65 protein-coding genes (1 of these 65 running past the window's edge) are annotated in these 57671 nt (G+C 47.4%); 64 read left to right on the top strand and 1 reads right to left on the bottom strand.

Features of this window, described 5'->3' with window-relative positions; all coding sequences use genetic code 11:
- The 5 genes from MJ257_RS01825 to MJ257_RS01805 form a co-directional block, all read left to right on the top strand.
- On the top strand, positions 1-347 hold the 3' portion of the coding sequence (locus MJ257_RS01825) for a sensor histidine kinase (RefSeq protein WP_240267643.1). It extends 1033 nt beyond the left edge of the window; only the last 347 of its 1380 coding nucleotides appear in the window; its start codon lies off the left edge, out of view; its stop codon occupies positions 345-347.
- Between the two features lie 158 nt (positions 348-505).
- Positions 506-973 carry a MarR family winged helix-turn-helix transcriptional regulator gene (locus MJ257_RS01820; protein ID WP_127575648.1) on the top strand — a complete coding sequence of 156 codons (468 nt, stop codon included), beginning with the start codon at positions 506-508 and terminating at the stop codon, positions 971-973.
- Between the two features lie 118 nt (positions 974-1091).
- Positions 1092-2315, top strand: coding sequence for a murein hydrolase activator EnvC family protein (locus MJ257_RS01815; protein ID WP_275693633.1), 1224 nt, complete (start codon positions 1092-1094; stop codon positions 2313-2315).
- Between the two features lie 144 nt (positions 2316-2459).
- Positions 2460-2702 (top strand): SHOCT domain-containing protein, encoded by a 243-nt coding sequence (locus MJ257_RS01810; protein ID WP_240267642.1) that lies wholly within the window; start codon positions 2460-2462, stop codon positions 2700-2702.
- Between the two features lie 319 nt (positions 2703-3021).
- Positions 3022-3348, top strand: a complete 327-nt coding sequence (locus MJ257_RS01805; protein WP_127575646.1) for an ArsR/SmtB family transcription factor — start codon at positions 3022-3024, stop codon at positions 3346-3348.
- On the opposite strand, the gene MJ257_RS01800 is transcribed toward MJ257_RS01805, so the two are convergent.
- Positions 3345-4103: a response regulator transcription factor gene (locus MJ257_RS01800; RefSeq protein WP_127575645.1), complete on the bottom strand. Its 759-nt coding sequence runs from the start codon at positions 4101-4103 to the stop codon at positions 3345-3347. The two genes, MJ257_RS01805 and MJ257_RS01800, sit on opposite strands and share 4 nt — an antisense overlap.
- 207 nt (positions 4104-4310) lie before the next feature.
- On the opposite strand from MJ257_RS01800, the gene MJ257_RS01795 reads away from it, so the two are divergent.
- The 59 genes from MJ257_RS01795 to MJ257_RS01505 all read left to right on the top strand — a co-directional run.
- On the top strand, positions 4311-5309 hold the full coding sequence (locus tag MJ257_RS01795) for a PstS family phosphate ABC transporter substrate-binding protein (RefSeq protein WP_372489729.1): 999 nt from the start codon (positions 4311-4313) through the stop codon (positions 5307-5309).
- Between the two features lie 188 nt (positions 5310-5497).
- On the top strand, positions 5498-6376 hold the full coding sequence (pstC, locus tag MJ257_RS01790) for a phosphate ABC transporter permease subunit PstC (RefSeq protein WP_127575693.1): 879 nt from the start codon (positions 5498-5500) through the stop codon (positions 6374-6376).
- A 2-nt stretch (positions 6377-6378) separates the two neighbouring features.
- Positions 6379-7263 carry a phosphate ABC transporter permease PstA gene (gene pstA, locus MJ257_RS01785; RefSeq protein WP_127575644.1) on the top strand — a complete coding sequence of 295 codons (885 nt, stop codon included), beginning with the start codon at positions 6379-6381 and terminating at the stop codon, positions 7261-7263.
- 15 nt (positions 7264-7278) lie between these two features.
- Positions 7279-8034, top strand: coding sequence for a phosphate ABC transporter ATP-binding protein PstB (gene pstB / locus MJ257_RS01780; protein WP_127575643.1), 756 nt, complete (start codon positions 7279-7281; stop codon positions 8032-8034).
- Positions 8035-8069: 35 nt separating this feature from the next.
- Complete coding sequence (gene phoU, locus MJ257_RS01775) at positions 8070-8732, top strand: phosphate signaling complex protein PhoU (protein WP_127575642.1); 663 nt, start codon at positions 8070-8072, stop codon at positions 8730-8732.
- Positions 8733-8734: 2 nt separating this feature from the next.
- Positions 8735-9433 (top strand): response regulator transcription factor, encoded by a 699-nt coding sequence (locus MJ257_RS01770; RefSeq protein ID WP_164744108.1) that lies wholly within the window; start codon positions 8735-8737, stop codon positions 9431-9433.
- A gap of 83 nt (positions 9434-9516) precedes the next feature.
- Entirely contained in the window at positions 9517-9849 is a 333-nt protein-coding gene (locus MJ257_RS01765) for an ArsR/SmtB family transcription factor (protein ID WP_127575640.1), read from the top strand.
- A 90-nt stretch (positions 9850-9939) separates the two neighbouring features.
- Positions 9940-11001: an ACR3 family arsenite efflux transporter gene (gene arsB / locus MJ257_RS01760; RefSeq protein ID WP_240267641.1), complete on the top strand. Its 1062-nt coding sequence runs from the start codon at positions 9940-9942 to the stop codon at positions 10999-11001.
- 14 nt (positions 11002-11015) lie between these two features.
- The gene (gene arsC / locus MJ257_RS01755; protein WP_127575638.1) at positions 11016-11435 is read left to right on the top strand and encodes an arsenate reductase (thioredoxin); all 420 of its coding nucleotides are present in this window, start codon (positions 11016-11018) and stop codon (positions 11433-11435) included.
- A 61-nt stretch (positions 11436-11496) separates the two neighbouring features.
- The gene (gene arsD, locus MJ257_RS01750) at positions 11497-11856 is read left to right on the top strand and encodes an arsenite efflux transporter metallochaperone ArsD (protein WP_127575637.1); all 360 of its coding nucleotides are present in this window, start codon (positions 11497-11499) and stop codon (positions 11854-11856) included.
- A gap of 19 nt (positions 11857-11875) precedes the next feature.
- Positions 11876-13639 (top strand): arsenical pump-driving ATPase, encoded by a 1764-nt coding sequence (gene arsA / locus MJ257_RS01745; protein ID WP_127575636.1) that lies wholly within the window; start codon positions 11876-11878, stop codon positions 13637-13639.
- Positions 13640-13680: 41 nt separating this feature from the next.
- Positions 13681-13959 (top strand): iron-sulfur cluster biosynthesis family protein, encoded by a 279-nt coding sequence (locus MJ257_RS01740; RefSeq protein ID WP_127575635.1) that lies wholly within the window; start codon positions 13681-13683, stop codon positions 13957-13959.
- A 27-nt stretch (positions 13960-13986) separates the two neighbouring features.
- Complete coding sequence (locus MJ257_RS01735) at positions 13987-14421, top strand: protein-tyrosine phosphatase family protein (protein WP_127575634.1); 435 nt, start codon at positions 13987-13989, stop codon at positions 14419-14421.
- 219 nt (positions 14422-14640) lie between these two features.
- Positions 14641-15699, top strand: coding sequence for a flavin-containing monooxygenase (locus MJ257_RS01730; protein WP_127575692.1), 1059 nt, complete (start codon positions 14641-14643; stop codon positions 15697-15699).
- A gap of 58 nt (positions 15700-15757) precedes the next feature.
- A complete protein-coding gene (locus MJ257_RS01725; protein ID WP_127575633.1) occupies positions 15758-16207 on the top strand; it encodes a MarR family winged helix-turn-helix transcriptional regulator in 450 nt (149 codons plus the stop codon).
- 72 nt (positions 16208-16279) lie between these two features.
- A complete protein-coding gene (locus tag MJ257_RS01720; protein ID WP_371859502.1) occupies positions 16280-16777 on the top strand; it encodes a GNAT family N-acetyltransferase in 498 nt (165 codons plus the stop codon).
- Between the two features lie 201 nt (positions 16778-16978).
- Positions 16979-17152, top strand: coding sequence for a hypothetical protein (locus tag MJ257_RS01715; RefSeq protein ID WP_164744107.1), 174 nt, complete (start codon positions 16979-16981; stop codon positions 17150-17152).
- An 18-nt stretch (positions 17153-17170) separates the two neighbouring features.
- Positions 17171-17515, top strand: a complete 345-nt coding sequence (locus MJ257_RS01710; RefSeq protein ID WP_240267704.1) for an ArsR/SmtB family transcription factor — start codon at positions 17171-17173, stop codon at positions 17513-17515.
- Between the two features lie 73 nt (positions 17516-17588).
- Positions 17589-18389 carry an arsenite methyltransferase gene (locus MJ257_RS01705; protein WP_127575631.1) on the top strand — a complete coding sequence of 267 codons (801 nt, stop codon included), beginning with the start codon at positions 17589-17591 and terminating at the stop codon, positions 18387-18389.
- Between the two features lie 439 nt (positions 18390-18828).
- The gene (locus tag MJ257_RS01700; RefSeq protein WP_240267640.1) at positions 18829-19314 is read left to right on the top strand and encodes a hypothetical protein; all 486 of its coding nucleotides are present in this window, start codon (positions 18829-18831) and stop codon (positions 19312-19314) included.
- Positions 19315-19750: 436 nt separating this feature from the next.
- A complete protein-coding gene (locus MJ257_RS01695) occupies positions 19751-20377 on the top strand; it encodes a hypothetical protein (RefSeq protein ID WP_127575629.1) in 627 nt (208 codons plus the stop codon).
- Between the two features lie 76 nt (positions 20378-20453).
- Positions 20454-21155, top strand: a complete 702-nt coding sequence (locus MJ257_RS01690; protein WP_240267639.1) for a hypothetical protein — start codon at positions 20454-20456, stop codon at positions 21153-21155.
- A 301-nt stretch (positions 21156-21456) separates the two neighbouring features.
- Complete coding sequence (locus tag MJ257_RS01685; protein ID WP_240267638.1) at positions 21457-23754, top strand: type IV secretory system conjugative DNA transfer family protein; 2298 nt, start codon at positions 21457-21459, stop codon at positions 23752-23754.
- A gap of 164 nt (positions 23755-23918) precedes the next feature.
- Positions 23919-24794: a replication-relaxation family protein gene (locus tag MJ257_RS01680; protein ID WP_240267637.1), complete on the top strand. Its 876-nt coding sequence runs from the start codon at positions 23919-23921 to the stop codon at positions 24792-24794.
- Positions 24795-24800: 6 nt separating this feature from the next.
- On the top strand, positions 24801-25616 hold the full coding sequence (locus tag MJ257_RS01675; protein WP_240267636.1) for a conjugal transfer protein: 816 nt from the start codon (positions 24801-24803) through the stop codon (positions 25614-25616).
- Between the two features lie 75 nt (positions 25617-25691).
- Complete coding sequence (locus tag MJ257_RS01670; RefSeq protein ID WP_036646570.1) at positions 25692-25949, top strand: hypothetical protein; 258 nt, start codon at positions 25692-25694, stop codon at positions 25947-25949.
- Positions 25950-25953: 4 nt separating this feature from the next.
- Positions 25954-26658 carry a TcpE family conjugal transfer membrane protein gene (locus MJ257_RS01665; protein WP_240267635.1) on the top strand — a complete coding sequence of 235 codons (705 nt, stop codon included), beginning with the start codon at positions 25954-25956 and terminating at the stop codon, positions 26656-26658.
- An 8-nt stretch (positions 26659-26666) separates the two neighbouring features.
- Positions 26667-26900, top strand: coding sequence for a hypothetical protein (locus tag MJ257_RS01660; protein WP_240267634.1), 234 nt, complete (start codon positions 26667-26669; stop codon positions 26898-26900).
- A 33-nt stretch (positions 26901-26933) separates the two neighbouring features.
- Entirely contained in the window at positions 26934-29426 is a 2493-nt protein-coding gene (locus MJ257_RS01655) for an ATP-binding protein (protein ID WP_240267633.1), read from the top strand.
- 29 nt (positions 29427-29455) lie between these two features.
- A complete protein-coding gene (locus MJ257_RS01650; protein ID WP_240267703.1) occupies positions 29456-30940 on the top strand; it encodes a hypothetical protein in 1485 nt (494 codons plus the stop codon).
- An 18-nt stretch (positions 30941-30958) separates the two neighbouring features.
- Positions 30959-31174, top strand: coding sequence for a hypothetical protein (locus MJ257_RS01645; protein WP_009226893.1), 216 nt, complete (start codon positions 30959-30961; stop codon positions 31172-31174).
- A 15-nt stretch (positions 31175-31189) separates the two neighbouring features.
- The gene (locus MJ257_RS01640; protein WP_127575621.1) at positions 31190-31369 is read left to right on the top strand and encodes a hypothetical protein; all 180 of its coding nucleotides are present in this window, start codon (positions 31190-31192) and stop codon (positions 31367-31369) included.
- A 27-nt stretch (positions 31370-31396) separates the two neighbouring features.
- Positions 31397-32353: a M23 family metallopeptidase gene (locus MJ257_RS01635; RefSeq protein ID WP_240267702.1), complete on the top strand. Its 957-nt coding sequence runs from the start codon at positions 31397-31399 to the stop codon at positions 32351-32353.
- A 21-nt stretch (positions 32354-32374) separates the two neighbouring features.
- Positions 32375-32611 carry a hypothetical protein gene (locus MJ257_RS01630; RefSeq protein ID WP_009226896.1) on the top strand — a complete coding sequence of 79 codons (237 nt, stop codon included), beginning with the start codon at positions 32375-32377 and terminating at the stop codon, positions 32609-32611.
- A 48-nt stretch (positions 32612-32659) separates the two neighbouring features.
- Positions 32660-33448, top strand: a complete 789-nt coding sequence (locus MJ257_RS01625; protein ID WP_009226897.1) for a DNA adenine methylase — start codon at positions 32660-32662, stop codon at positions 33446-33448.
- Positions 33445-33759 carry a hypothetical protein gene (locus MJ257_RS01620; RefSeq protein WP_127575619.1) on the top strand — a complete coding sequence of 105 codons (315 nt, stop codon included), beginning with the start codon at positions 33445-33447 and terminating at the stop codon, positions 33757-33759. The genes MJ257_RS01625 and MJ257_RS01620 overlap by 4 nt, the downstream gene beginning before the upstream one ends.
- A gap of 4 nt (positions 33760-33763) precedes the next feature.
- Positions 33764-33955 (top strand): hypothetical protein, encoded by a 192-nt coding sequence (locus tag MJ257_RS01615; RefSeq protein WP_127575618.1) that lies wholly within the window; start codon positions 33764-33766, stop codon positions 33953-33955.
- 25 nt (positions 33956-33980) lie between these two features.
- Entirely contained in the window at positions 33981-35474 is a 1494-nt protein-coding gene (locus MJ257_RS01610) for a CpaE/TadZ family protein (RefSeq protein ID WP_240267632.1), read from the top strand.
- 8 nt (positions 35475-35482) lie between these two features.
- The gene (locus MJ257_RS01605) at positions 35483-35713 is read left to right on the top strand and encodes a hypothetical protein (RefSeq protein WP_009226901.1); all 231 of its coding nucleotides are present in this window, start codon (positions 35483-35485) and stop codon (positions 35711-35713) included.
- Between the two features lie 39 nt (positions 35714-35752).
- Entirely contained in the window at positions 35753-36874 is a 1122-nt protein-coding gene (locus MJ257_RS01600) for an SAF domain-containing protein (RefSeq protein WP_240267631.1), read from the top strand.
- 11 nt (positions 36875-36885) lie between these two features.
- A complete protein-coding gene (locus MJ257_RS01595) occupies positions 36886-37617 on the top strand; it encodes a hypothetical protein (protein ID WP_127575961.1) in 732 nt (243 codons plus the stop codon).
- Positions 37607-38437, top strand: a complete 831-nt coding sequence (locus MJ257_RS01590; protein WP_240267630.1) for a CpaE/TadZ family protein — start codon at positions 37607-37609, stop codon at positions 38435-38437. Before MJ257_RS01595 ends, MJ257_RS01590 begins: the two co-directional genes overlap by 11 nt.
- 3 nt (positions 38438-38440) lie before the next feature.
- Positions 38441-40312: an ATPase, T2SS/T4P/T4SS family gene (locus MJ257_RS01585; RefSeq protein ID WP_127575959.1), complete on the top strand. Its 1872-nt coding sequence runs from the start codon at positions 38441-38443 to the stop codon at positions 40310-40312.
- Positions 40302-42374 (top strand): hypothetical protein, encoded by a 2073-nt coding sequence (locus tag MJ257_RS01580; RefSeq protein WP_127575958.1) that lies wholly within the window; start codon positions 40302-40304, stop codon positions 42372-42374. The genes MJ257_RS01585 and MJ257_RS01580 overlap by 11 nt, the downstream gene beginning before the upstream one ends.
- An 88-nt stretch (positions 42375-42462) precedes the next feature.
- Positions 42463-42942, top strand: coding sequence for a hypothetical protein (locus MJ257_RS01575; RefSeq protein ID WP_009226907.1), 480 nt, complete (start codon positions 42463-42465; stop codon positions 42940-42942).
- 105 nt (positions 42943-43047) lie between these two features.
- Positions 43048-43422, top strand: coding sequence for a hypothetical protein (locus MJ257_RS01570; protein ID WP_240267629.1), 375 nt, complete (start codon positions 43048-43050; stop codon positions 43420-43422).
- Complete coding sequence (locus MJ257_RS01565) at positions 43419-43967, top strand: hypothetical protein (RefSeq protein ID WP_127575956.1); 549 nt, start codon at positions 43419-43421, stop codon at positions 43965-43967. Before MJ257_RS01570 ends, MJ257_RS01565 begins: the two co-directional genes overlap by 4 nt.
- The gene (locus MJ257_RS01560) at positions 43954-44934 is read left to right on the top strand and encodes a hypothetical protein (RefSeq protein ID WP_240267628.1); all 981 of its coding nucleotides are present in this window, start codon (positions 43954-43956) and stop codon (positions 44932-44934) included. Before MJ257_RS01565 ends, MJ257_RS01560 begins: the two co-directional genes overlap by 14 nt.
- 118 nt (positions 44935-45052) lie before the next feature.
- Positions 45053-46204, top strand: coding sequence for a copper amine oxidase N-terminal domain-containing protein (locus tag MJ257_RS01555; protein ID WP_240267627.1), 1152 nt, complete (start codon positions 45053-45055; stop codon positions 46202-46204).
- A 276-nt stretch (positions 46205-46480) separates the two neighbouring features.
- Positions 46481-49744 (top strand): DUF5704 domain-containing protein, encoded by a 3264-nt coding sequence (locus tag MJ257_RS01550; RefSeq protein WP_240267626.1) that lies wholly within the window; start codon positions 46481-46483, stop codon positions 49742-49744.
- 19 nt (positions 49745-49763) lie between these two features.
- Positions 49764-49925, top strand: coding sequence for a hypothetical protein (locus MJ257_RS01545; RefSeq protein ID WP_240267625.1), 162 nt, complete (start codon positions 49764-49766; stop codon positions 49923-49925).
- An 84-nt stretch (positions 49926-50009) separates the two neighbouring features.
- Entirely contained in the window at positions 50010-50300 is a 291-nt protein-coding gene (locus MJ257_RS01540; protein ID WP_240267624.1) for a DUF7678 domain-containing protein, read from the top strand.
- A gap of 83 nt (positions 50301-50383) precedes the next feature.
- A complete protein-coding gene (locus tag MJ257_RS01535; RefSeq protein WP_009226915.1) occupies positions 50384-50680 on the top strand; it encodes a hypothetical protein in 297 nt (98 codons plus the stop codon).
- Between the two features lie 290 nt (positions 50681-50970).
- Complete coding sequence (locus tag MJ257_RS01530) at positions 50971-51480, top strand: DUF6036 family nucleotidyltransferase (RefSeq protein ID WP_009226916.1); 510 nt, start codon at positions 50971-50973, stop codon at positions 51478-51480.
- A gap of 19 nt (positions 51481-51499) precedes the next feature.
- Positions 51500-51874, top strand: coding sequence for a hypothetical protein (locus MJ257_RS01525; protein WP_240267623.1), 375 nt, complete (start codon positions 51500-51502; stop codon positions 51872-51874).
- Between the two features lie 286 nt (positions 51875-52160).
- Positions 52161-53387, top strand: a complete 1227-nt coding sequence (locus MJ257_RS01520) for a tyrosine-type recombinase/integrase (protein ID WP_240267622.1) — start codon at positions 52161-52163, stop codon at positions 53385-53387.
- A 195-nt stretch (positions 53388-53582) separates the two neighbouring features.
- Positions 53583-54389, top strand: a complete 807-nt coding sequence (locus tag MJ257_RS01515) for an Eco57I restriction-modification methylase domain-containing protein (RefSeq protein WP_240267621.1) — start codon at positions 53583-53585, stop codon at positions 54387-54389.
- Positions 54390-54397: 8 nt separating this feature from the next.
- Positions 54398-55105: a hypothetical protein gene (locus MJ257_RS01510; RefSeq protein ID WP_240267620.1), complete on the top strand. Its 708-nt coding sequence runs from the start codon at positions 54398-54400 to the stop codon at positions 55103-55105.
- Positions 55106-55213: 108 nt separating this feature from the next.
- The coding region (locus MJ257_RS01505; protein WP_240267619.1) for a sensor histidine kinase at positions 55214-57671 on the top strand (2458 nt) is incomplete at its 3' end.

Here is a 57671-nt window from a genome sequence, read left to right as displayed (position 1 = left end):
GGGGCAATGAAGATCTCCTCAAACAATTGATCCTTATATTACTTGAAAATGCGATAAGATATACGCCGGAAAGCGGGCAAATTACCCTATCGATTTTTCAGGATTCAGATTATTGTGGTGTTGAGATTGACGATACAGGTATTGGGATCGAGCCGGATGATATCCCCCATATATTTGACCGCTTTTACCGAAGCAAACCGGCAAGAATGTACACATCCGAAGGTACAGGCTTGGGCTTAGCACTTGCGAAGAGTATCGTTGATATCCATGATGGTTCTATCAAGGTGACAAGCTCACCAGGCCAAGGAAGTCTATTCAAAGTCTGTTTACCCAAAATCATAACTTGAAAGTAACTAATGCTCTATCTGTATTTTGGATAGAGCATTAGTTCGTGAGAAAATTCTTATCAAATTCTAAGGATAATCTCAGGGTTATCTTAGTTATTTCTAGTAATCTATTGCTAGAAAGTAAAAAGATATGAAAATTCATTAAGGAGTGAGGAAAAATGAGCAAAAGTTCGGATACTTTGGCCTTGGGGAAAGGACTACCTGGAACGACAACCAGCTTTCTATTTACACGATTACTCCATCAAATCCGGCTGCGCGAACGACAACCGAGAAATTTGGGTTCGATCGGTTCTTTCACTCCCAGTGAAATCCATGTCATTCAAACTATCGGTACTGGCAGAGGAATGATTATGGGACAATTAGCTAACCGAATTGGTGTAACGAATGGAGCTATTACTCAGATCATTGATCGAATGGAGAACAAAGGTTTAGTTCAGCGTTTCCTAATGCGTGGTTCTAATAAGGTGACTGTAATTTTAACCGATAAAGGAGAATCAGTATATTTTGCCAATGAGGAATTTTTTGTTAAGCCATTTGACCAATGGATTCGAGATGAGCTTAATGAAAATGAGCTTAAGTCGTTTGAAAAGGGCGTAAAAAAGCTAATAGAATTTTTGAATGAGTAGCTTCAATAATAAGTTATTTCTTCGTACTTTCTACATTCTTTCTCTATATTTCTTAATTACAATACTAATATGAAATGAGAAATAAAAAACATAAGAAAATGGGGAAGTGTAGTTGAACTTGAGAAAATGGTTATCTGCGACCGTATTTGTGATTTTAATCACATTCTTATTCCGCCCTTTGGATCATATTTATGCCAAAACCGTTAGCCAATTAGACAACGAACTGAAACAACTTCAAGAACGGGCGAAAATAGCTGAGCAAAAGCAAAAAGCTGCAGAAAAACAGCAACAGGAAGCCGAGCATTATGTCAATAAAAATAAAAACTATATCAAACAAATATTGATTGAGATCGACTCCGTAAGCGAAGAATTGACTAAAATCGCCATTGATACTGAGCAAGCAGAGGCAGAATTACTCCAGACTAACGAAAAGTTGGACAAAACCAAGCAAAGAGTCAAGGAGCGCTCCAAATGGCTGGATTCTCGAATACGGTTGATGTATACAGACGGAAATGTTTCTTACTTGGACGTATTGTTGTCCTCGACAAGTTTTATTGACTTTTTAGAACGTGCCGAAGTATTGCAAGCTATAGCCAATCAGGATCGAATGTTATTAGATGAATATAATAAGGACAAGGAGCTTCTATTAGAGCAGCAACGGAAATTGAAGGAGGATTATGAGGAAATAAAGACCTTGTATGTTGAAGCGGAGTCGCGGAAAAGCGTTTTGGAAAATAAAGAGGATGAGAAGCAGCAACTGATTGCCCGATACAGCGAGGAGATTGAAGAATCTGAAGATATTTCGGAAGAGCAGGAGACTTTATTGATCGAACTCGCTACAAAAAGAGCAATACTTGAAAAAGAAAAAAACAAGCTGAAGTCGGAGCAAGTTTACACATATAAAAGTACAAACTCTAATTTTTCATCAGAAAAAGTGAAAAGTGGTTCGGGAGCCATGTCCCTACCGATTCCGGGGGCTCGTTTATCTTCAAAGTACGGAACTCGAGTACATCCGGTCACCGGGGAAGTTAAAATGCACAAAGGTGTTGACTATGCAGCCCCTCAGGGAACGGAAATTCAGGCTGCCGAAAGTGGCGTTGTCATTGTTGCAGAATGGTGGAGTGGTTATGGCAACACGGTTATTGTCGACCATGGAGACAGCGTTTGGACGCTTTACGCCCATATTCGCAATAATGGAATTAAAGTGAAAAAAGGGGACACGGTAAAACGAGGACAAAAAATTGCTGAGGTCGGAAGTACAGGAACTGCAACGGGGAATAACTTGCATTTTGAGGTGCGAATTGACGGGAAACCAGTGGATCCGTTACCTTATTTAAACTAGAAAGTCGCTTATTAAGTCAAAAACAGACCTTCATAAGGATTGAGGACGCTAGCGGTAGCCTTGCGAGGCTACTGTTTTTTGTTTAGGCGATCTCAAGGAATATTCGGTTTAAAAAAATGAAGATTCTAATATCGGGAGGTATGTATGATGATGAATGGTTCCGTAATGGTCTTAATGTGCACTATCATGGGAATCTGGTTACTTATTCTAATCATTGCTGTTGGCGCAACAATTTATGTAGTAACACGATTACTCATAAGGAAATATAGAGTTGAAGACGGTCCCCTTAAGATTGTAAAAGAACGTTATGCCAAAGGCGAAATCAATGATGAAGAATTTATTCATAAACGTGAATTATTGAACAACCAAGGTCGGAATATTAAGTAGGGGCTGATAAAGGTACATGCTCAGCTTGAAACACCTATAAGGCATTAGCAACTGAAACGTTATAGTAGTGACATTACGGGTTATGTCAGCTCCCCAGGTGGCAGCCATTAATGTGACTATGGTCGGGTCGAGTACAGGGAAGGAGAAGAGAAAGACCATCACAATGCCCAAACGTTGTCCGGTCGCTAATACGTTACTGAGGTTAGGGAGCGCCACAAATCAATCACGATATAAAGACTTTTTGCAAATTATATATTATAATACAATTATATAAATATGTGTTTTTGAAAAATAGCGCCATCTCTGGAGGGGAACACTCATGGATAAATTAGATACAATGGCCGAGACCTTTAAATTGTTAGGAGATAAATCCAGACTCACGATCCTGGGACTATTGAAAGAAAGGGAGCTTTGTGTTTGCAACATTGTGGATATCCTTCAGATGTCACAACCAAGCATAAGCCAACATTTGCGTAAAATGAAGGCAGGGGGATTGGTAAGCGAAATCAGAAGAGGGAAGTGGACCTATTACTCCTTGACGATTGAGGATAAGCCTTATGTTAAAGACGTTTTGAATCATATTCCTTCCCAAGCCGCGATGATTGATTGGCTGGACCAACAAACGGCCGCTTCGGTTTGTGACTAATTGCGGTTCAATAAAACCAGTTTATAACCGATACCTTGGACGCGTTTAATTTGTATCGTGTTTTGATGCGGTTCAAGTTTTTTGCGCAGTGAGCTGATATAAACATTTACGATTCGTGGACTACCCTTGTACTCCGTTCCCCATATGGAGTCGAGAAGAACTTTACGCGATAAGGGCAAGTCGGCTCGTTGGGAAAGAAAATTCAAGAGCTGAAATTCTTTCGGGTTTAGCTCAATGATTTGTCCGCTTGATTCAACCTCATATTTATCCGGGGAAATCGTTAATTCTCCGATTTGATAATAACGTCTGGAGTAGGCTGATTGCTCCGGACGTTTATTTTTATGGGTTCTTCGGATCACGGTTTCGACTCGAGCCATAAACTCAGCCATTCCAAACGGCTTCTTTACAAACTCGTCAGCCCCACTCTCCAAAGCTTCAACGATATCCTTTTCCTGATTCTGATCCGACAAAATAATAACGGGAACGCGATTGTTCTTTTGTCTTATCGTTCGCAAAATCTGAAATCCGCTTTTTTCACCATTTACGATAAGGTCAAGAATAACAATATCGAACGGAGCGGTCAACGCGGCGTGTAGGCCGAGTTCTCCACTAGGAATAACTTCAGGCACATAATTTTTCTCGGATAGTTTCTTTGCGATGAACTCACCGGTAAGTGTTTCAGCCTGGATAATAAGGGCTCTATGAGTCACGGGGTTCCCTCCTTTTTCATATAACGCTTCTCCAATCATCTTCATTTAGCAGTTTATTTCTTCAACATGTTATGTCATAATTATATAAACATTATCTTATATGAAATTCAAGACGAATTTAGAAAATATTTTAGGAAATCGAACAAAAACTATCTATTTTACATAGAGATTACAAAACGAGAACATTCTTCAAACATTCAAGATATACGATCACATCGTAACATAATTATATTTGAATGGGAGAGGGTCTTGTTGTTGAAGAAAGGGTTAATGATTTTGCTGATCACTGCCACCGTGAGTATGCTTGCGGCATGCGGTCAATCCAATGATCAGGCTAATCAAGGAGCCGGTAACACGGAAACGAATGGACAAAGTTCAGCGGCACCATCGAATTCTGCAGGAGAGACAAAACTGTCGGGTCAAATTGAAATCGACGGTTCCAGCACCGTGTTTCCATTAACAGAAGCTGTAGCCGAAGAATTTAGTAAAGAGCACAGCGACGTGCGGGTTCCGGTTGGTGTTTCGGGAACCGGCGGCGGTTTTAAACGATTTATTGCCGGTGAGACCGATATCAGTAATGCCTCAAGACCGATTAAGGACGAGGAAGCGGAAGCGGCTAAGGCTGCCGGAATTGAATATATCGAATTGATGGTTGCTTATGATGGTTTGGCTGTCATCGTCAATCCGCAAAATGATTGGGTAGACCAAGTGACCGTGGAAGAATTGAATGCGATTTTCAAACCGGAAAGTACGGTGGTTAACTGGTCCGATGTTCGACCGGGGTGGCCGAATGAAAAGATCAACATTTTCTCTCCAGGTGCGGATTCCGGAACATTCGATTATTTTACGGAAGCTGTAAATGGTGAAGCCCAGGCAAGCCGTAATGACGACCAGGTTTCATTTAGTGAGGATGATAACGCCCTGGTTCAAGGGATTGCCGGAAACAAGAATGGTTTAGGTTATTTCGGTTTGGCTTATTATGAGGAAAACCAGGATAAACTGCGTACGGTTGCCATCGTTAATGAGGATGGTACCGCTGTAGAACCTACTGTAGAGACAGTTCGAGATGGATCTTACACGCCTTTGAGCCGTCCACTTTTCATCTATGTTAAAACGAGCTCTTATGAACGCCCTGAAGTTAAAGAGTTCGTGAATTTCTTTGTTGATCATGCGGGTGAATTAGCGACTGAGGTGGGGTATGTACCGCTTCCTGACGATAAGTTAGCTGAATCAAAAGCTAAATTGAAATAATTATTAAGCCAATAGTCATTACGGGACATCCCCCTTCATTTTTATGTTTATCCTTTGAAGGGGGATTTATTTTCATCCCTATCCCAAAGGAATTTTTATAAGTGAGGAGAGTAATCCATTTGGGCGCTGAACATGAACCAAAAACCGCAAACCCAATCGTATCCTTTAGAAATGAACGAAAATCACTTATGAATTGGTTTATACCCAAGTTGTTATTTCTATTTGCATCTGTATCCGTGTTGACGACCATCGGTATTGTCTACACGCTTTTGTCAGAAACCATCAATTTTTTTCGGCTTGTATCGCCTATAGAATTTTTCACTTCTACGAAATGGGCCCCTTTAATTGAACCCAAATCATTCGGTGTGTTGCCTTTATTAAGCGGTACGCTGCTGATTACAGTTATTGCCTGCCTCGTAGCGATGCCTATCGGTTTGGCGAGTGCGATTTATCTCAGCGAATACGCCCCAAGCAAGGTTCGAAAGATCGTCAAGCCCATTTTGGAAGTTCTGGCGGGGGTACCCACCATTGTTTATGGATACTTTGCGCTTAGCTTTGTTACACCCATGATTCAGTGGGTGTTTCGCGAAACCGTTGGCCAGGATGTCCCTGTATTCAACGCATTAAGTGCGGGTATCGTGGTAGGGATCATGATCATTCCCATGATTGCTTCGCTTAGCGAAGACGCTATGTTGGCTGTTCCGCGTTCACTTAGGGATGGAGCCTATGCTCTAGGGTCAACAAAGCTTGAAGTCGCTCTTAGAGTTGTCGTGCCTGCTTCGTTATCCGGTATCGTGGCTTCGTTTGTACTGGCCTTCTCCAGAGCGATTGGCGAAACGATGATCGTTACTGTGGCAGCCGGATCCACCCCAACATTAACCGGAAATCCGCTGGACAGCATTCAAACCATGACGGCCTATATCGTACAGGTGAGTCTTGGAGATACGCCGCACGGATCTGTCGAGTATGGAACCATTTTTGCGGTCGGGATGACGTTATTCGCGATCACGTTCCTGCTTAATATTTTTGCCCACTATATGGCTAAACGCTTTAAGGAGGAGTATTAGTCATGCTTGAGCTGGAGAATCAAAGACTTAACCGGGCTCGTCGAAAAACTGACCTTTACTTGCATTTGCTGTTCATCGTCTGCACCTCATTTGGCATTGTCTGCTTGACGGCCTTGATCGTTGACGTTGTGATCGATGGCATTCATGCCTTATCGCCGCAATTTTTCACGAATTTTCCTTCACGGCGTCCTAAGGAAGCCGGACTCTTATCCGCGCTTGTAGGAACCGCCTACATGGTTGCCATTATGGCTCCGGTCGCACTGATTTTTGGAGTAGGGGCAGCAATTTATCTCGAGGAATATGCGCCGAAGAATCGTTTGACTAGACTGATTCAAATCAATATCAGTACCTTGGCCGGCGTGCCTTCCATCGTTTATGGCATTCTTGGCTTGACTCTATTCGTCCGGGCCGGCGGATTTGAACCTCTGGCGATGGGGCGTAGTATTTTGTCCGGAGCGCTAACGATGGCCTTATTAGTATTGCCTATTATCATTGTGTCTGCACAGGAAGCTATTCGCGCCGTACCGAGATCCAGAAGAGACGCCTCTTATGCCCTGGGAGCGAACAAGTGGCAGACGGTGCAGAGGGCTGTGCTACCTTCGGCTATTCCAGGGATACTGACCGGCGTCATCTTATCTCTTTCAAGAGCGATTGGCGAGACGGCACCGCTTGTAATGATTGGTGCGTTAACCTTCGTGGCGTTTCTTCCGGATAATCCGCTGGATCAATTCACCGTGATACCAATCCAAATTTATAATTGGATCGCAAGGCCCCAAGTTGAATTCCACGAGTTGGCTGCTGCCGGTATTATGGTGCTGCTTGCTCTTCTGATTTTGATGAATTTATCCGCAGTATTGATTCGTAATAAATACCAAAATAAAAATTAACCGGGGGAAACATGTATGAGTGGCATTATAGACATCCAAAGCCTTGATCTGCACTATGGGACCTATCACGCGCTAAAGGACATTAACTTGCCTATTCAGGCCAATACAATAACAGCTTTCATCGGCCCATCCGGCTGCGGCAAATCCACATTGCTTCGTACGTTAAACCGGATGAACGATATGATTGCTGATGTGAAAATAGAGGGCTCGGTCAGGATCGGAGGAGTGGATCTGTATCAAGGGGACCTTGATGCCGAAGCGCTTCGCAAGAAGGTAGGGATGGTGTTCCAGCAACCAAATCCATTTCCGAAAACAGTGTATGATAACGTGGCTTACGGTCCAAGAATTCACGGGATCACCAAAAAAGCGGAACTGGATGGTATTGTGGAACAAAGTCTTCGCGGAGCCGCGTTGTGGGATGAGGTCAAAGATCACCTGAAACGTTCCGCATATAGTCTGTCAGGAGGACAACAGCAACGGCTTTGTATAGCCAGAGCTCTTGCGGTAAACCCGGCCATTCTGCTCATGGACGAAGCAACGTCCGCACTGGACCCCGTTTCAACCTTGAAAATTGAAGAACTGGTCAATGAACTGAAGGAAAAGTATACGATTGTGATGGTGACTCACAATATGCATCAGGCTGCCAGAGTATCTGATCAAACGGTGTTCTTTCTGAACGGTGAAGTGGTTGAATATGATGAAACGGAACGATTGTTTTCAAGCCCCAAAATGCAGAGAACGGAGGAGTACATCTCGGGAAGATTCGGCTGATGCCAAGATTATCATTATAGGGGAGAGATCAAGCAATGACGAGGCGCAAAGAGTTTGATCAAGGACTTGCGGAGCTTCAAACCTTGCTGGTAACAATGGGGGAACAAACAGAAACCGTTTTAAATGACGCGATTCAGGCGTTGGATCAGCAGGATATAAGCAGCGCCGACCAGATTATCAAAAACGATCTCGATATCAATGAGCTGGAAGAGAAAATCATGAAGATAGGGACCAAACTGATCGCAACCCAGCAACCCGTAGCTAAGGATCTGCGTAAAATCCTCGTTGCGTTTAAAATATCAAGTGATTTGGAACGTATGGCTGATCTTGCGGTAGATATCGCGGAAGTTGTACTGCAAATGGAAGAGCAAAAACTAATGCAAGTTTCCCGCGCCGATATATTACGATTAGGTGAAATTACGAAGAAGATGATTCATGACTCTATCCAGGCCTATCTTCATGAGAATGTGGATTTAGCCTATAAAATGGCCAGGGACGATGATCAAGTTGATCATCTATACAGTCAAATTATTCGGGAGCTTGTTTCTTATATCGTAGAAAAACCTTATGAAATGAACCAAATTTTGATGTTGGCTTTTGTTTGCCGCTACATTGAAAGGATTGCTGATCATGCAACCAATATAGGCGAGAATGTAGTTTTTCTGGTAAACGGCCATCGTCCTGAACTGAATCCTTAATGATGAGTTTTCGCATTCTTTTAATCGATGAGGATCTCACCGTTGGAAGGCTCCTTAGATATAGTTTGACGAGGCAAGGAAACAGAGTAGAGTGGTCTCAAAATATAAAGGAAGCGCCCCGGGCGGCTTTATCCATTTCCTTCGAAATCGTGATTTTCAATGTCGGCGGTCCGCTTCATAACGGGTTGGAGACATTGGCGCAGCTGAGTAAGATAGGGGATTTTCCTGTCATTCTTCTTAGTGATTGGAGTCAGGAAGAGGAAGTTGTTCGTGCTCTTTCGATGGGAGCGGAGGATGTGATTTTTAAACCTTTTGGCTACTCCGAACTGATGGCTCGGATCAATGCCATTATGCGGCGGGTAACCGAGAATGTACTTTATCCTCTTTCCAACGTTCAAGAAGATGAGGTGTTTCGTTTTGGTGTAATCGAAGTTTACCCTAAACGATGGGAAATAACCTATTTGGATCATCGAATCGCCTTCCGTAAGGATGAATTTTCGCTGCTCTTTCATCTGTTAAAAAAACCGGGGACGGTATTTTCCACTCGGCAATTACAGGAAGTTGTTTTTGGAACTTACGTTTACAAAACAAATCGAATCATTTTTCTGGTTTCGGCCATTCGTAAGAAGCTGCAAGCTGCGGTTCCGTTTATTGAAATCCAGACGATTCCTTCCGTCGGTTATAAGTTGACTTTAAAGTAACATGCTGGAGATAATATAATTAAGTAATAATATTATTATTTCATGATGCATGTGTCTGAAGGGAATATAAGAGGAGGGGAATCATGGACACTTATCAAGAAGCATCCGACGTATACAAATTGTTGAGTGATCGAAACCGGTTAATGATCTTGGCTCTTTTGAAAGAAAAAGATCTCTGCGTTTGTGAAATTGTTGAGCTGTTGCAGATGTCCCAGCCTAATGTGAGTCAGCACATGCGAAAACTAAAGGCTGGGGGGCTTGTTTCCGAGACCAAAAAAGGACAATGGGTTTTTTATTCTCTGCGTATTGAAAATAAACCTTCTGTTGCTTATGCATTAAAGCAATTACCAAGCGTACAGAATAAAGTCGAGAAATTAGAACTAAAAGAGCGCCGGGAACCTTGTGAACGATCATAAACATATTATTATTTACTTATATAATAATAAGTGTATAATTATATTATATGAAGGGTTTCTTAAGGCAGAAATAAAGGAGAGGTACTTGAAATGAGTCAAGGCGCAACAAAAAGATTGTCCTTTCTCGACCGTTATTTGACCTTTTGGATTTTTGGGGCGATGGGAGTTGGACTGATCCTCGGAACGTTGATTCCTAATTTTGCGGATATATTGTCGCGGATGCAAGTGGGAACCACCTCGATTCCGATTGCGGTCGGCCTGATCGTTATGATGTATCCGCCGTTAGCCAAAGTGAAATACGAGAAGCTGGGCCGAGTCTTCAAAGATTGGAAGGTATTGCTGCTTTCTTTGGTGCAAAACTGGATCATCGGTCCGATTTTAATGTTTTTCTTGGCCATCCTGTTTTTGAGCGATTTGCCGGAATACATGATTGGACTCATCATGATTGGCCTGGCTAGATGTATCGCTATGGTTCTAGTCTGGAGTGATTTAGCTAAAGGAGATCCGGAGTACACCGCAGGGTTAGTCGCTTTCAACTCCATCTTTCAAATTCTGTTCTACTCGGTATTTAGCTATGTGTTTATCACGGTCTTGCCCGGCTGGTTTGGGGTCCAAGGGGCTGAAGTGAATATTTCCATGGGGCAAATTGCCGAAAGCGTCCTGATTTATTTGGGAATTCCCTTTCTGGCCGGATTATTGACGCGCGTGATTGGGATCCGATTAAAGGGTTCGGAATGGTACGAAAAAGTGCTAATTCCCAAGATCAGCCCGCTTGCCCTGCTCGCTTTATTGTTCACGATTATTCTCATGTTCTCATTAAAAGCGGATCTGATCGTAACGCTGCCTCTGGACGTTGTACGCATTGCGATTCCGATGATCATCTATTTTGTGGTGATGTTCGTAGTGTCCTTCTTCTTTTCCAAAAAATCAGGGACATCCTATCCCGTTACTACGTCACTGTCGTTTACGGCAGCCAGTAACAATTTCGAACTTGCCATTGCGGTGGCGATCGGCGTATTCGGCCTTGATTCGGGTGTAGCCTTTGCGGCCGTTATTGGACCGCTAGTGGAAGTGCCGGTATTAATCGCATTAGTGAATGTGGCTTTACGCTTCAAACGCAAGTATTTTGATGCTGAACTAACCCAACCATAAAGGAGAAATGAATCATGGAAAAGAAAACGATCTATTTCTTGTGCACAGGGAACTCTTGCCGCAGTCAAATGGCTGAAGGATGGGCCAAAAAATATTTGGGTGATCAATGGAACGTATATAGCGCAGGCATTGAGGCCCATGGACTGAATCCTAATGCCGTTAAAGCCATGCAGGAAGTAGGCATCGACATTTCCGCACAAACGTCGGATATCATTAATATGGAACTGCTTAACAATGCCGATATGGTCGTCACTTTGTGCGGCGACGCTGCAGATCGCTGCCCGATGACCCCTCCGCATGTAAAACGCGAGCATTGGGGATTTGACGACCCGGCAAAAGCGCAAGGCACGGACGAAGAGAAATGGGCCGTGTTCCAAAGAGTACGCGATGAAGTTGGCGCGCGTATCAAACAGTTTGCCGAAACTGGCGAGTAATAAACAAAACAGCCGAGAGGACTCTCGGCTATTTTCTATGGGAAAGGAAGCGTGCTTTTTCATGAGAAATATGGAAATCTATGATCCGGCGATGTGTTGCTCAACGGGAGTTTGCGGCCCTGGTGTAGATCCTGAGTTGATCCGCATTTCCATCGCGGTAAACAATTTGAACAAAAAAGGATTTACCGTGACTCGTTATAATTTGGCAAGTGAACCTGCAGCTTTTGTGGCTAACTCGTTGGTGGAGCAGTTGCTTTCCGACAAAGGTCCGGATGTGTTACCGATTGTCATCGTGGACGGACAAGTGGTTAAGGAACGAAACTATCCAAGCAATGAAGAGTTGTGTGCTTGGACGGGACTATCCGAAGATGAACTCATCAAGAAACCAAAGGTTCGTCTGGAAATCAAAGTACAACCGTAAAGGAAAGAAGGATTTGAAGATGCCAACTCGGTTTGATCCACTGTCGATACCACTAACTCCTTACCTGTTCTTTACTGGTAAAGGCGGGGTAGGGAAAACTTCGACGGCTTGCGCAACGGCTATTTCTTTAGCCGATTCCGGTAAGCGGGTGTTATTGGTCGGCACGGACCCAGCTTCGAATTTGCAGGACGTATTTGGCATGGCGTTTACGAATCATCCTGTCCAAGTAGATGGAGTGGATAACCTGTATGCCGCAAATTTGGATCCCGAAACCGCGGCAGCGGAATACAAAGCGTCCATGGTCGATCCGTATCGGGGTAAACTGCCCGACACGGTGATTGCAACGATGGAGGAGCAGTTATCGGGTGCTTGTACTGTTGAAATTGCTGCCTTTAATGAATTTTCGGCTCTGTTGACGGATCAAGAGCTTAAGGATCGATTCGATTATATTCTGTTTGATACTGCACCGACGGGCCATACGTTGCGGCTGCTGCAGCTTCCCACGGCCTGGAGCGGATTTCTTAATGAGAGCACACATGGTGCTTCTTGTTTAGGCCCGCTTGCCGGCTTGCAAAATCAAAAGAAAGTTTATGAGCAAGCGGTCCAAACTTTAACGGATGAGAAACAAACCATGCTGGTGATCGTCACCAGACCGGACGAATCCCCGCTTACCGAGGCAGCCCGGGCGTCTGTTGAATTAAAAGGGATCGGTATTCATCACCAGAATCTCGTGATCAACGGTGTTCTGAATCAATATAAACCGGGCGACCCCGTATCTAAAGGGGTTTACGAAAGACAGTTGAAAGCGATGGAGCGAATTCCGCCGGTGATCCAAGCGCTTCCGACTTACCAAATTCCTATGGCTCCTTTTAATGTAACCGGGCTGCAAAATTTACGCGATTTCTTTGAGCCCAATGTCTCAGAAACGGTTCCAGGGGTACATCAAAAGATATCTATACCGTCCTTTCAAAAACTCATTCAAGACTTGGATTCGGCCGGAACCCGCGTGGTCTTCACCATGGGAAAAGGCGGGGTAGGCAAAACGACGGTCGCTTCAGCGATTGCCGTCGGGCTGGCTGAACGTGGTCACCGGGTGCATCTGAGTACGACAGATCCTGCCGCACATCTTGATTTTGTCATTCAGGAGTCTGAATATATCACGGTGAGCCGGATTGATCCCAAGGTGGAAGTGCAAAAATACCAGGAGGAAATCATTGATCAAAACAAGGATTTGCTTGATGAGGATGGACTCGCATACTTGGAAGAGGATTTAAGGTCACCGTGCACGGAGGAAATCGCGGTTTTCAGAGCCTTTGCTGAATTGGTAGACCGAAGCGGGGAGGAAATCGTGGTGATCGATACAGCTCCAACCGGTCATACCTTGTTGCTGCTCGATGCCACTCAGGAATATCATAAGGAAATTGAGCGTTCATCCGGTCAGATACCGCCATCCGTTCAAAAGTTGTTACCTCGTTTGAGGGATTCGAAAGAAACCAGTGTGGTCATCGTCACTTTGGCTGAAGCTACTCCTTATTATGAGGCCGTTCGATTGAATGATGATTTGAAACGCGCCGGCATACCGACAAAATGGTGGGTCATTAATCAAAGCTTTGCCGCTGTTGGAACGACTGACCCTGTCCTGCAAAGTCGCGCACGGTCCGAACAATCCTGGATCCAGGAAATTAATGAAACGTCAAACCACCATACGGTGATTATTCCATGGGAGCCTGAGGAAATTAAAGGGTATACGCAGTTGAAAAAACTGATTGCGGAGCCTACTTAGCTGGATGAGGAATCTAATTAGATTGGAAAGGTTGATATGTCATGGTTATTACAGATGGAGCCAAAAGTTATATTGAAGAAATGATGAAGGAAGCCGGAGTCACGACGCTGCGATTTGTTCTTGCTAGCGGTTGCTGCGGTCCGAGCTTTCAATTGGCGCTCGAAAACGCTCAGGAAACGGATATTGTAAAAAGCATCAATAATATTGAGGTAGCGATCGATCCTCAAGTTGAAGAATTGGTAAGCCAAGTGACATTGGATCTTGAACAAGATGAAGAAGGTGCAGGCTTAGTGATTAGCGGCGGAAGCAACTGCTGCTAAGCTTGATATATGGAGAGGAGAGAAAACATGGCTCATTACCATGAACTGGTTAAAGGCAAAGTATTTATTGGTGGAATTGATGGATTGCAGGAAGCGCTGCGGAATGAGGACATTACCGATGTGTATGACTTAAGGGATGATGGTAAGGAGCCAAATGATTTTCCAAAAAGTGTTATGCGGCATCATTATCCTATTGTCGAAGATACATGCGGACAAGAAACTTCGATCGCAGAAGCCATTCAAGCGATTAAACAAGGATTGGACCATGATCAGAAAGTGTATTTTCATTGCTCAGGCGGCCGCAATCGGACAGGGACTGTAGCTACCGGATTGATGCTTGAACTCGGCCAAGCATCCAGTGTTGCAGAAGCAGAAAGCTTGGTCAAGTCCATTCGTTCTGAAATTGCGATAAAACCGGAAATGCGTGATGCTCTTAGAACGTTATACCCGAATCGGAACTAATCATTCAATAAAAGAAGCCTGATATATTGGAGGCTTCTTTTTTTGTTAAAAGATACTCATACAAAATAAAATAAAAGTTGCATATTGCAAATTTATGAAGTATATATAATACATAGTCCCTACACTTATTAAGCGAGTATTTTGGACTTATCGCAATAATGAAGGGGTATTTTTATCTATTTTAAGTTGTAGAATGCAAATATAATGGAGGTGCTTTACATCATGGATGTACTGGACACGATCGTGATTGGAGGAGGTCAGGCGGGGTTGGCCACAGGATATCATTTGCAAAAGAAAAGGCTACGTTTTCTGATACTAGAGGCAAATAACCAAGCAACCGGTTCATGGCCGCACTATTATGACAGCCTAAAATTATTCTCGCCAGCTCGATTTTCATCCATGCCCGGGATGAAGTTCCCCGGAGATCCAAATCATTACCCTGCCAGAGATGAAGTTATTCGTTATCTGCAGAGTTATCAGAAGGAATTTCAGTTACCGATAAGAACGAATCAACGCGTGGAATCGGTTAAAAAGGATGAGCATGGATTTACCATACAAACAACTTCAGGAGATACGTTTCAAGCTCGTACTATCATTAATGCAAACGGCTCATTTCATAATCCGTACAAGCCGGTAATACCTGGTCAGGAGATGTTTCGAGGACGAACACTTCACTCCTCGGAATACCAAAATCCGGGCTCATTTCGAAATCAGCGAGTAGTCGTGGTAGGACGAGGGAATTCGGCGGTACAAATTGGTGTTGAACTGGCTGAGGTGAGTAAAACGTCTCTCGCTGTTTTGCAGCCGGTTCAATTTATGAATCAAAAGGTTTGGGGGAAGGATATTCATTTTTGGGTTAGAATTATTGGTTTTGATACTTTCCCATTTTGGAGATTCGGGAAATCGGCACCAAGTTCAAGTGCGGTGAACGATACGGGACGGTATAAGGAGCGTATCCTTGCAGGAAAACCAGATCAACAGCCGATGTTTACCTCTTTTTATGAAGATGGAGTTGTATGGCCAAACGGGACAAAAGAACCGGTGGATTCAGTCATCTTTGCGACAGGTTATCGGCCGCGATTCCCCTACCTACGAGCGATAGGCGCTCTGGATGGAGAAGGAAGGCCAATCCATAAAGCCGGTATCAGTAAGATCCCTGGACTTTATTATGTGGGACTCGAGGGACAACGCTCTTTCTCTTCCGCAACATTAAGAGGAGTCGGACCGGATGCGAAGTTTGTTGTGAAACGGCTTTCGCATCATCTTAACAGTCGATAAACAATATATTTGAAAAACACAAGTAGTATAAAGTATAAATAAAATTGAGGTGAGTGGAATGGAAAACGTTCGAGAACTATTTCAAATCATGACACGCCGTTTTGGTTTTTTGAATAAAAACTGTTGTTCAGCTGGTGGTTGCGACATAACTTTAGTTCAAAGTCACATTCTTTACGAAATAGATCGTCAGCATAATCCGTCCATTCAGCAAGTAGCGGAAGCTTTAGGTACGGATATTACGACATTTAGTCGTCAAATACAAACGTTAATTAAAATGAATCTTGTAAAGAAGACTCCCGATCCAGGGGATCGAAGAATTTTTGTTCTTTCACTTACAACAGAAGGTAAATACGTAGCTGCTACCATTGATCAACAAATGAATGACTATTTGAATGAAATTTTTTCGCAGATGAGCGATTTTGAAAAAGATACTGTAATTCACTCTATTAAGTTGTTGAATGAAGCAATGTTGAAATCCAACAAATGTTGTTCCGTCCCAATCGGGTGACCGGTTATGAATCCGAACTACCTGCGATAAAAATAATATTTATAATATGGCTAAATAAGTAGTGGAGGGAATATGATGCTCTTAACTCGTCTCGTTTCCAGTGAAGACTGGGAAGCCATTAAATCTATCTATGAAGAAGCCATAATGACAGGTAACGCAACCTTCGAAATGAACGCACCTTCTAAAGAACAGTGGTACTCCAGCCATGACCTGGAGTGCAGTATTGTTTGTCTTGACGGTGACAAGATCGTCGGATGGGCAGCATTGAGCCCTGTATCCTCAAGATGTGTGTATTCGGGTGTCGGAGAGAATAGTATCTATGTCAAGCAGGATGCACGCGGTAAAGGCGTGGGGAATATTCTTCTTGGTCGATTGATAGAAATCGCCGAAGATAGAGGGTTCTGGACTATTCAAACCGGAATATTTCCTGAAAATTCGGCAAGTTTAGCTCTTCATTTGAAGCATGGTTTTCGTAAGGTAGGTCGTCGGGAAAAGATCGGCAAAATGAATGGTGTTTGGAGAGATGTTCTATTTATGGAGAGACGAAGCGAAGTTGTGGGGATAAATTAATAAAAAAAGCTCTATTCACGTCTCGCATCAAATCCCCAGTGCCGTTTGATGACGTTAAGATTCAATAAAGTTACGTTGCAGTAGTGCTTATCGAGACCATCACGATATTAAATCAATTATTTTTGATTTAATCTTGATTTTACCAGCTCTGCATGCTACGATTTATTCATCAAGAAATTTTGATGAATGGAGGTTCGTCCGATGATGAACCATTACGTGATGGAACAACTGATGAAATTTCAGCAAAAAGAAATCGAAGAGCGGGCGCGACAGGCGTGGAAGTGGTTGGATACCAATAGCCTTAAGGGAAGTAAAAACAATTCGACGTCGGTGGTCTTGCAGCCGATCGCGGCTTGTTGCGCCGCTTGCTGCTAAGGAGAGGTAGAGGGCATGATGATACAACTTCCCATCCTTGAACAAGACGGAGAGACGATCGATTTTGCCAAGTTTGAAGTCAAATTCAAAGCGCTCGCGGATCAAAAGCGTCTGCAAATTATGTATGAACTTACACAAAAGGGCAGCATATGCGTGTGTGATCTAGTAGAAATCGTGGATATGCCGCAATCTAAATTGTCGTATCACTTGAAAATCTTGCTTGATGCCGGCTTGATCTTCCGAGAAATGAAAGGAACTTGGAGCTATTATGAGTTAAATCACGCGGAGGTTAACCGACTGCTATCTCCCGAGTTGTGCTGTATATTCCGCAAACTGGACGATTCAAGCGGATGCTGTTCATAAGCCCACATGGTGGGTTTTTAATCCGTACATTTAATCAAAAAAAATTGATATATTAAAAAAGGAGCGATGTTCCATGAGCCAAGTAAAGAATGATGATGTACGCCAGCATGTACGAAACCGATACAAGCAAATTGCGATCCAAAGCAATTCCAATGCAAGTTGTTGCCAGGCTAGCACATCGGCATCCGGATACTCCGGTACGGCCGATGAAGTTTCAGCGAAATTGGGGTATTCCAATGAAGAACTATCAGCGGCTCCGGAAGGGGCAAACCTTGGTCTAGGCTGCGGGAATCCTCAAGCGATCGCATCGCTTCAGCCTGGGGAAGTCGTTCTGGATTTGGGAAGCGGAGCAGGCTTTGATTGTTTTCTGGCTACCCGGCAAGTGGGAGAGACCGGCAAAGTTTACGGTGTTGATATGACACCAGAGATGGTAAGCCGTGCCCGCAACAATGCGCAAAAGAACGGCTACCGGAATGTTGAATTCCGGCTTGGCGAAATCGAGCATCTCCCGATAGCTGATAACTCGATCGATGTCATCATCTCTAATTGTGTCATAAATCTTTCTCCCGATAAGGAGCAAGTCTTTCGTGAAGCTTTCCGGGTATTAAAACCAGGAGGGCGCTTAGCCATCTCGGATATCGTGACGACAGCGGAATTACCGGCAGAGATCCGGGGTGATCTTGATTCATTAGCAAACTGCATATCCGGCGCGTCCACCGTGGCTGAAGTCAGGGAAATGCTTCAATCGAGCGGATTTAACGATATTGTTGTTGAGCCGAAAGATGAGTCCCGCGAATTCATTCAGGACTGGGTTCCTGGGGCGAGCATGGAGGATTACATTCAATCGGCCGTTATCAAAGCTGTTAAACTTTAAGTAGGATTAAGAAACTGCACAAAAGCCATGAATAGCACCTTCAACCACGTTGGCAGGTGCTATTTTTGTTTGATATTCTTATGCATATACCCCATGGGGGTTCCAGGAAAATATACAACCTTTTGTAAAAAGGTTGTACAAAAAGAGTCGCCTTACCGAAACGTGACCTTCCCCGTACAATAAGGTCAAGCGCGCGCCCATTCATGAATTTGAAGGGAGCAAAAATGATGGGGAAGCACGAAGTCGTTAATGCGGGGCAGTCTTTCAGGGAAGTTTCTCTTTCCGAGACGGATAAACCGAATTTGCCGGCGCAATGTCAATCAAACAAGCCTGAAAAGCGGAGTGGAGCCAGCTATTCGCAAGCCTTTTACGCCCAATTGATGCGTCACGATTGGTATGGTAGAGTTCGTCATCGTATCCGGCAACGGGGGTGGGGGCAGTGAGCCGACCGATCCCGTTCACTCGCGTCGAAAACTGGTTATTCACTTTACCGGTTTGGAAATCGCAGTTGGAGTCCATGCGGGAACAGTTGTCACGTATCCCGGGGCTTACACAAAAATTCGATTTGGTCCCGATCTACGGCAAGGGTCAAAAAAACGAAGCAATATTAAACGAGATAATCCGCCGTTTACAATTGCAAAATGTAGAAATCCCTTTAATGGAACTGAGGATTGATGTGCTGGAAGCCGCGATTCACTCCTTGCAAGAGGAAGATCAGCAATTTGTGGAAGAGCGTTACATGCGCCGTCTGCCTTCCATGCTTGTCATGGAAAAGCTGGGCTTAACGCACCGCATGTTCTATAAGCGGCGGAAACGATTGCTCAGTCACATTTACCGCTTTGTAGGCGGAGAGGCTTCCATTTTATTCGTGGATGATAAAGAAGCGAATTCGGATGTGGATTCATCGGACGATTCCGCGGAATAAGGTCAGGTCAATCGAAGGTCACAAAATGATTAGGAACCTTGTTCTCCTTGAATTATGGTAGCGGTTGGCAATCCGGTGGTAAGTTCAATACTGGTGCTCTTCAGACGAACGGTTAGGCTTTCCGCTTGTGGTGGATCAGGGCTCTGTCGTCCGTTGGAACTTGCTAAATGATTGCCATGAGTCGGGTCAATCTTCACCCGATTTGCCTATTTTCTCAGAAAGAGTTAAACTCACTAGAATTAACATATTATATAACTTATCACTATCTAGATGTTTTTATGAAATATATTCTATATTTGGATAATGACATAGAATATTCGAAATAATTGTATTTATGTTATAACAAAACTTGATATATTGGGATATAATGGAATTGTTACAAAATAATAATTGATCGCTGGCCAGCCTTCAAAAAATGGGAGGGTTTCGAATCTAAATGAAGAAGATATTCTCGTCTGCTTTGTTTTGTATTATGCTCGTAGTATCTATTGCGACAAGCGCATATGGTATGGGTGAAACCACTCAAGTTGCCGGTACAGTTTATGAAGAGCAAGTGGCTGGTAAAGAGGCAAAGATAACAACAGTACCATTACAAGAAATGCTTCCTGCCCAATTTCAGGAAGATGGAGTTGTCCTGCAACGTGATGCAAACGGCAACTTCCATGCAACTATTCCTTTAGTAAAACCTAATAGCTCAATTACCGCTAGTGATGTTGTCTTTGGAGGATTAACTATGAGTTTGTACAACTATGTTGGTACAAACAAATATGAATTGTTTTATACGATGGTTGTAACAGGTGATTGGTTGAAAGGGTTAAAAGGGAATTTTACTGTTACAAATACTTCTGTACTTTCACCTGCCACATACCTCGATAAAGATGTAAATTCAACTTTTACGGCAACAAGACTACGTACAGCAAAAGTTGGTGACGATTTTGTTATACCTTCAGATGTTGAAAAGGTTCGAGTAAGGGCCAGTGATTTAACGGTCTCCTTTTTAGAGACAGACCCTTTATCGCCCGCACCTCTATCTATTATTTTTGAAACTGCTAATGCTAATTAATTAGGGAGGACTTGGGTGAATTAACTACTAAGTAGTTAGTTCACCTATTTCCATTTTTAAAGAAAATGGTGAGGATATGAAAAAGATAAGTTTTAACGAAATGAAAGAAAACCACACTTCCTTTTTTTCTCCAAACCAGCTCGTTGTTCGTAAACTGCCTGTTATTTCAACGACTGATGAAGAGCAAATAAGAGAAATCCTGATCAACATGATCAATATTCAAGGGATTCTGGCTAGGCATTATTTTTATCAAAGAGAACTAGGAAGCTCCAGTATAGAAGATTACTCCTTCTTTATCACTAATAAAGTGGATGATGAAGCTTTAATGTTTAGCATGATTTTTGATTCTGTTACTGTAACAAAGACCAGATACGGGGAACCATGCGGTCTTCAGGTTAATAACGCCAAAGATATCGCTTATAAGGTTTTTGAAAGAATGATTAAAGAAAAACAGGTTAACAATGAAATTGGCCACTTTATTCTAGGTAGAAAATTTCAGAATGATTATCGCCAGCTAGGGTGTTTTGAAATAGAAGGTGATGAAGGGGAAGTTATAGAAAATGAGTTTTTTACTTATTTGATCAAGAGTTCATCTTTGTCCACGGCTGTATATCCTGCATATCTCGATGTTAGTGGTTTGAAAATGGAAGAAATAGAAAAAGACCAGCTAATAATTCAGTTAGCAAATCAAGTTAGTAAACTCTATTTAATGGTTTATGATTATGAAAACACGGAAGGGGTTCCTTTCTTTCGAAAAGAATTAAGATGGTTTATTTGAGTCGGATAAGTGAGTCAATATCATAATTCGATTCGAGTAGAGGACTAAAGCTACCAAAAATCAAAGGTCAATTGAAGGTCACAAAATGATCAGGAAAAAGGACAAGACAAGGTCACTTAATCCTGTTAATCTGATAGTGTCAAAAGGTGTGGACAGGCTCCCGGACATCCCGGGACGGCCTGTCTTTTTCATTTTCAGGACAGATCGGGCTAACCGGTTGTTCCAGTAGAGAAGGGAGTGAGGGGTAACCACCAACATCTCGACAAACGAGAAGCGGAAGATCGAGGGGAGGGGAGCAGCGATGCTCTCTTTTTTATTTCCAAGCTGGTGCGAGCCCGGCCAAGGTCAGCACAAGCGAACGCTATGGTTCGAAATTCAATCCTCCCTTGACGCGACTCCTATGGACTTTGCCAAGGCAACGCGGTTTGCCCGGCATATCAGCGGACTTGGGCTTCCCCGATTCCAGCGTCTTCGGTATGGACAACTCTATTTTCGTTTCCTGATCCAGTGTGCAGGTCCTGCTGGACGGGTACGGATCTACGTTTCTGTCCCCGACATTCGCTGGATGGGATTTCGTACCGGGTTCCACACACAGGTGTCCGGAATGTATTTGCTTCCGGTTGAGACACCCGTGTTTACTGCTGGTTCGGGCAAAAACGTGATCGTTGCCGAAGGCCGTCCGGCGTATAAGGGCGCTCTTTCCGTTGCAAGTATCCATCCGACCGGCAAAGATCCGCTGAACGAAATGATCGCCGCGATGGGTGCAGGCGAACTGGCGGAAGGCGAGGAGGTGTGGCTGGAGCTGGCATTTGCGCCAGCGGGCAAGCGGCTCCTTCAGCGCCGTGTCCGCAGAGCCGAGAACTGGCTGCGTTCGCCTGCCAATGAGCCGGTGTCCCTGCAGTCCATTTGGCGGGAAATGAATACGAACCAAAAGGCTAAATCACGGCCGCGGGAATTGACCGCCTACCAGCAAAACGTGATGCGGACGCTGCAAAGCAAACAGGATGAGGATGAAGTCGGGCTGTGGACCGGATTTCACGTACTGATTTGTTCCTCTTCGGCCAAAGCAAGGCTGCAAACGATGAACGATATGCTGCAATCGATGCGAAGCGGTAATGGCATCGTCCTGCGGCCGGTAAAAGGCAGAAAGCAGGTATTAGCACCGGGAACGCCGTCCAAGCAGTTATTGCTCGCTTCGGAGGAACTGGGCCACTGGCTGCACATTCCTGCTTTTGGCGATCCGGCCGCCGCGCATATGGAGAAGATGCATGCAAAAATTGTACCGGCTCCGACTAGACTCGACCACGGCCTCTACATCGGGAAAAGCAACGTGCCGGGCCAGGAACGGGACCTTCGTATGCCGCTGGGTCAAATGCTTAAGCATGCGTTTCTCGCCGGCACGACCGGTTCCGGGAAAACGTCTACGCTGCTCTCGATCATGATCCGTATGGTTGAAGATCTGGAGCGGAAGCCGGACCAAGCGCCCGGTTTTACGTTTCTTGACCCGCACGGCGGGGCGATTGAAACGCTGCTGAGTTATATCCCGAAAAAGTTGTATCCGAAGCTGCACCTGATTCCGCTCGGGGCTACCGAACGGCCGCGTGGCTTCAACTTGTTTCAAGACGCGCATACGGATGTACGGGAGTCGTTGACCGGGGAGTTTGTGACCTCCTTGCAGCAATTGTTCCCGGGTTCACGTCCGCGGGCGGAGCATTACTTACGAAACGCCGTTTTAAGTCTGTTGTCGGTACCGCCGCAAACGGTACTGGGCATTATGGACATTTTCTATAACGAGAACTACCGGAGAAAATTGCTGCCGAAGCTCGACCTGCATCTGCGCCATTTTTGGCTGGACGAGTTCGCGCAAATCAAAAATCTGGGGGATCATCTCGGTCCCATCATGAACAAGCTCGGTGCCTTAACGACGTACCCGACCGCGCGGCGGATGCTGGGGCAAGAGCGCAGCAGCATCGACACCCGGCGGGTGATGGACGAGGGCCATATCGTGCTCATCGACGGCAGCGGCTGCGTCCCGGATTTACTGAAGATTCTGGCCAGCCTGTTTTTCATCGACTATCATTTCACCTGCCGCAAGCGGCCTCAGCATAAGTCCAAAGCGCATTTTTTCTTTGCCGACGAAGTCCATTTGTTTGCGACGGACATCTTGACGAAAATATTGGCCGAGGATCGCAAGTTCGGCTTGTCGCTCTTTCTGGCCACCCAGTATTTGACCCAATTATCCGATCGCATTCTGGAGGCGATACTCGGCAATGTCGGTACGCTGATGCTGCTGCAGCTCGGCGGGCCGGATGCGGACAAATTGTCGCGTTGGCTGAAACCCCAGGTAACGAATACCGATTTGATGAACCTGGCAGAGTTGCACGCCATTGTGCGTACGAAAGGACATGAAGGTCGTCTTGAGCTATTTACGGTGAAAAACGAGATTGTGCCGGTGAAGCACGAAGCTTGGATCCGGGAAGCATGGGCGCATTCGGACAAGCAGGATGGCCGGTCGATCGAGTCGGTCGAGCGGGAAATGAATATCGGAGAAGGGCCGCAGTCCCCGCTAAACGGTTGGCGGCGCGACGATCCGGAGTAAGGCTCATGCCTAATAAAGTCAGAGATCAAAACCGAGATCAAGTCTGAGATAAAGATGGAGATAAACGGATAGATGGAAACATTGCCGCAAAACCGCAACCGGCGCATGAGCCGGTGGTCGCGTTGATCCGGACTTGTTCTCATCTGCGCGGAAAGGAGAGAGACATGTACGAAGCGGCAAAAAAGGAGCTGCTTGCGCTCATCTACCGATATGGACCGATGACCCCGAAACAGGCGGCGATCGTTCTGAATTACCGGTTGCCTACGCTTTACGCAATGGCCAGTCAATTGAACCGGCAAGGGTTAATTCGCAGCATTCCGCTTCCCTTCCTTCGGCTTAACCATGTAGGATACGGCCTGACCGCCCAAGGGGCAAAAACTGCTGCCCTGCTTGCCGGTGAAGAAGATGGTTTCCGTTCTAAAGCATGGGAGAAGTTGCCGGTACAACTGGAGCATGTGTATGGAACCAACGCATTTTTTGTTTCGCTCATCGAACACAGTTTGCACCGCGAAGGTGAAGGTGTCACGGAGTGGCAATCGACCCGGGAAGCCTCGGAACAATACGCTCATTTCAAAGACTCCGGCAAAAAAACGATGCTGCTGCGTCCGGACGGATTATGCACGTATGTGCTTCCGGGGCGAGGGCGGCTTGTATTACATGTGGAGTACGATACCGGTAGCGAAAACCAATGGAGACTACAGGACAAGCTGTGGTTATACGGACGGGTGTTGTCCACTGCGTGGAAGTCCGTTTCGGCCGTACATGTCCTGTTTGTAACCAAGATCGAGTCGCGTCCGAAGCGTCTGTTGCGTCTTTGGGCTGCGCTCGGCGAAGGGCCGCTGCTCGGTCGTCCGCTGCCGAACGTCTGGGCGATAAGCGAGAGCGAATGGAAGCGAAAAGGCGTAGAGGAAGCACTTTGGTGGGGAGGGGGAGAGTCGCGCATCCGGTTGAAAGAGATGCCGCTGCTGCCGCCCGCAGAGGCAGATTTGCCGCTTCTCGGCAAACAGCCGCGTGAGCCGTCCCCGATCGCAGGGAGGTGAATGGACATGGAATTTCGTTGGCTGTCGAAGCTGCTCCTGTGGAGCATGCTAGTGCTTTCCTGTTTGGGGGCGGTTTCTACACTATTTCGCACGGAATCCGATCCAGTCCCCGCCTTGCTTACACGAACGGCCGAGCAACAGATGGCGATCCAAACGGCGCTCGGGTTTGCCCGGGAATGGATGCTCTGGGACGGCGGGGAATTGCCGGAAGAGCGAGTGCAGCGGCTGCAGCCCTATGTCAATCCGGATGCGCTTGCCCGCGTTGCTGCCTTACAGGCCGAATCAAACACTCGGAGTCAACAGGTGATGGCATCGGAGTTTTTGACCATCGCCGCTAGCGGCGGATCGTCCTATCGGGTCCGGGTTCGCGTTATTGCCGCCAATCCGGAGTGGGTGATGTGGGAGGTTGAAGTGCCGGTTTGGGTTCAAGCAACAAAAGGAGCAGCGGTCACCGATCCGCCGATCATTCGATCATTACAGGAACCACCAGTTGTTCCGAAGATTCCGCAAGCAGCAGCGGCATCCGCCGCGGTGAAAGAGCGGATGCGTCCGGCCATGGAAAGTTTCCTGAAAGCGATATGCGAAAGCAAGGATGCTGGCAGCCTGCTCAATTATGTAACGGCAGACGCCAAAATGGTTCCGCTAAACGGCCGGTTGCGTTTTGTAGCGTTAGATCGTTTGGAAGCGACCGGAGAAGGACCTTATGACGTTACGGTTTCATTTACCGCCGAGGACGCATCGACCGGCTTTCGTTTGGCGCAGGTGTGGCGAATGAAGGTAACGGAAGAAAATCAAAAGTTTTTTGTGGCGGCTATGCAGTAATAACTTACCGAAATCCGAGCCATCAACATGATCGCGTGGACCACGATTCATTGGTTAGACCTGGAGGTGAGGGATATGGATGGGGATTTTGTCCAAACCGGTTTGCTCGTGTTGAAACGATTGCTGCAGGCGATTTTCTTGACGATCGCTATCTACCGTGGTGTGAAAATGTACGCCAACGGAGAAACGAATCGGCTTTGGTCGCACATTATGCTTTCAATCATCCTTGGTATTTTTGTTTTTGCACCCGGCATCGCCAAATATTTAGCTTTCTATGTACTCAAAACGCTGGGCATTTCGGTAGACGGGCTGACGGATACGACGGGGGGCTGACACGATGAACGAGCAGGAGAAAGCGGAATCGTATCGTGCCTTATATCGGGTTCGTCCGCTCATCTACCATATTGGGGATATAAGGTTATGGATGCCGATCCGGCAAGATGGCGTCGTCATGTGGCTTGTCTTCCTTATCGTCTTTTTCATTTTTTGTTACATCTTGCCCGTACTTACAGTGCTTCCGTTCGATCGGGTGATCACAATGACGGTCGGTCCGGTCGCCGCGGCTTATTATACGGTCAAACTGGATCCGGCGGGCAAAACGGTGCCCCGCTATTTGCGGGACATTGTTCATTTTCTGGTTCGGCCCAAATGGGTGGTCCGTTGGCAGGCGGTCCGCCAACCTGGCGGTACCCATCGGGTTCGGTTTATCGGGCACTGCCGTCCTTATGAACGGCTGCCGCTTCAACAAGGAGGCGAGGAGTGGTGCGGCCGCAAGGGAGTGTTGGTTGGAACGGTGGAAGGTTTTCGGGTTCTCTTCCTTCCCGCACTTGTACGCATGCGCTGGGTGGTAAGATCAGGCCGCTTGTTGATCATGCCGCTCAAACGGCAGCCGAAACAGGCCATTGTACCGCCTGCCTGGCTCGAGGGACATCGTGTGTTGTACGGGAGCGCGGCCACCCCGCTCCAATTGGAGCGGGAGTTCAAAGAGAATGGCAAAGAACAATGGAAGGCTCAAGTAAGAGCCGACATCCATGCGAGGTGAAACCGGATATGGGGAATTGGCGTCATCATGTGTCGATCGGCATCGATGATATTTTGGAGGACGAGTCGATAAGTGTGGAGCAAAAAGGGCGGATGATTGCGGATCGGCTCAGCCGTGAAGCTTGTTTCCGTTCGTTCCCGTATGTAGCGAATTTTCGCACGGCGCAGACAGCGGACGAACTGGATCAATGGCTCGAGCGCATGTACGATTTTGCCGACCGTCACCGCATCTGGATCCGGTAAGTGCCCTCCTTTTATGACAGGAGGTGAAGTAAGTTGAAATGCCCCGTGTTGTACTGGGAGCAAAACCTGCTGTTCGATTCGCTTCTGAAGCCGTGGGCGGTGTATCGCATACCGCTGAAGCCGTATGCCTACCAGTCTGCGGAGAAAAAGCGCGGCACGGTCAGCCAGATGCAGCAGTTTTTGCATAGCTATCATGGCTATGGACAGTTGTTGTCGGTAACCCGGATGATGGATGCCGAACACTGGCGACGGCGGCGAATAGGGCAGGGCGTGGAGCACGAACGATATGTGAAGGCGGTCATGCAACGGTTTGACGCACGTCGACCGTGGCAGCGATCGCTTTATTTGATTGTGCAGCTTTCCGACGTGCAAAAACAGTTTCCCGAAGTTGATTTGTCCGGGTTTCGAAAAACGGGCCAAACGTTAAAGGAACTGGCCGCCGCTTTTCTGAGCCAAATTCAGGAGCAGTTCTGGTACCGTCAGCGCGGCGAACTGGAGGAAGAGCGCCTGCATATGGCCAAATCCGCCGAGAGCCTGCAGTTTAATCACGTTTACCATCATTTAAACGGCGAACGATGCGGTCCGCAAGAAATTGAATGGTTGCTTCGCCGGGGCTTCTTCCGAGGACTTTCCCAGGAACCGGAACTGATCTTGACGCCGGAAGCGATGCGCGAAGTGCGGGTAAGAGGCGACAGAGTGCTGCTCCGCCCGAAAAAATCGCTGCCGATTTTGCTCGCTTCCGATTTGGTCAGCGAAGAGAAGATGAAGACGCTGGTTGTCCATCATGACGATCAGGACGAAGAAAGCTTAAGAAGTTATCAAGCATTCTTTTCGGTTGTCGATGTGCCGGAAGAGATTTTGGCAATTGGCGACGAGTGGCTGTATGCGCTCGAGGACCTGCCGTTTCCCGCCGAAGTCAGCCTACACTTTCAGGTGCAAACGCCGCACGAGGCGGCCGGCGGTCTGCAGCGCAACCGGAAGGTGCTGAAAGACCAGCGCCGGGAATATGCCGAAGCGTCCGAAGAGACGCCGATCACGTTGGAATGGGCGGGCAAACGCGGGCGTGTGTTGGAGAACAAATTGCAAAAAGGGATGCCGCTCGTCTGGTCTTCCGCATGGCTTAATGTGTCGGGAGGCTCTCGTAAGGAACTGGAGGAGCGCGCGGCGCAGTTGCTGCAGTTGTACGCGACCAAGCAAATTCGCATCGTTCGTTCTCCGGCGGATCAGGCGCGGGCGTTTCAACTTTTTTTGCCAGGAGCGGCGATGGACAAGCAAAACCGCATCCCGATGGACCCGAAGTTTTTGGCGGTGGGCATGCTGCACGGATCCCGGGAAATCGGCGATCCGGACGGGGACTATATCGGACGGACATTGCACAGTATCCCGGTGCTGCTCGACCTGAAGCGTCCGATGTCCAAGGAATTGAACCGTTCCGGGGCAATCGTCATCGTCGGTACGCTCGGCTCGGGAAAGTCGGTGTTGAAGAAGACGTTGTTCTATCACGGGTACAATCAAGGCGGCATCGTTTTTTCCATCGATCCCAAGGATGAGGATAGCTGCTTCGCGCTCATCCCGGATATTCAAAAAAACATGGTGCGGCTCAACTTTTCGGCGGAATCGACAACAAAATTCAATCCGTTCCGAATGTCGAAAAGCGAAGAACGCGCGCACAGCATCGTGTTGGATTTCCTCAGCCTGCTGTTGGAGGGCACTCGGAACGACGAGCGGGCCGACGCCATTATGGAGGCCGTGGAGCGTACGTTCGAGCAGGACAAGCGGGATTTGCATGTGTTCATAACAGAAATGGAGCGGATTGCGAAAGATTCGCCGGTGGATGCGATCCGGGTGGAAGCGCGGCGCTGTGTGAACCGGCTGTTGTCCTATTCGCGAAGTCCGTTCGGCAAATTTATTTTCGCCCATGATGGGGAAGAAAACGCGAATATGAGCGGCGCGCGGTTTATCGTCATTACGCTTGCCGGGTTACCTTTGCCGAAGAAACGAACCGAACGGCTGCAGCAGGCGTTGACGCCGAACGAACGGTTCGGCATCGGCATCATGTATTTGGTCGCGGCACTAGGGCGTGAATATATGTTTCACCGTCCAAGCGATCAACTTAAAATCTTCGGTATTGATGAGAGCTGGATTCTCCGCGCCTTTCCGGAAGGCGCGCTGCTTATCGATGAAATCATCCGGATGGGTCGTTCCTTTCAGGTCGTGCCCTTACTTGCGACCCAAAACCCCGGCGATGTAGCGGACGAGGAGACGAGAAATAATCTCGGCTCCATTTTTTGTTTCCGGACGGAAGATCCTCGTGCGATTGCGGACAATTTGACGCTGCTCGGTTTGGATCGGGGGGACGAGGACATGATTCAGGCATTCCGGGAGCTTAAAGCCGGCGATTGCTATATGAAGGATATCACAGGCCGAATTGGAAGGGTGCATATCGAGCCGACGCCGGATGATTTGCTCACCATTTTTAATACAACGCCGAAAGCCGGCGATATGGAAGGGAGGGAGAACCGTTGAGACGACGATGCTGCTTGGGGCTATTGACGGTGCTGCTCATTGCTGGCCTGATTGTGTTTCAGAGCTCCATTCCTGCCTATGCCGATGCTCCTGAGGATATGTTCGATCAGTTGCTGCCCGGCGAACGCGAAATGGGCATCGAACCGGGAGATCGAACATTAGATTACCGCCAGTATCCGGTCGATAGCTATATCTGGGACTTAGGTTACGATTTGATTGAGTGGTCCGGATGGAAAATGAAGCTGAATGATCCTTTTTCGTTACTGCTTAACTGGATAGCGAACGGACTGTTTATGCTAAATGCGTTTATTACGCGATTGTGTATTTTTCTTATGCAACTGGGGTTTCATACGGATTTGGTCAATGAACAATTGTCGCTGATTTTGCCGGTAATGGACGGCATGCGCACCGGACTATTCAGCAAGTTTTTACCGTGGGCGCTTGTCCTGCTGGCTGCATGGATGGTGAAAGTGGGCTACTGGAACAACCAGACGACAAGATTGACGTCCGGCGTAATCGGCTCGATTGTCGTGCTGGTCGGCACCTACTGGTTTTTCACCAACGCGGGGCAAAGCATTCGCGCGGTATCACAGACGATGGACCAGCTGACGCAGGTGACGATGGGGGCGCTTGCCGCACCGTATCAGCGTGTTACCGGTGAGGAACTGAAGGTGGGACTTGCCGGCGCCGCGGACCAGCAACTGTTGGCCACATCCAACCGGCTTTGGCAGCTGTTTGTTGACCGTCCCTGGTTGATCGGTCAATTCAATCGTCAAGACTCGGACGACGTTCGCATGACTGCCGAGGAAGTCGAAGCCGTTCAGGACCTGGCGGAAGAAGAAGAGGTGACGATCGATGCGCAGGTTGGGGATGAATGGGCGCACTTGATGCGTCAGTATGCGCCTGGTATGGATCAACGGAACATTTTGCGGAAAGTCATGGGCGACGAAAACGTGGATCATGGCGACCATGCGGATACGGCGCTCTTGTTTATGGGCGGTTCGGCGGCCATCCGGTGTTTGGTTGCGGTACTTGCCCTTGTCGCTACGCTGACCCTGCTGCTTTTTGTCGGAACCGTATCTTTCATTCTGGTCTTGGCACAGGAAATGGCGCTGGCCATTCTCATCCTCGCACCGGTGTTGCTGCTCCTCGGCTTGTTTCCGGAGCGCGGCTTTGCTTTTGTCCGCCGTTGGGTAGGTTGGCTGATCGGGACGCTTGGCACGAAAGTAATTTACGGCTTCTATATGGGGTTCACGCTGCTTGTCGCCGATGTGGTGGCGCGCGGCTCCGGTATTTTGATCCTGCAGCAAATCTTTGTGGCGCTACTCTTTTTCTGCGCCTTCCTGTTCCGCAAAAAGATATTAAAACAAATGCTTAGTATCTTCCAGGCCCCAACACCGCATGAGATGTATGACGTTTCAAAACGCGAGATTGTTTACCATGTTGGAGAAGTGAAGCAATCGTGGCAAAAAGCCAAAGGTCGCGCCAAAAAAATCATAAAAAAATTGAAATAAAGGAAGGGGGAGCGGACGATGGAACGACTGGCCGATTGGCTGAAGCGGGAGCTGAAGCTGGATACGGTTCGTTTTGTGGAACGGCAAACGCATGGGCATTTGCTCAGAGGAAACGTACAAGGACGGGACATTGATCTGTTGGTCATATCCTCGGGCCATGTATGGGTGAAGCATCCGGCTGCTCGCTCTTGGAGCACGACGGGGATTTACGTACCGGAGCGGGTTGGATTTTGAAAGGAGGAGGACCGTATGCGTACGAATTTTGACCCGGTGAAGATGGAACGGCTCGCCCGCCGAGATGCGATGATTCGCTTTGTCGTGGAGGATTTGGAGAAGCGAGGGCATAGTCGAAAGAAGGCCTTGGAGCTTGCGTTTAATGGCTATGTGCTCGACGATTCGGCCATGTTCCGAGAGTACGAGAAAGATTAATCTAACTATGTGCCGAAGGTGAAACGGATGGAAACGGGGAGCTTACTTAGAAAGCGAGTCATCTGGTGGATCGTCGGCAGCTTGGGCGTGACCGGCATCGCGGCCCTATTGCTTGGTTTCATTCTTGTTTTTGCTTTGCTCGGGTCGCTGGTCACGACATCGGATGCCTCGAAAATGGCGGGCATTGAGGTACCTGACACTCCCGAATTCGATATTCCTTTATTCCTGCTGCCGATTTACATCCAGGCCGAACAAGAGCACGCCTCCTGGGCGCGGCTTGCGGCCATTCATCAGGTGACAACCGATTTTGGGGCGAAGAAAGCCAAACGAAGCGACACGATCGGAGCCTTAGGATTTCCGCGCTCATTGTGGGAGGGTTATCGCGTGGATGGGGACAGCGACGGGAAGATCGATCCGGATAATCCTTACGATGCGATTTTTTCATTGGCAAATTATTTGCAATTGACCGCCCAGGACCCGGAAGAAGCGCTCGTTGTTTGGTTCGGAAGCAGCAAAGAGGTGGCGTTGGTGTATCGGAAAGAAGCGGAATATGCGGCCCTGCTGTCCAGATCGGGAACGTGGCTATGGCCGTTGGCTGGGTACACGACGATTTCCAGTCCATTTGGTTATCGGGTAGATCCGGTTACGGGAGCGCAGGGAGCATTTCATGCAGGAATCGATATTCCCGCGCCGCGGGGTACACCGGTGTTAGCCGTGCTAAGCGGAACGGTGACGCAAGTCATCCGCGGCAGCACCGGATACGGCAACGCGATTCTGTTGCAACATGCAAACGGTTTGGTCAGTTTGTATGGGCATTTGACGGACATTGGCGTACGTCAACGGCAACAGGTGCTGCAAGGCGAAGTGATTGGATGGGTGGGCAGTACGGGAAAATCAACCGGTCCTCACCTGCATTTGGAAATTCGGGTGAACGGGCAAAAAGTGGATCCACTACCTTACTTCCGGCAATTGGATGAGCCATGAATAAAGAAAGAAGGGGATGACGTGCGAAACATTGAGATCTATGTGATTGAAATGCGCGGTGTGATTCAGATCATCGGTTTGCTGCCGGGCGTCAATTTGTTTGATCTTGGATGCCGGAAAGAGCGGCAACAGGCGGTCCGGCACGCGCTGGATCTGGCACAGTTGCTCGAGGTTCCGGATTATCGGCTGCATATTTTTGGTCAAACGGCAACCACGTTGCTGGCAACAGGCATGGAGGCGTTGCTTTCCTCTGGTTAAAGCCGGGAAGGATCGATGTTTGGTGAATATTGAAGGGAGCGTGAAGCTGTGCTGAAAAGTCCCATCAGGTGGCAAGGCGGCAAATACAGGCTGCGTGAAGAGATTATCCGGCGCTTTCCACCGCATGTCGTTTATGCGGAAGTATTCGGGGGCGGGGGCTGGGTACTCTTTGGCAAGGAAAGATCCAAAGTGGAAGTTTATTCCGATATCAACGCGGAACTGGTCAATTTTTTTCGGGTGATTCAAGAAGATTGGGAAGGGCTTGCCCAACGGTTTGAGTGGGCACTCTATGCCCGTGATGAATTTGAGCGTATCATGAAACGACGGGATCAGGAACGCGACCCGGTTACCCGAGCGTATGATTTTTACTACCGTGTCTACTCGCATTTTGGCGGAAAGTACAACGACGCCGACGATTGGGGGTACACACGAAGCAAGCCGGCATACGATATGTCCAACGTCAAACAAAAATTTAAAGTTGCTCATGAACGGCTGATTGGTGTATATATCGAAAACCGATCTTTTGAAGAGGTACTCGCCCGGTACGATTCGGCGGATACCTTTTTTTATTGCGATCCGCCTTACTTGGGACTCTCCGGTTATCTGTACAAATTCGACGAATCCGATCACCGGAAATTGCGAGAGCTGCTTGGCGGCATCAAGGGCAAGTTCTTGCTCAGCATCAACGATCATCCGACCATTCGGGAGTGGTACGCCCCTTTTGTAATTGAGGGCGTTGAAACCCGTTATTCCATTGCGAAGCAAACGAAAGGACGGCAGCCGGTGAAGGAACTGTTCATTATGAACTATACGCCCAATTTGCAAACGGAGGGATGAACTTGAGAGTTGATGTCCGCGTTTTTAATCGATACCGTAAGCAACCTTTTCTTCCTCATTACGAAATGAATGCGGAAAGACCGCACGAGACTTATGTTTCCGCACCCGTTTTTGTGATTACCGAACAACGACTGGAGGACATCATTGCCCTGGAATCGGATGGACTGATCCGGCAGTATTGCCGTGAGCCTATTCTTATCTTTACAGATCGTAAACGGGTACTTGCCGTTGACCCTCAGGGGTACGATTACGCCCGCTATGTTTGTGTCATCGACTATCGTACCGTGGAATCAATTCTTAAACGGATATAATCCTATGGACAAGATTCAAATTGCAGATCAAGGAAGTATCTTTGCCGTCTTGTTTGTTCAAGACGGGAATCCGCATGAGATGGACAGGCGTAACACATTTGCGGATGCGGAAGAATTTGCGTTCTATTTGGCTGCACGCCTGAAAGTGGACGTCTATTATCGAGACAAAAGACTGGAGCCACGGAGGAAACGGTGATCGATATGGCAAGGAGGTGTTGGAGTTGCGGGTCGCACTATTTCGTCTGAGTCAACGACAGATGTGGGTGGAGCGGCTTCGCCGGTCGGGTTACGAAGTCAAGTTTGTTCATGATCCCGAACGGATCACGTCGGAAATGAGCGTTGTCGTGGTAGATGCCATGGTGGGGAAATGGAAGGACTACGTACGGCTTGTCCAGGGAAGAGAAGTGCCGGTCGTGTTGCTAGTAGAAGACCATAGTGACTGGGGAGAGCAACAAACCGAATCGTTAGGGATTGCCGGAACGGTGACAGCGGAAGAAGAAACGAACGGACTGTTTTCCCGGTTTATACCGGCGGGTGAAACCGAGCTGGAAGCCACGGCTGCCCTTTCGAGCTTGGGAAGAACGCTTGTTTTTCAGACGGAAGAAGCCCCTTTCCTATCAAATACGAAAATGGAGACGGCTGAATCGCAATCTGTATCCATTGATGTTCCGCTCTCGCAGCGAAAAGCACGGCAACGGTTCGAAGTGGAACCATCTCCACCGAAAGCTTTATCCGCCAAGGCTCTCCCAACCCAGGCTCCCCGGGAGATACCTGAGGATGGCACTTTTCCGTACGAACTGCCAGAGACGGACAACCAAACAGAACCAGATAAACCAATGGAAAAGAAGAGCGAGTTTGAAACGGAGGACACTGGAGACGAACCGAAACCGGCCTTCATTTTAAATGAACCTGACCTGACGTCACAAATGTCCAGAATACCTCCTGACTTGCCACCAGTTGTTGCCGTTTATGCTGCGAAAGGCGGCGTGGGAAAAACGACGCTTTTGCTCCATTTGGCCGCTCGATTATCGAAGGAAGGGCTTCGAGCTTGTATTCTCGACTTGGATCCGAACGGCACGGTCGCCACTATCATGCGCATACAGCCGAATAAAACGATTGTCGACCTTGTACGCCGGATCGACGATCCGAAAGCCAGACGGGCCTGTCTTCTTCAAACGAAGGCGGGCTTTTCCATTGTCGCAGCGCCGCTCATGCCAGGGCAATTCCTACTGCAGCCGGAAGAGCTGCGGGCCATCCTCCACTTTTTGAAGGAAGAAACGAATGTTGTGCTGCTTGACCTGCCTGTTTCGTTGGACAGGCTGACCCGACTGGCCTTGGAGCAGGCAGACCAGTTGATGTTGATCACGACGGACGAGCCGGCCAGCCTGTTCAATTTGGATCGGGTGAAGCCGTTACTAACCGGCCTTCGCCCTACACCGGAGTTGTATCTGGTATGGAACCGGCTGAAGGAGCCTGCTCCCAAACTAGATTGGAAAGAACGGCTGCCGTGGCCGATAGTACTGGAGTTGCCGGAAGATCCAACCGTTTACCGGTCCGTGCGAAGCGGGGAGTGGACCTTATCTTCCCCGAGCAGCCCTTATCATGTACAGGTGGGCCGGCTTGTGGATCGGTGGATGGGACGGGAAACGGCGTCGCTTCGTGAAAAACGAGGATGGTTACCTCGGTTGGCGTCACATCTCAAATCAGGAAGGTGAAGAGACGAATGAAGGTCCGAGAAACACAGGTCATTTACCCGGTCAATGGTCGAGGCGGTCTGTATATCCTCATTGAAGGTACGCAAGAGGAGGTATATAAAGGTTCGGCGGATAGAATGGCCATAGAGACGGCGAACCGGAATGGGTGGAAGGGAGCTGGAGAAGCCAGTATCGGCATCCCTACACGGGTCGGCGTTCAGTTGTATACGCGTGCATACTGGTTTCACGAAAAGCAATAGGCGGTTTCACCACGTTGAATGGAGAGGAGAAGGTAGGCGATGTCTTTACTATACCGTTACCGGAAACCGATCGTCATCATTGCGATCGGTTTTAGTTTTGTTTTGCTCCTAGTTTCCACCATATTTGTTCTCCAGCATCAAGCGCAGCAGAAACGGCTGCAACAACAGATGCGGGCTCATTACGAACAACAAATCGAGCAATTGAAAACGAACGAACAACAAGGCAAAACGCGAATCCTGGTGGCTGCAAGGCCGATCCCTGCGGGAAAAACGCTTGGAAATGGGGATATTCAGGCGGTGGAGGTTGTCCATGCCTTGGTGCCTTCGGACAGCTTCAAGGATCCGCAGATGGTGGTCGGAAAGATCGCCAAAATCGATCTGCAGTCGAATACGCCGCTCATCGCTTCCATGCTGTATGAAGAGGGGCCGATCCCAAGGGATTTGCGGATGCAAGAGTTTAATGTCATCCAACTGCCGACCCATTTACAGAAGGATCAGGTGGTCGATGTCCGAATCAACTTTCCGACCGGCGAGGACTATATCGTGTTGTCCAAAAAGAAGGTTCGAGACCTTTCGGGGATGATCGTCCGGCTGGAAATAAACGAGCCGGAAATCTTGATGGCTTCCAGCGCCATCATCGATGCGTATTTGCAAGGGGCCAAGCTGTACGCACTCCCCTACATCGAACCGGGTCTGCAGGAAGCGGCAATCGCCAATTACCCCGCCAACCCGAAAGTGCTTGATCTGATGGACAGGGACCCGAACGTACTGGAAAAGGCCAAGACTGAACTCGCTCGCCAGTTGCGCAGTAGGCTGGATATCAATTTGAAAGCGATGAGCGATGCGGACAAACTACGGGTGGTCAGCGGTAGCGTCACCGTTCAGCAGCAGTTGCAAAACGATCGGATCGTTACTCAACAAGGCAATGCGATGGAGCAATCGGCGCAACAGCAAGCTGCAGGGGTGGAACAAACGGAGCAAGACGGTCTACCACCATCAGACGATAAGCCCGCGTCTACTCCTGAGCCGACAGCGACAGAACCGGCTTCCCATCCGCAGCAGGGTACATCCCAGCCGCTCCCGGAGCCGTCCGCTTCCGACGAACAGCCGACCAACACGGACAAGCTGGACGATATCTTCAACCAGCCGCCGGTATCCTGAAGGAGGTTGTCATGAAAAAAATTGTTTTTCTCGGTGCGCCGGATAAAAGCCATTTGCTGCTCGTGTTGGGTAAACTGCTGGTTGCCGCTGGGCAAAAGGTGCTTATCGTCGATTCAACGATCGCACAATCGATACTTGGGTTTATGACATCTCCGGATGAACGGCAGGCTTCTTTCGTTACCGAATTTGATGGGATGGATATCGCGGCAGGGTTCCTTACGTTCGGCCAATTGGACCGTTTTCTGAAACAAACGGAAACGGAAGGGGAATGGGCGGATTACGATGTGTTCCTGCTCGATACGGATCATACCGAATTTGTGAAAGGAAAAGATCTGCCATCCTATGACCAAAGGGTCTGGTGCAGTAATTTGGAGAAGCTGGCGATGTTGAAAAATGCGGAGTTGATGCGTCGGCTTTGTCTTAACGAATCCATCATTCGGCCGCTGCCGTTTTTTAAGTTGGTAAATCCATTCGTACAGTCGACTATAGCGGAGTCGTACATCGATTCGCATGTGACAACGGAATCTGTGGAGTGGCAGGAACCGGTGTTACGTATCCCGTTCGATGAGCGGGATGTTTCGGCTCGCATCGATCACCAGCATCATAGCCGCATTGAATTAAGAAAACTGTCGCCAGCATACCGACATACGGTCTTTTCTATGGCTAAGCATATATTCGGCCTGGATGAGCGAACGATCAAAGCCGCGTGGAAACGATCAAGGAGGGATTTTCGTGGGTCATAACATCGTATTCTGGAGCCCGGTACCGGGTCAAACGGGCAATACGACGAATCTGATCGCCGTCGCGGCGCTGCTCGGACTTGAATATTCCTCCCGAATCGTGTTATTCGGCCATTTGCAAAGCCGCCGTGCGGCAGTCGAGCAAGCGCTGATCAAGCGAAGCTCCGAAGATCTGCTTGCCTTTGTAGCGGACTCCGGCATCGATGCCTTGGCACGGCTTGCACAAAACGGCAAACTCTCGCCGGAAATGATCCGCGATTACACGTTGCCGCTCCTCCAAGAACGGCTTGATTTGCTGCCCGGTTCGAATAAGGCGGACAAAGCGTTGATCATGGGCGTGAAGGATATGCTTGCACCGCTACTCGATTCGGCCAAGCGCTATTACGACTTGACTTTGATTGACGGTGGCAGCGGTGTCGGGTCCGGTTGGACGCAGTTGCTTCTTCAAAACGCCGATCTTGTCATCGTAAGTTTGAACCAAAACCGTTTTGTATTGGAACGGTTCTTTCGGCATCGGGAGGATTGGCTCAAAGGGAAAAAACTATTGCTTGTTTTGGGGCAGTACGACCGTGATTCCGCGCTAACTGCCAAAAATATGGCACGGAAATATCGGGTGAAGATGCCGATCTATCCGGTCCCACATCAGGCAGGGTTCATGGACGCAGCGCAGGAAGGCCGGGCAATCGATTTTCTGTTTAGAAACCGTAATGTACCGCGCGATCATGCCCATCATGCATTCATGCAGTGCGTACGGGCGCTAGCCCAGGCGATCATCGAACAAGCCGAGTTAAACAAACCGTTTTTCGGCGGCAAGGGGGTGTGAACGATGATCGTTTGGATCAACGGTATCATGATCGTCTTGTTGCTTGGGCTGACCGCTGCGCTGATCTATTTTCGTATGAGCGGGCAGAAAGCGGAAAAGCCGCCGCAGGAACGAGCCTTTACGATTGAGGCGATGACCGCATTTGTAAAGCAGACGTTACACGATCTGACGAGCGGCAACCTGCATGACCTCGGACTATCCGAGGAGGAGTTTCGCCGCCGGAAAAGTAAGCGAGCCGAACTGAAAAAAGCGCTGCGCGGCTGTACATCCGGAGACATCCGGGACAAAGCGTACGTCAAACAATATTTGGCGGATTTACTGGTTCAGCAGTATGGGGTTAATGAAACGAACATCGACCGGGTGATCGCCTTCGACGACCCGTATGAACTTTCATCTCAGGACCAGTTCGAAGTTTTGCTGTACCTGTACAAAAAACGATACCGGTATGATGCGCTCGGGGAGTTGATTCGCAAGTATGAACTGGACCAGCCCAAACTTGGTATTGAAGATGGCCAGACCGAATCGTATCGGATTACCGCCGATGAAATCTACGAGATTTACAAAAAAGAAGCGCGGCGGCTGTACTTCGACGACAAACTTAGCATTGTCGTGCAACGCATTTATCAAATGTACAAGGGCTTTAGTGTCGTGGACGAGATCCGGGATATGAAGATCGACGGCGTGTCGGGAGGCGTATCCGGTTTGCAGCCCTCCGTATGGGAAGGGGAATGGGAGTTCCAGGCCGACTCCTTATTGCGGGAAGTGCCGAAATCTCACGACAGTGTTTGGGTATTTTACAAAGGTAAATCCATTCACTTTAGCTTCCTCTCCTTCGGCTCGGAGCAAGAACTGAAGCGTGTCTGCCAAAATATTTACAAGTACAACTATCCCGGCCAATTGTCGGAGAGCAACGGCTATAAAGTAAACGAGATGGCCGACGGCTCCCGCGTCGTCGTACTGCGTCCCCGGTTCAGCGAATCGTGGGCGTTTTTTGTGCGCAAATTCGATGTGCAAAGCGCCACGCTGGAACAGCTCATCCGGGATCGAAATGCTGAGCTGCCGATCCGGCTCATCCAGTATCTCGTTAAAGGAGCCCGAATTACCGCAATTACCGGTGCGCAGGGCAGCGGGAAAACGACGCTCTTGATGGCGATGGTCCGATACATTCCCGCTACGTACACGATTCGGGTCCAGGAGATGAACTTCGAATTGAACCTGCGGAAAATCTATAAGGACCGCAATATCCTGAGCTTCCGGGAAACCGAGACGATTTCCGGCCAGGAAGGGCTGGATATTCAGAAAAAGACGGATGGTACGGTCAACATTCTCGGCGAGGTGGCCACGGACCCGGTTGCGGCATGGATGATTCAGATGGCACAGGTGGCCTCGCTGTTTACGCTGTTTACCCATCACGCCAAGACGCTCCGCGATCTGGTGTTTTCTTTACGGAACTCGCTGCTGAAAACCGGTGTATTTCAGAACGAAAAAATCGCCGAGCAGCAAGTGATCAGCGTACTTAACTTCGATATCCACTGGAAGCGCGATATGAACGGCCACCGTTACATTGAGCGCATTACCGAATGCGTACCGCTCGATCAGGAGAAGGCGTACCCCGTCCATTTTCGGCAAGGTGAGAAGTTAGAAGACAAGATGGCTGCATTTATGGAAACGGCCGTTGAGTTTTTTCAGCGTTCCACCGACCGGAAGCTGTACGAGGAGCGAAATGTGATTGAATTTCAAAACGGAGCCTATGTGGCGATTCACCCTATATCCGCTCAAAACGCAAACGAGATGCGGGAACAGATGTCGGATGCGGATCGCATAGCCTTTGAGGCTTTTCTAACGGAGAACTGGGGGGAACGGTATGGAATTTAACCAGTTGCTTTCCCTTATCTTTGGCGGGGCGGTCGTGCTGCTTCTAGCCGCGATCCTGCTATTCCAGTGGCTGTCCCGCAAAAATACGGGTGCGGGTTCGATCCGCGAATATGAGGAACTGCGGCTCCCCGGCAAACCGACGAATCGACAAGCGGTTTACAGCATCTTGCAACGCATCTATTTGGCTTGCGAACGGGTTCCGTTGCTTCGTGCTTACCTGAACACGATCCGCAGGCGGCTGATGGTGCTAGAGCGGTACGATGAATGGAAGCTGCGGCTGGAGACGATCAAGATTGCGCTAGCGGCGTGGGGGCTGTTGGCGTTCACTCTGATTCCGCTGATCGGCTTTGTTCGTGATCCGGTAACTTTGATCATGATGGTCACAGGCATTTGGGCCATACATGGCATGCTTGCGGATCTGTTTGTGCATCGTGCGGAAAACCGGCTGCTTCACCATCTTCGCCACTTTATGGCCGATGTGCGGCATCATTACCATCGGCATGAAATGGTGGAGGAAGCGGTCTACGATGCAACGGAAACTGCGCCCTATGAGATGGCGCTGCACGGGCAGGAAGTCTATGAGGTGCTGACCGCCCACGAACCGGACGAGAGGCTGGAACGTTACGAGGAGGTGGCGCCGAATCGCTTTCTGAAAGGGTTGGCTGGGATTTCGCATTTGATTAAGGAATACGGGGACAAGAAACTGCAGACCGGTTCGCTCTACTTGAAGGCGCTTGGCAAACTGACGACCGAACTGAACCTGGAGATTTTGCGGCGGGAGAAGCTTAGCTATTTGCTGCAAGGGTTGACGGCGATTGCGCTTTTTCCGATGTTGTTCACAAGGCCGATTGAAAGCTGGGCCAGCCACTATTTTCCGATGATGGACGAATTTTATGCCGGTAAGCTCGGGTGGATCACGAAAGTGGCTCTTCTACTGGTCATTCTGGTTTCCTATGTATTGCTTCGCAACATGCGGGAGTTGGAGGGCGAAACCAAACCGCGGCGTCGCAAGCCTTGGGAGCAAAAAGCGTACGAACTTCCGTGGATTCGTCGGCTTATCGACCGGATCGTTCCTCATCCCGAGACGCGGGAAGCCACGCGCTGCAAGAGGCTGCTAGCCGAAACAAACTCGCCGCTCCGCTTGGAATGGTTTTGGGTGCAGCGCGCGACAGCTGGCATACTCGCGTTTCTGCTGACACTCGGGCTTTTTGTCACGTTGCATGCAGTCACCAAACACCAACTGTTATATGCACCGGTCAAACCGGATATGATGTTTGGCCGCTTGTCCGCCCGGGAAGAAGCGGAAAGCCGGGAGAAGTCGGTGCTGGATCGCCGGATCATGACGGAAGTGAAGGGGGTGAAAACCGGACTTCCGGAAGCTGTGCGTGCCGCTTTGCGCAGCGACCCGCAGTTACAGTGGGAAGAAGCGGAGCTGTTCGTTGCCGCGCAGCGCATTCTGTCCAAAATGGAAGCTATGAACCAAGAATACTTGAAATGGTGGGAGGTGATGCTGGCGTTGTTTGGGGGCTGGGTCGGCTACTCCGCTCCGGTCGGCGTTCTACAGTTTCGCCGGCGAATGCGGCAGATGGAAATGAAACATGAAGTGGACCAACTCCAGTCGGTGATCGCCATGCTGTCCGAAATGGACCGAATGTCGGTAGAGCACATGCTCGAATGGATGGAGCGCTTTGCCCACATCTTCAAGACACCGATTCAGCATTGCCTGCTTCATTATGAACATGGCGCGGAACAAGCGTTGGAGAATCTGAAAGCGGAAGCCCCGTTTTTGCCGTTTGTTCGCATGGTGGAAAAACTGCAAATGGCGGTCGAACGGATTCCGATCCGGGACGCGTTCGATGACCTGGAATCTGAGCAAACCTACTTGCAGGAACAGCGTAAGCAAGATTACGAACGGCTCTTGGATGCAAAAGCCGGGTGGGGGAAAATGATCGGTTTCGCACCGATGATGGTCCTTATCTTCGGTTATCTTGTTTTTCCGCTCGTCTATGTCAGTCTGTCGCAGATGACCGTCTATTACGAGCAGATTCAGAAAATTCAATAACAGCCTCTAAGGCCGTTTCCGGCTCTTGCATACCGCAAGGGCTTTTTTTTCATTCTCATCAATTTAATGTAGAAGGAGAGGGAACTCCATGTCCAACGCTCAAAAAGCGATCGTCATGGCGGCCGGCATTTTGCTTGCCGTCGCACTGATCACCTTGGCCGTTCTGCTGTTTATTTCCGCGCAGGATTCGACGAAAACGGCACAAAGCAACTTTTCCAATCTTCAGACGGAACTGTCGCAAATGCAGTTTACCGTCTACGACAACACGGTGCTGTCCGGCAGCCAAACCGTCAATGCCATTCGCAAGTTCAGCGGGGAGGACCAGTTTGGTATTCAAATCATCACCGGGAAAAATCCGGCCGGCCAATGGTACGGCAAAGTCATCAATACGGGCGTGTCAATGGATAGCATCACCTACGGAACGGTCATAGGGGCCGCACCCGGTCAGCTTGATCACACGATGGATGAATCCAATGTCAACTACGTGAATCCGAGCGGCAAGTTTAGGGCCCAATTGATCAAGGACAAAAGCAACGTGATCCGCGGCATCATCTTCCGGCAACAGTAAGAACGGACCGGCGAACGGCATGTCTTTGTCCTGAAAGCGCAAAGGCATGTCCGCTTCGCTTTGCGGAAAGGAGGACGGCTCATGGGGCACTCCGTACGAACCATGATGGATATAAGCTTTGCATGTCTTGTATTTGTGATGGCAGCCACCGCCGGGTTGCTCCTGTTTCAAAATGGGGCGACCGCGCTGAATGCGGCCGTTGTTTCAGAGCGAATGCAGGACCGAAATGTTCACCAAACGTTTTTCCCGATAGCCGGGGACGGCAGTGTATCCGGCGCGGAAGTACTGCAATCGCTTGCCCGCATCGGGGACGCTGGGGTGGAAGTCGTTGTGAATGGCGTTTTATATGCAACGACGATGGAGCGAGATGATATCTCAGCATCAAGCATTCGGTTGGATAGCCGGTATCAACCCTCGTACGAACGCGGTCCGGACGGGCAGTTGCGGCGAATTGCCTATGTTTTGCGAGGTGAAGGATGAACAGTCTACTCAAAGTGTTTGCCGTCTTGATCGCAGTTCTTCTATTATATATCTTCCCGGTTTCCGCCGCTTTTGATCAGCAGGATGATGTATCCGAACTGGTGGTCTTGCGGGCAACGACATCGTTTGTCGACGCGGTCCGGGACAAAGGTTATATTTCCCCAGTCATGTACAACGATTTTATCCAGGCAATCCATTTGACGGGAAATACCTTCGACGTTCAGATGGAGCACGGACAAAAGCGGTACAATCCGGTTTATGACGATTCTACGCTTCCGGAAACGTTCCGTGGCGAATACGACGTGCATTACGACACATTTTACAATGCACAAATCTTGAAGGTGCTGTTTCCGAACAGCGCGGAGGGCAAAGACGATCCGGCACGCCGCTACCGGCTGCATGTCGGAGATACGTTCTCCGTTGTCGTAAAAAACACGAACCGGACGAATGGAACTATCCTACATGATTTTTTGAATCATGCGATCAGTCCGAATGAGAAAATCTTCGTTCCGTATGGAGGCATTGTCCGAAATGAAGATGATTAATTGGGCGGTCGTGGGTGTTCTGATCTTATTTCCGTTGTTCGTGATCAATCGTATCGAAACGGACACCCAGCGGCGGGTATTGCTCACCGAACTGCGGTACGATGCAGCGTTGGATACAGCGGTAGATGATGCGGCGCGGGCGCTTTTGATCACTGCCGATCAACAACAGGAAGCACGCTATGAATCGGTCAAACAGGTACGGGTGAACAAGGAGGAAGCGATTGATACGTTTTACCGAACCCTGTACATGAACTTCGGCATTGCCGAAGATACGGTAGCACAAGGCGTTCTTCGCCGTTACATTCCCGCGATCATCGTGATGGATTATAACGGGTTCTGGGTATATGCGGAGGAAGAGTTTCGTAATGCGGCCGGAGAAACGGAAATTCGTCCGGTCTGGGGTGCGAAAAAGCCGTATGCTTATGCCGATAGCCAAGGGAACAGTTTGTCCTTTACGTTGGACGATCACGTCCTTGCCTACGAAGCCGGAAGCGGGACTTGGCGGGAAGGATTTCGATCGGAAATACAGGCGGAGACCACGATTCCTCTCTTGCGGGATGCGGCATTGTTCGAACAGGTGCGTCGCAGCACGATCGTGGACGCCATTCAGAATGAACTGGCATACCGAATCAATCGGCATAATCAATACGTTTCCCGCTACGGCATCTCCTACACGTTTACGCTGCCGACGATCAGTGCCGAAGAATGGAATAACACGATCGACGATATCGGCGTAATGGCGTTTGTGCAAGGGATTCCGATGGGGAGCAAAACGTACAACAATTACGCGCTCGGCGGCAGCCGGGTGTTGAAAAAGCCGGCGATTATCGGCGCGGTGAAAGACGGCAGAAAAGTGTATTACCGCGACACATGCGACTACACTTATCCGGTTGAAGAGACGTTTGCGAGTGAAAAAGAGGCTGCGCGGAACGGATATTGGCCGCTGGAATGCAGCAATAACCATTGAGGTCAAACGATTTTTATCCAAGGGTGGACAGGTTGGCACAGGGATTATAAGATGGAGACGTAACGTCGATTTCTTCCTAATATTCACATTTTTTCTCGAATAAAGGAGTGAACCGGACATGAAAAAATGGGTAAGTATGAGCCTAGCGTTTATAACGTTGTTCGGCCTAGCAGCAGGCAACTCCAGCGCGGCATTCAAAGCGCCGACGTTTGTCAGTGTCGTGATGGATGGCGAAAAAATCTGGTTCCCCGATGCCCAAGCGTTTTCCGATGAGAACAACCGGACGCTCGTTCCGGTTCGCTTCGTCGCCGAAAAGATGAAAGCGAAGGTAGGCTGGGAACCACAAACCAAGACCGTCCCGATTGAACAGGGGGATCAGCGTATCCGCCTGACGATAGGCGAGAACAAGGCGACGGTTAATGGCGAAGACGTGACCTTTGATACGAAGGCGATTATGAGCGGTGGCCGAACCTTTGTCCCGTTGCGCTTTGTCAGCGAGGTACTGGGTGTAGAAGTCAATTGGGATGGGGCGACATCAACCGTTGTGATTTCCACAAAGGAGAAGGAAGCTGGTGCCAAGTACGATGAATGGGGCCGGCTCATTCGCACCACCAACCTGCCGAAAAATGCGCAGGATTACCCGTATATTTTGGCTGACGTGCCCAATGAAATGTATGAGATGAAATATCCGTTTTCCAACCCCGATCCCGAGGAACGGTCGGTCTCGGCCGATATGTATGCGAATTGGCCGGAGTTCAAGAAAGAGAACATCGACATCTGGATGGAGCGGCTTAAAACATTCGGGGCGTTATGGCTCAATGTCGACTATCGTACAATTGACGATACATGGGCCGAAAAGCTGGCCGCAGTCCAATCGGATGGCAATACCGGAAAATTGAAGGCAGCCAAGGAATACGTGGACTGGGTGAAAAAGAACCAGATCGTTCTTGAGGGATACTTGGATCCGGAACCGTCCATGATTTATCAGGATGGATTCGGCGGGTACCATGTGCGATCCAAGTTCAGGGTCAAATTCAATCAATTTAAGCAGCATAAAACACTTATTTATGATACGTGGTTCCCAGGGGAGATGAAGTTGGAGAACGATACGTGGGTTCCAAATGATGCTCCATTTAAAAAGGGAGTTTGGTATGAGGGCTATTCGGATATTGCCTTGGTAACCAATGTTGGCGGGAACTGGGGAAAGACGTTAAAGGTCAGTGCGAATGCAAGCTTGTTCTTTAACCATATTATTCGAGAGGCTGAGTAACGGATGAATAGAGGAATAAAAATCGCTTTGTGCATGCTGCTGGCATGCACTTTTTTATTGTCTTCCTGGCCTTTGATTACTCATGCAGATGTCCCGGACGTTCAATTTAGTAAAGGAAAAATAACGTTCAACATTACCAGTACAACCGCATCATCCGGAATTCGTTTTAAAACCGTCGGTTGGACAGTACGCCGGGAAAGTTCACCATCGTGTACGTATGATTCGCAAGGAAAACACTGTGACCCGACCGGCCCGGGATCGGCGAGGGTCGTAGGGTTGGAACAAACGGGACAGTACCCGCCAAACCCTGCGCCCGGCACTCCCGTCACCACGTTCTTCGAAGTGCCTGAGGCGAAGGTGACAAAAGCGTTAACCGATAACGGCCTCGAAGGCATTAAACAGAACGACCAGCTCTATCTCTATGCGATCATGACCGTTACCCGGAACGGCACTCAGATCGGAGGGCCTTATTATACATTAGATGCGATCAAGAAGGCGCAGCCGTGGGCTCATCCCGACGATCTGGACAATTATTTTGGGATTCCCGTAACCTACGACAGTCCGTCCTTTCCGGTTGATATCGTCTGCAAAACCGAAGCGGGGACGGTCATCACGGACCCATCGTGCACGTTCCGGAAGGGCGAGTTTTTAGCTGGAGAAGAGATTGAGCATACGTTCGCCGAAACCTTGGAATCGAACGGGAAATCGTATGAAATCGTCCGATCGTATGTAGTCTCCAAAAATAATCCCGAGAAAAAACAATATGTTCGGGAAATCGGGCAAGACAATCTGCTTGACCGGCACATTAGCGTATTCATTAGCGGGGCTGATATTGTCGCCGAATATAGAGAGTCAACCTCCTTAGTTACCGTAACCTCTCGGATTGAAGCTCCGACAGAGGTTGCTGGGTCGGTTACCGAAGTGGAAGGGGATTTTATCTTTGAGGCGAAATCGCCAAAATCGTTAAAGTCATATGAAATCACCAGTATTCAGAATGCGGCGCTAACGCAACCGACCGATAAATCCGGAACGCTTACCGGTACATCGGCTACCAAAACGCTTCCGATCAAAATCCCGTTTACTTCGGGAAACAGCGTCACCGTAAAAATAACGGTTGTGGTGAAAGATGTGGACGGCAATATGAGCGATTCCACCTCGAACCACACGGTACGCAAATCGGGAAGTGACGGTGGGCCGACCCCGGGCGATTCAAAGGAAGCAAGCGTCATGGATCCGGAGGTGTCCGCCGTGATTCAAGCCGATGCGCGCGGAGCTGAAAAATTTGATGTTCTTAAGGGCATACCCACATCGGAAAGTCTGTACGTCAACGCTTTGGCGAAGTCGTATTTGTATCGAAATACGTTCTTGGAAATGATCGGGTCAAAATCGTACCCGATTCAAGTGAGTAAGACGTACACGTTGCGGTGGACGGAACGGGTATCCGGTCCCCCGGATGAGAACGGGAATCCGACGACGAGGACGGTATCCCGTTCGGATACTCAAACGGTTACCAAAAATTACACGGTGCAACGAAAATACAGCTTCTGGCTGATTAATCGTCTTGAGGTTTATAGCATTCAAAAAGCCAACTTCACCAATTATGCTCTTCCTTCGGGTGGGGTCATATTGCAACCGGCTGGTTATACACCGCCGTCCGTTTCCGCAGCACACGACGCTTCGTTGAATGCGCATATAACCGATCCCGTTTATTCAAATGTGAGATTGCCCGGAGAGACCATTTCCGGCGGAAGCAGCCGCCCGTCCGTTCCGAATGAGGATTGGAAGTCGGAAGCGGAGGAGGCCGTAGGAAAAATAAAGGTAAAGAACGATTCACTCGTCTTTAATGGAGGGACCATTATGGACAATCGAGTCGTCGAGGAAAAAGCGCCGACTCCCGGAGCGATTCCGGCTCCGACGACAATCGGGCAGAATGTGCTATACGGATCAGGGTACTTGATTGATTCATCGAAAACGAACAAGGCGAATCAGCCAAGTTCGGGCACCATTTCGTACGCCTTAATCAAAGGAATCGGCGGCGGTGAAAACAAGAGCTTTCCGATAAAAGGTATCAACCCGGTGACTGTGCATACGCCGGTGGTGAACTATGCTTCCGTTTCGGACGATCAGGTGCACAACCAGAAAACGAAACCGACGGAAGGGCGTTCCGCGCTTATTTTAGATCGACCGTTTACGGTGACCGTACCGACAAGCGGACAGCACCGGGAGATCAAGGGCTACGGCAATCGGGATTACGCCAAATATATGCGGGACAAGCAGGTATGGTTCCCGTTTGATGTGTATGCTGCGGACCGTAAAACCTTTATACCAAAGGAAACGTGGACATCGATTCCGGTGGCCCAGACCAAGACGACGTTCTATTTACCGGTTTGGGTCGATGAAGGCCAATATGAGGTGCTGTTTCGCACCTTCGCGGAGAACTGCCCTTCCGGATTTACGACGCAGATGAATGCCAATTTGGACCTTTCGCATCATGTGGCTACTCAAGTGGTTCCGGTAGAAGTGATCGGACGGTTGTATGATTTCCGCATAACCGATATCGCTGATTTCCAATGGGAGACCGTATTCCGAAAGCAAAAAGGCAGTGCAACGCCAACCGGGAACGCCTATTGGGTCGGGATGAAGGATATAGATGGTGCGGCTCGCGGCAATAAGCAGCCGTTCACGCTGCCTGTTCGGCAGGGCAGCCATCCGGAGGCCGGGAAGAAGAATGTGGCGGTCAAGACGGGATATCATGTAAAGTTCGAAGTCATGACGAAAGGAAATATGTTCGGCTCAGGCGACGGGATTCGAATTACGCCGACGTTCTATTTTGTAGACCGGCAAGGAAAGAAACGTCAAGAAGTAGACTTGTACTATCACTCTGACACAAAAAAATTTGTCCGGGTTGGTTCGAGCGAGGATGTTGAGCGGCGCAATATCACACTGGATACCCGGTTGCGAAACGTAGCCAAGCATGAACTGATCGACACGGCCGGCTCATTGTGGGCTTTAAACGGCAGTACCGGAACGAAACAATCCTTCATCAATCAATATCTGAAAGGCGCCCAAAAGCCGACCTATGTTGGCGGGTACGATATTATGCTGCTGCCTTCACAGCTCCGGACGTTTGTCGGCAAGATGAACGTACCATCCGGCGTCAACGCAGCGCGCGCGAATGCTTCGGTACAGCACTGGTTCGGCGAGTACAGTATTCCGGCCGCGGCATATGCAGTACCGAAAGGATTCAATCTGGCCGAGTACGGGCGCAAAAACGGACTGAACGACAAGTCACCGATTTTCCTGCGGGACGGATATATCATCGTAAATTTCAACCTGGAAACGATTCGTAACAAGGACCTGAACAACCCGCATCTGCAATACATTCATGGCCCGCTCAATAACCAGTGGCAAATGGAAGGGTTCCAGCGCAGCTTTACCGATCCGTACGGCGTGACGTTCCAACTGAAGGATGGCGACGTGGTGTTTTATCATGCCAATTTGTCTTCCTATGACGATTACGGAACGGGTGGTACCCATTAACCGACGAGGAGGTGCTGCGATGCAAAAACAGGAGTGGGAGGTCACCATTAAGTGGAAGGATGGGACCGAATCCAGGTATGTCTACGAAGGAAAAAAGGAAGATGCGCGTCGCGATGCGTATCTCAGTTCACCCCAAGGAGATATACGGAACGTGACTGTAAAGCCGTATCGTCTTGATTAAACCATGGTTAGGAAAAACGTTTCAGGTCTAATTCTCATTAGTACAAGGAGGAAACCGATGTTTCGTGAAAAAGGAAGCGTTTGGATGGGACGACGATTTGTCGGGGAAGTTGACGGCTACTATGTGGAGGCACAAGTGTTTGACGAGCCGTCCACTTACGGGATTGCATTTGGGCGAATAAGCCGGCTGGACGTGTATCCGGATCGCTCATCCGGATTTCGAAGTAGAATAGCTTGTTACGAGCGAGGCTGGGAGGGCGGCCCGCCGCAAGATCGCCGCATACGCCGGGTAGTTGAGAAGACGGTGGAACACTTTGATCGGAAACAAGTGGACTGGGCGGTAGAAGAGAAACGGTATCGGGAAAGTCGGGAGTGAATCTCTAAAAGAGCGACTTGCCAACCGCGGCGCGTCAGAGTTAAGATCGACACCAGCCTAATGATTAGGAAGGAGAGGTTGGTGTGGAAACATTGCCGGGTTGGCTCATGGCGGTATTTCAAAAGCGTATGGATATTCTGGATCACCGATTCGCGCAGCAGAATCGTCAGACAGAGGAATATAAACGTATTGCGGAACTCCGCGATCAACTTTGTCAGAATTTGTCGAAAGAGCAATTTCAAATTCTGTCCGAGTGGGAAGATTATAAGAACGAACGTGCTTCGGCTGAACGGGAAGCGTGGTACCTTTGCGGTCTTTCCGACGGACTGGGGATGTTCATAAGCATGGAAGAGCTTCCGCCGTTCATTAGGCGGACTTAGCCCATATATTCATCGCTTATCCCGCCAGCGTTCTGGCGGGTATTTTCATGTAATGAAGAGGAACTGCTTGATTTGTTCCGATTTCAAACCCAAGCTTACCTAAGCTAATCCCATTCATTTATAAGCTTAAGTCGGAAAGCCCGCCGTTTGGCGGGTTTTTCATTTTTGTAAGTTTTTAGTTGTTTGCGTAGCGCAACAATCAAACTTCGGCCGTTTCGTACGGCCATATGCCATCAAAGTCTCTTTTGAAAAAGCGATTCCCCTTTTATAATGAAAGGAGAGATGGAGTTTTGCGCAGTGCAGAAATCTTAAGGTATTTAGAAAAAATCAATGAACAACTAAAACAACAGCAGTTACACGGCGAAATTTGCTTATTTGGCGGAGCAGTGATGTGTCTAGTGCTCCAAAGCCGCGACAGTACCAAGGACGTCGACGCCATTTTCGCACCGACGCGCGAATTTTATGCGATCATCAAAAATGTGGCCGATGAGTATCGCTTGCCGGCCGATTGGTTAAACAATGCGGTAAAGGGATTTGTTTCGAGTCGGCATGATGTCCAGCTTTATCGCAGGCTGAGCCACTTGGACATTTTCGCTGCCTCGCCACAATATATGCTGGCCATGAAGTGCTTGGCTGCGCGAACATATGAAAGTAAGGATGTGGACGATATCCGCTTTCTGTTGCAGTATTTGAACATCCGAACGGCAGAACAGGCGCTTTCGGTAGTCGAACAATTTTATCCTCAGCACCGGGTGTTGCCGAGAACAGCCTATCTGTTGGAAGAACTACTAAATCATTAATCGGAAAAGAGGGATGGACATGACAGTGTGGGACATTGCCCGGGAAGCAGCAGCAGATATCGACCAATTCGCCATTCATTGCGGTAATTTTCTCGATGCTTTTTATCGGGCTACGCCTGAACAAAGAAAGCGCATGGTGCAGCGCGAGCCGGAAGCTCATCCTGGCTTTCCAGACTATATGCTCCCGTTCCTGGCGGCCATGACTCATAAGCTTTGCAACGATTATCAACTGGAATGCCCGACTTGGGTTCATCGGAAGCAATATACACTGAGCGAGCCGCACTTCTGGCTTAATGCAACCGGCAATCTCCGGCGTGTTCTTTTGGAAGAAAGCCCAACGGAGTTTAAAATCCGAAATTTGTTTGTGACGGCGAATACGCTGTCTAGAGCATAAGCGGTTTAGACAAAAAATATACTTGCTTGCTCCACTAGTAAGCAAATTACAAGTCATACGGAACAGTTCAGCCGTCCCATCGGGGCGGCTTTTCTATGTCCATAATCGAGTGGCAGGTGTGGATAGAATTAAGTTTACTTGTTCGAAATGCGGAAAAACGATCCAAATCGACCCTGAGATTTTTGTTCGCATATACCAAGGTCACGATCATTGTTTGTCTTGCCGTACAAATAAATTAAGAAACGGGAAGTAAACGTTGGGGTGAGGTGCAGAATGAATCAACATTATGAATGTTTATTGGAAACCGAAGGATATCGTCTTAAAATTTCAGTCTATTCGGATGGTGTATTCTCGGCAGAACGGATGGCGCGGCAACGGGCGGTGCGGCTTCTCAAAGAGAATTACGGGATATGTAGAAACGAAGAGGCTTTTAAGGTCGTGGATGTACAAAAAAAGAGTTCTCCAATTTGAAAGAAATAGTGGGGTGAGCCGGATGAGCAGTAACGTCGTTCCCATGTTGCAAAGTAAAAGTCCGTTTGCCAAGCCGAAACGACGCCGAAATGCGATAACGGAGATGAAATTCGAAAAAGGGACAGAAACCACATTGTCGTGGGATGAGGCGGTTGAACTTTTCATCGCGGCTAAGCGTACGGAAACGGAAGCAGAGCGGACAGTGGAATTTGAACAGGAAAACTTGGACAGCTATCGCAAAATCATGGTAGAGCAAGGAATCGAACCACAGGTGGAGGGATTGACGGTTGATTTCCTTCGAAAGCATTTCGTGGCGTATATGGTGGATGTGAAAAATTATGCGTTGAATACGATTAACAATCGAATCAAGACGATCAAGCGATTTTTTGCTTTTTTACACCGGGAAGGGTGGATTCAGCAGAACCCGGCCGACTTGTTAAAAGTTCGAAGCGGACAAAAGCCGATCATTTATTCATTCACGGAAGAACAAGTCGTGACTTTGCTGGCACAACCGGATATGACGACGTTTACCGGATACCGGGATTATTGCATGCTCTATCTGATGTTAGATACGGGCCTCCGCTTAGGCGAAGTGGTTCGATTAAATCTCATTCAAGTCGATCTCAAACAAGGCTATTTGATCGGTGTGCTGGGCAAAAGCAAACGGCCGCGCGACGTCCCGTTTTGCGATGAAGTGCGCAAAGTATTGCTGAAATATTTGAAAATACGCGGGGAATTGCCAGAGCCTGCTTTATTTGTTACGGTAGATGGCACTCGCTTAAGCGGGAGAACGTTCCAAGAAACGCTGAAAAAATATGGTGAGCAGGCGAGGATCGAAGGGGTCAGAGTCAGTCCCCATACAATGCGTCATACCTTTGCCAAAATGTATATCCTCAATGGCGGCGATCCTTACAGCTTGCAAGAAATTCTCGGCCACACCACGCAGGACATGGTCAAAGTATACGTGAACCTTTGGAAGCCGGAAAAGAAGCTCCAACATATGAAGGCATCTCCGATGCGGAATTTGGGACGGAAAAAGTAATTAAAGTAGTATTCACGGGTTATTTTAAGATCTTGGATAACCAGTATCTATGGCTTCGAGAAGCTACAGAACGTACATTTAAAGGAAATCATCGAGTTGCTGGAATCGCTTAGATTAGTGTAGTATTAAATTAGGTGAAGTATGTTCTTTTTGAAATGAATCTCATGATTATAGATAGAATGACGGAGGGTTTGCATGTGGGGTACTTTTAGTGAACTAGCTACTAAAGAAACTTTTGACCTGTCTCCGATTATTAATAATATTAGAATAGAAGCTAATAAGAAAAATTCAGAGGGTAAACGAAAAAAATATAGCCAATATTTCACTGAGATCAATCTAGCTCAATTTATGGCTCAAATGTTTGATCAGCATTATGACCATTTAAGAATTCTTGATCCAGGTGCTGGAGTTGGGTCATTGACCGCAGCAATAATAGACAAGGTATGTGCCCAAAAGGTCAAGCCTAGAATGATAACTGCTACTTTTTATGAGATTGATTCCAGCATGATTCCTTACTTAAAGCGTTCAATAGAGTTTTTTCAGAAAAAATGCTCAAGTGAAGAAATTCTCTTTAATTATAACATTTATAATCAAGATTTTTTGGAAAGTTGTGTTGGCGAACAGCAAATTGATCGCTTTAACTGCATTATTATGAATCCACCATACAAGAAGTTATCAGGATCCTCAAAAATAAAAAAGGTGTTATCAAACTCAGGGATAGAAGTTGCAAATTTATACACCGCCTTTTTAGCTGTATCAGCTCGCTTCTTGGATGAGTCTGGTACCTTAATTGCAATTACTCCACGCAGTTTTTGTAATGGGACATATTTTAGATCTTTTCGAAAAGATTTTCTTAGTAAAATTAGTTTTGATAGAATTCACATATTCAACTCACGTTCGACCCTATTTAAAGAAGATGATGTATTGCAGGAAAACATTATTCTCTACGGGGGAAGGGAAAAGAGAAGAACATTGTTAACATTACTTCTAGTGATGGATTAGGTAATGATGTGAAAACGAATCTAGTTAGTCATGATTTTATTATCCACCCAGATGATCCAGAGCTTTATGTTAGGTTGCCTCATGATCAACAGGACATTGAGAATGTTAACAAGATGATGACATTATCTCGCAAACTTCCTGATATTGGATTGATGGTTTCTACAGGTAAAATAGTTGACTTTAGAACTACGGATCATTTAAGGGAGCAATTGAATGAAAATAATGTTCCTCTTGTGTATCCTGAAGATTTAAATAATGGCGTTGTATTATGGAATTATAGTAAAGATAAAAAGAAGCTTGTAGAGATAAATGAATTTACAAAAAAAACTTTAATTAAATCTAACTTTTATATAGTGGTCAGAAGGTTTACTTCAAAAGAAGAGAAGAAGAGAGTAGTAGCAGCATTCTATGATCCAAGAGTAATGCCATATGAATTGATAGGTTTTGAAAATCACTTAAATTATTTTCATGATAATGGAAAGGGATTAAGTATTAATCTTGCGAAAGGGCTATTAATTTACTTAAGTTCGTCACATGTCGATATTTACTTCAGGCAATTTAGTGGTTTAACACAAGTGAATGCGAATGATCTGAGGAATTTATATTATCCCTCCAAGGAACAGTTAATCAAACTCGGTAATTATATGAAGCAAAATTTACCTGAACAACGATTTATTGATAAGTATGTTGATGATGTTTGTTTTAATAATGACTAGGATAAAAGAACCACTTGTACAGTGTGGTTCTTTTTTTATTGTAGGGAGGATATGGTAATATGACTGTAGAAGTAGTTATACAAACAATAGCGCGGGAGAAAAAATGCTATGGAGAAAAAGCTGATTAACTTTAAAGTGAATGCAAGACATATTGGTCAACTAGGAAGAGAACTGGTTACTGACTATAGTACAGCTTTGGTCGAGATTGTAAAAAATTCTTATGACGCTGATGCAGAAGGCGTTAAAGTCATATTTGAAAATGTTAGCTCTTCGAAAAGCAAATTAATTATTGTTGATAATGGTTCTGGAATGACAAGAACTGATGTTGAAAATAAATGGACGGTAATTGGAACCAATAATAAACTAAGGGCCGTAAGAAGCCCAGGTGGAAGAAAGTATGCTGGAAAGAAAGGAATCGGCAGATTTGCAGTAGAAAGACTCGCAGAAAGAATCGCTATTTATTCGTTTCCCGAAAATGAGCCCCCGTTTAAGTTCACGTTGAATTGGAACAAGTACGAGCAAATTGATGTTACAGGTTTCATGCAGAGAGTAAAACTTTTGAAATTTAATCCAGGTGATGTTGAAAGTGCTAAGTATCTCGCTAGTCAAGTAGAATATTTACTTAATAGCGAAAGTGTCAGTCAGCAACATAAAAATGAAATTCAATACGAAATCTTTCAGCAAATTTTTTTTGATTATATGTTTTTCTTGAACAACAAAAAAATAGATGAAGCTGCAAGTAAATTAATACCGATTTTAGAACTCTATCAGGATGAAGAAGTGCGGATTCAAGATGTTTACCATGAATTGAGTAGTTTAACGGATGAAGAAAAATTAAATTTTAATTATATTGAGGAGTTAATAATCCAGATCGAATCAAAAAAAGAGAAGAGATCGGGTATTGTTATGGTTTTAGAAGGTCTAAGAGATATATGGAGAGAGAGAGACATAAAAAAAATACAGAAAGAATTGCGAGTACTGGTCGCTCCAAATTTTTTAAATGAGAATCCGTTTAAACCGATTTTGTCATGTAACGAATATAATATACAAGAAGAATACATTGTAAATGATATTCTGAGCCTTCATTTTGCCAAAGTTGATGCCACACTACTCAAAAATGGTTCTGAGATAAATTTGGCCTATAAGGAGAATCAGGGTAACATCGATCGAGCAGTAACAATACATTGTGATGAACCTCTTAAATGTGGTGATGTCAAACTAGAACTTTTCTATTTCTTAAGAGATTCAAAGTACCTTTCGAACAACGAACTCAATGTTTCTCATGCAAGGGAAATATTAGACCAATACTGTGGAATCAAAATATATCGAGATGGGTTTCATGTGAAACCTTACGGAGATATTGGGAATGATTGGTTGTTTTTAGATCAGTCAAAAGTCAAAGATACTCACAGTTATTTGGTAAGTAATAATCAGGTAATTGGGATCGTAGAACTGAGCGAGGACAAAAACCCCTTGTTAATCGATTCTACTGATAGAGAAGGGATTATTGAAAATGAAGCATTCGAAGATTTACGAAAATTTATTTTGCGTTGTACGGATTTTATAAGCGAAATTAGACGTGAAGAGTTACTTGCAAAAGAAAACAAAAAGAAATTAGCGCAGATTGAGGAAGTCCAAAGGATTGAAGATGAGAAGAAAAAGATTGAAGAAGAGCAGAGGGCCAAAGCTCATGAAGAAAGAATGAAAATTATTAATGAGCAGATGAACAATGCACTCTTTTTAAATGATACAGATATGAAAGGAACCTTTGAAAATATCACAAGAGAATTAAAAGAGGTAACTAATCAACAAGTCTTATTTTATAAAGAACGCCTAGAGGAAGAACGTAGAAAAAACGAAGCCAATGATAAAGAAAAAAAGGAGCTATATGAAGAAGAACTAGATATTAAAGATAGAGAACTTAGTTTGTATAGAAACTTAGCTACACTGGGGATGCTGACAGGAGCTTTTGGACATGAAACTTCAGATATCATAAACAGACTGAACGCGAATATTAATTTTACAAAAATGAAGTTCCCTAAAGATCTGCTAGAGTCCAATACCAAAATCAGTCAGGCTTTCAGTACTATGGATGATGACTTACAAAGAATTAGCGGTTACAGCAAGCTTATTGTGAATTTTGTTCAGAAAAAGAATAGAGAGAACTTTGACTATTTGAATTTTCGAGAAGTTATTATGGGAGTCGTGGAAACATATAGTACCACTTTATCAGCCCAAAAAATAGATGTTGTTAGAGATCTGGAGGAAGTTATCTCGGATTTCAAAATGTATAAAATTGATTTGGAAAGTATAGTCATTAATATGTTAACAAATTCTTTTGAGGCCCTTAAAAGGACTGCAGAAAAGAAGATATTTATTTCATGTCGGGAAGAAGAGGATCATATAAAAGTTATCTTTCAAGATAATGGATCAGGGATTCCACAAGAACTCAACCCCAATATCTTCTCTCCATTTTTTACTACAAAGGATAATGGTGTCGGCCTAGGTTTGAGTATCGTAAGAGATATTGTTGTGAAGTACAACGGTAGTATAGAATCCTATAATT

Source organism: Paenibacillus timonensis (assembly GCF_022427145.1).
In the GTDB taxonomy this organism is placed as follows: domain Bacteria; phylum Bacillota; class Bacilli; order Paenibacillales; family Paenibacillaceae; genus Fontibacillus; species Fontibacillus timonensis.
This window is presented reverse-complemented; position numbering and strand designations above follow the sequence as displayed.

What these genes read in the sequence shown, in the direction of transcription:
- MJ257_RS01615 (WP_127575618.1), top strand. Translation starts at nt 33,764, where the DNA reads ATGGACAAGATTCAAATTGCAGATCAAGGAAGTATCTTTGCCGTCTTG.
- MJ257_RS01820 (WP_127575648.1), top strand. Translation starts at nt 506, where the DNA reads ATGAGCAAAAGTTCGGATACTTTGGCCTTGGGGAAAGGACTACCTGGA.
- phoU (WP_127575642.1), top strand. Translation starts at nt 8,070, where the DNA reads ATGACGAGGCGCAAAGAGTTTGATCAAGGACTTGCGGAGCTTCAAACC.
- MJ257_RS01585 (WP_127575959.1), top strand. Translation starts at nt 38,441, where the DNA reads ATGATCGTTTGGATCAACGGTATCATGATCGTCTTGTTGCTTGGGCTG.
- MJ257_RS01605 (WP_009226901.1), top strand. Translation starts at nt 35,483, where the DNA reads ATGAAGGTCCGAGAAACACAGGTCATTTACCCGGTCAATGGTCGAGGC.
- MJ257_RS01680 (WP_240267637.1), top strand. Translation starts at nt 23,919, where the DNA reads ATGTACGAAGCGGCAAAAAAGGAGCTGCTTGCGCTCATCTACCGATAT.
- MJ257_RS01600 (WP_240267631.1), top strand. Translation starts at nt 35,753, where the DNA reads ATGTCTTTACTATACCGTTACCGGAAACCGATCGTCATCATTGCGATC.
- MJ257_RS01720 (WP_371859502.1), top strand. Translation starts at nt 16,280, where the DNA reads ATGATGCTCTTAACTCGTCTCGTTTCCAGTGAAGACTGGGAAGCCATT.
- MJ257_RS01525 (WP_240267623.1), top strand. Translation starts at nt 51,500, where the DNA reads ATGACAGTGTGGGACATTGCCCGGGAAGCAGCAGCAGATATCGACCAA.
- MJ257_RS01635 (WP_240267702.1), top strand. Translation starts at nt 31,397, where the DNA reads ATGGAAACGGGGAGCTTACTTAGAAAGCGAGTCATCTGGTGGATCGTC.
- pstC (WP_127575693.1), top strand. Translation starts at nt 5,498, where the DNA reads ATGAATTGGTTTATACCCAAGTTGTTATTTCTATTTGCATCTGTATCC.
- MJ257_RS01710 (WP_240267704.1), top strand. Translation starts at nt 17,171, where the DNA reads ATGATACAACTTCCCATCCTTGAACAAGACGGAGAGACGATCGATTTT.
- MJ257_RS01770 (WP_164744108.1), top strand. Translation starts at nt 8,735, where the DNA reads ATGAGTTTTCGCATTCTTTTAATCGATGAGGATCTCACCGTTGGAAGG.
- MJ257_RS01515 (WP_240267621.1), top strand. Translation starts at nt 53,583, where the DNA reads ATGTGGGGTACTTTTAGTGAACTAGCTACTAAAGAAACTTTTGACCTG.
- MJ257_RS01620 (WP_127575619.1), top strand. Translation starts at nt 33,445, where the DNA reads ATGAACTTGAGAGTTGATGTCCGCGTTTTTAATCGATACCGTAAGCAA.
- arsD (WP_127575637.1), top strand. Translation starts at nt 11,497, where the DNA reads ATGAGAAATATGGAAATCTATGATCCGGCGATGTGTTGCTCAACGGGA.
- MJ257_RS01640 (WP_127575621.1), top strand. Translation starts at nt 31,190, where the DNA reads ATGCGTACGAATTTTGACCCGGTGAAGATGGAACGGCTCGCCCGCCGA.
- MJ257_RS01690 (WP_240267639.1), top strand. Translation starts at nt 20,454, where the DNA reads ATGAAAAAGATAAGTTTTAACGAAATGAAAGAAAACCACACTTCCTTT.
- arsB (WP_240267641.1), top strand. Translation starts at nt 9,940, where the DNA reads ATGAGTCAAGGCGCAACAAAAAGATTGTCCTTTCTCGACCGTTATTTG.
- MJ257_RS01715 (WP_164744107.1), top strand. Translation starts at nt 16,979, where the DNA reads ATGATGAACCATTACGTGATGGAACAACTGATGAAATTTCAGCAAAAA.
- MJ257_RS01570 (WP_240267629.1), top strand. Translation starts at nt 43,048, where the DNA reads ATGGATATAAGCTTTGCATGTCTTGTATTTGTGATGGCAGCCACCGCC.
- MJ257_RS01580 (WP_127575958.1), top strand. Translation starts at nt 40,302, where the DNA reads ATGGAATTTAACCAGTTGCTTTCCCTTATCTTTGGCGGGGCGGTCGTG.
- pstB (WP_127575643.1), top strand. Translation starts at nt 7,279, where the DNA reads ATGAGTGGCATTATAGACATCCAAAGCCTTGATCTGCACTATGGGACC.
- MJ257_RS01805 (WP_127575646.1), top strand. Translation starts at nt 3,022, where the DNA reads ATGGATAAATTAGATACAATGGCCGAGACCTTTAAATTGTTAGGAGAT.
- MJ257_RS01735 (WP_127575634.1), top strand. Translation starts at nt 13,987, where the DNA reads ATGGCTCATTACCATGAACTGGTTAAAGGCAAAGTATTTATTGGTGGA.
- arsC (WP_127575638.1), top strand. Translation starts at nt 11,016, where the DNA reads ATGGAAAAGAAAACGATCTATTTCTTGTGCACAGGGAACTCTTGCCGC.
- MJ257_RS01545 (WP_240267625.1), top strand. Translation starts at nt 49,764, where the DNA reads ATGCAAAAACAGGAGTGGGAGGTCACCATTAAGTGGAAGGATGGGACC.
- MJ257_RS01555 (WP_240267627.1), top strand. Translation starts at nt 45,053, where the DNA reads ATGAAAAAATGGGTAAGTATGAGCCTAGCGTTTATAACGTTGTTCGGC.
- MJ257_RS01705 (WP_127575631.1), top strand. Translation starts at nt 17,589, where the DNA reads ATGAGCCAAGTAAAGAATGATGATGTACGCCAGCATGTACGAAACCGA.
- MJ257_RS01800 (WP_127575645.1), bottom strand. Translation starts at nt 4,103, where the DNA reads ATGAAGATGATTGGAGAAGCGTTATATGAAAAAGGAGGGAACCCCGTG.
- MJ257_RS01725 (WP_127575633.1), top strand. Translation starts at nt 15,758, where the DNA reads ATGGAAAACGTTCGAGAACTATTTCAAATCATGACACGCCGTTTTGGT.
- MJ257_RS01560 (WP_240267628.1), top strand. Translation starts at nt 43,954, where the DNA reads ATGAAGATGATTAATTGGGCGGTCGTGGGTGTTCTGATCTTATTTCCG.
- pstA (WP_127575644.1), top strand. Translation starts at nt 6,379, where the DNA reads ATGCTTGAGCTGGAGAATCAAAGACTTAACCGGGCTCGTCGAAAAACT.
- MJ257_RS01540 (WP_240267624.1), top strand. Translation starts at nt 50,010, where the DNA reads ATGGGACGACGATTTGTCGGGGAAGTTGACGGCTACTATGTGGAGGCA.
- MJ257_RS01575 (WP_009226907.1), top strand. Translation starts at nt 42,463, where the DNA reads ATGTCCAACGCTCAAAAAGCGATCGTCATGGCGGCCGGCATTTTGCTT.
- MJ257_RS01695 (WP_127575629.1), top strand. Translation starts at nt 19,751, where the DNA reads ATGAAGAAGATATTCTCGTCTGCTTTGTTTTGTATTATGCTCGTAGTA.
- MJ257_RS01685 (WP_240267638.1), top strand. Translation starts at nt 21,457, where the DNA reads ATGCTCTCTTTTTTATTTCCAAGCTGGTGCGAGCCCGGCCAAGGTCAG.
- MJ257_RS01765 (WP_127575640.1), top strand. Translation starts at nt 9,517, where the DNA reads ATGGACACTTATCAAGAAGCATCCGACGTATACAAATTGTTGAGTGAT.
- MJ257_RS01740 (WP_127575635.1), top strand. Translation starts at nt 13,681, where the DNA reads ATGGTTATTACAGATGGAGCCAAAAGTTATATTGAAGAAATGATGAAG.
- MJ257_RS01660 (WP_240267634.1), top strand. Translation starts at nt 26,667, where the DNA reads ATGGGGAATTGGCGTCATCATGTGTCGATCGGCATCGATGATATTTTG.
- MJ257_RS01520 (WP_240267622.1), top strand. Translation starts at nt 52,161, where the DNA reads ATGAATGTTTATTGGAAACCGAAGGATATCGTCTTAAAATTTCAGTCT.
- arsA (WP_127575636.1), top strand. Translation starts at nt 11,876, where the DNA reads ATGCCAACTCGGTTTGATCCACTGTCGATACCACTAACTCCTTACCTG.
- MJ257_RS01675 (WP_240267636.1), top strand. Translation starts at nt 24,801, where the DNA reads ATGGAATTTCGTTGGCTGTCGAAGCTGCTCCTGTGGAGCATGCTAGTG.
- MJ257_RS01670 (WP_036646570.1), top strand. Translation starts at nt 25,692, where the DNA reads ATGGATGGGGATTTTGTCCAAACCGGTTTGCTCGTGTTGAAACGATTG.
- MJ257_RS01595 (WP_127575961.1), top strand. Translation starts at nt 36,886, where the DNA reads ATGAAAAAAATTGTTTTTCTCGGTGCGCCGGATAAAAGCCATTTGCTG.
- MJ257_RS01645 (WP_009226893.1), top strand. Translation starts at nt 30,959, where the DNA reads ATGGAACGACTGGCCGATTGGCTGAAGCGGGAGCTGAAGCTGGATACG.
- MJ257_RS01665 (WP_240267635.1), top strand. Translation starts at nt 25,954, where the DNA reads ATGAACGAGCAGGAGAAAGCGGAATCGTATCGTGCCTTATATCGGGTT.
- MJ257_RS01565 (WP_127575956.1), top strand. Translation starts at nt 43,419, where the DNA reads ATGAACAGTCTACTCAAAGTGTTTGCCGTCTTGATCGCAGTTCTTCTA.
- MJ257_RS01810 (WP_240267642.1), top strand. Translation starts at nt 2,460, where the DNA reads ATGATGATGAATGGTTCCGTAATGGTCTTAATGTGCACTATCATGGGA.